The 55,876-nt window shown below is 59.5% G+C and carries 58 protein-coding genes and 1 pseudogene (2 of these 59 cut by a window edge); 29 read left to right on the forward strand and 30 right to left on the reverse strand.

The genetic code is table 11. The annotated features are described in order from the left end of the window. From HX898_RS15580 to HX898_RS15590, 3 genes are all read right to left on the reverse strand, one after another. Positions 1–437 carry the start of an HlyD family type I secretion periplasmic adaptor subunit gene (locus tag HX898_RS15580; protein WP_171598505.1) on the reverse strand. 871 nt of this gene lie to the left of the window's left edge, so 437 of the gene's 1,308 nt are visible here — the first part of the coding sequence; it begins with the start codon at positions 435–437; its stop codon lies off the left edge, out of view. Between the two features lie 15 nt (positions 438–452). Next, positions 453–2,219 carry a type I secretion system permease/ATPase gene (locus HX898_RS15585; RefSeq protein ID WP_138330266.1) on the reverse strand — a complete coding sequence of 589 codons (1,767 nt, stop codon included), beginning with the start codon at positions 2,217–2,219 and terminating at the stop codon, positions 453–455. A gap of 476 nt (positions 2,220–2,695) precedes the next feature. Next, positions 2,696–4,306 carry a right-handed parallel beta-helix repeat-containing protein gene (locus HX898_RS15590; RefSeq protein WP_348649453.1) on the reverse strand — a complete coding sequence of 537 codons (1,611 nt, stop codon included), beginning with the start codon at positions 4,304–4,306 and terminating at the stop codon, positions 2,696–2,698. A gap of 685 nt (positions 4,307–4,991) precedes the next feature. Between HX898_RS15590 and HX898_RS15595 the strand changes: the two genes are divergently transcribed. Beyond that, positions 4,992–5,687: an Ig-like domain-containing protein gene (locus HX898_RS15595; RefSeq protein WP_025395616.1), complete on the forward strand. Its 696-nt coding sequence runs from the start codon at positions 4,992–4,994 to the stop codon at positions 5,685–5,687. Positions 5,688–5,832: 145 nt separating this feature from the next. On the opposite strand, the gene HX898_RS15600 is transcribed toward HX898_RS15595, so the two are convergent. The 5 genes from HX898_RS15600 to HX898_RS15620 form a co-directional block, all read right to left on the reverse strand. Next, entirely contained in the window at positions 5,833–6,537 is a 705-nt protein-coding gene (locus tag HX898_RS15600; protein ID WP_138330264.1) for a hypothetical protein, read from the reverse strand. After that, positions 6,537–8,813, reverse strand: coding sequence for a polysaccharide biosynthesis tyrosine autokinase (locus tag HX898_RS15605; protein WP_062943561.1), 2,277 nt, complete (start codon positions 8,811–8,813; stop codon positions 6,537–6,539). The genes HX898_RS15600 and HX898_RS15605 overlap by 1 nt, the downstream gene beginning before the upstream one ends. Before the next feature lie 51 nt (positions 8,814–8,864). After that, positions 8,865–9,569, reverse strand: coding sequence for a sugar transporter (locus HX898_RS15610; RefSeq protein WP_138386831.1), 705 nt, complete (start codon positions 9,567–9,569; stop codon positions 8,865–8,867). Between the two features lie 78 nt (positions 9,570–9,647). Further along, entirely contained in the window at positions 9,648–10,859 is a 1,212-nt protein-coding gene (locus HX898_RS15615) for a polysaccharide biosynthesis/export family protein (RefSeq protein WP_062943559.1), read from the reverse strand. 289 nt (positions 10,860–11,148) lie between these two features. Beyond that, complete coding sequence (locus tag HX898_RS15620; RefSeq protein WP_138330676.1) at positions 11,149–12,573, reverse strand: O-antigen ligase family protein; 1,425 nt, start codon at positions 12,571–12,573, stop codon at positions 11,149–11,151. A gap of 309 nt (positions 12,574–12,882) precedes the next feature. Here HX898_RS15620 and HX898_RS15625 point away from each other — a divergent pair, with 309 nt between their 5' ends. Beyond that, positions 12,883–13,482, forward strand: a complete 600-nt coding sequence (locus HX898_RS15625) for a transglutaminase-like cysteine peptidase (protein ID WP_138330262.1) — start codon at positions 12,883–12,885, stop codon at positions 13,480–13,482. Positions 13,483–13,750: 268 nt separating this feature from the next. After that, positions 13,751–15,079, forward strand: coding sequence for a UDP-glucose/GDP-mannose dehydrogenase family protein (locus HX898_RS15630; protein WP_138330261.1), 1,329 nt, complete (start codon positions 13,751–13,753; stop codon positions 15,077–15,079). A gap of 114 nt (positions 15,080–15,193) precedes the next feature. Here HX898_RS15630 and HX898_RS15635 read toward each other — a convergent pair whose 3' ends face one another. Continuing rightward, positions 15,194–15,985 carry a metallophosphoesterase family protein gene (locus HX898_RS15635; RefSeq protein ID WP_138330260.1) on the reverse strand — a complete coding sequence of 264 codons (792 nt, stop codon included), beginning with the start codon at positions 15,983–15,985 and terminating at the stop codon, positions 15,194–15,196. Continuing rightward, positions 15,986–16,300 (reverse strand): annotated as a pseudogene (locus tag HX898_RS15640) (TolC family protein); the annotation flags it as partial. A 358-nt stretch (positions 16,301–16,658) separates the two neighbouring features. Between HX898_RS15640 and HX898_RS15645 the strand changes: the two are divergent. Then, positions 16,659–16,901, forward strand: coding sequence for a KTSC domain-containing protein (locus HX898_RS15645; protein ID WP_003542164.1), 243 nt, complete (start codon positions 16,659–16,661; stop codon positions 16,899–16,901). A 104-nt stretch (positions 16,902–17,005) separates the two neighbouring features. Here HX898_RS15645 and HX898_RS15650 read toward each other — a convergent pair whose 3' ends face one another. From HX898_RS15650 to ung, 3 genes are all read right to left on the reverse strand, one after another. After that, the gene (locus HX898_RS15650; protein ID WP_180195049.1) at positions 17,006–17,611 is read right to left on the reverse strand and encodes an alpha/beta hydrolase; all 606 of its coding nucleotides are present in this window, start codon (positions 17,609–17,611) and stop codon (positions 17,006–17,008) included. An 11-nt stretch (positions 17,612–17,622) separates the two neighbouring features. Then, on the reverse strand, positions 17,623–18,555 hold the full coding sequence (locus HX898_RS15655; protein WP_180195050.1) for a VOC family protein: 933 nt from the start codon (positions 18,553–18,555) through the stop codon (positions 17,623–17,625). Positions 18,556–18,690: 135 nt separating this feature from the next. Continuing rightward, entirely contained in the window at positions 18,691–19,392 is a 702-nt protein-coding gene (gene ung, locus HX898_RS15660) for a uracil-DNA glycosylase (protein ID WP_180195051.1), read from the reverse strand. Between the two features lie 236 nt (positions 19,393–19,628). Here ung and HX898_RS15665 point away from each other — a divergent pair, with 236 nt between their 5' ends. The 3 genes from HX898_RS15665 (at position 19,629) to HX898_RS15675 (ending at position 22,944) form a co-directional block, all read left to right on the forward strand. Then, positions 19,629–21,053, forward strand: a complete 1,425-nt coding sequence (locus HX898_RS15665; protein WP_171598514.1) for a phosphomannomutase — start codon at positions 19,629–19,631, stop codon at positions 21,051–21,053. A gap of 39 nt (positions 21,054–21,092) precedes the next feature. Continuing rightward, positions 21,093–22,520 carry a mannose-1-phosphate guanylyltransferase/mannose-6-phosphate isomerase gene (locus HX898_RS15670; protein WP_171598515.1) on the forward strand — a complete coding sequence of 476 codons (1,428 nt, stop codon included), beginning with the start codon at positions 21,093–21,095 and terminating at the stop codon, positions 22,518–22,520. Positions 22,521–22,617: 97 nt separating this feature from the next. Beyond that, entirely contained in the window at positions 22,618–22,944 is a 327-nt protein-coding gene (locus tag HX898_RS15675) for a hypothetical protein (protein ID WP_246412994.1), read from the forward strand. A 35-nt stretch (positions 22,945–22,979) separates the two neighbouring features. On the opposite strand, the gene HX898_RS15680 is transcribed toward HX898_RS15675, so the two are convergent. Continuing rightward, positions 22,980–23,936 carry an endonuclease/exonuclease/phosphatase family protein gene (locus tag HX898_RS15680; RefSeq protein WP_171598516.1) on the reverse strand — a complete coding sequence of 319 codons (957 nt, stop codon included), beginning with the start codon at positions 23,934–23,936 and terminating at the stop codon, positions 22,980–22,982. 282 nt (positions 23,937–24,218) lie between these two features. Between HX898_RS15680 and HX898_RS15685 the strand changes: the two genes are divergently transcribed. Continuing rightward, positions 24,219–25,235 (forward strand): NAD-dependent epimerase/dehydratase family protein, encoded by a 1,017-nt coding sequence (locus HX898_RS15685; protein WP_180195052.1) that lies wholly within the window; start codon positions 24,219–24,221, stop codon positions 25,233–25,235. 104 nt (positions 25,236–25,339) lie between these two features. Here HX898_RS15685 and HX898_RS15690 read toward each other — a convergent pair whose 3' ends face one another. Both HX898_RS15690 and HX898_RS15695 read right to left on the reverse strand, forming a co-directional pair. After that, complete coding sequence (locus HX898_RS15690) at positions 25,340–25,726, reverse strand: hypothetical protein (RefSeq protein WP_180195053.1); 387 nt, start codon at positions 25,724–25,726, stop codon at positions 25,340–25,342. A gap of 182 nt (positions 25,727–25,908) precedes the next feature. Continuing rightward, positions 25,909–26,061, reverse strand: a complete 153-nt coding sequence (locus HX898_RS15695) for a hypothetical protein (RefSeq protein ID WP_003542181.1) — start codon at positions 26,059–26,061, stop codon at positions 25,909–25,911. Between the two features lie 445 nt (positions 26,062–26,506). Here HX898_RS15695 and HX898_RS15700 point away from each other — a divergent pair, with 445 nt between their 5' ends. The 6 genes from HX898_RS15700 (at position 26,507) to HX898_RS15725 (ending at position 32,711) form a co-directional block, all read left to right on the forward strand. Further along, complete coding sequence (locus HX898_RS15700; RefSeq protein WP_138330252.1) at positions 26,507–27,208, forward strand: CerR family C-terminal domain-containing protein; 702 nt, start codon at positions 26,507–26,509, stop codon at positions 27,206–27,208. Further along, positions 27,205–28,218, forward strand: a complete 1,014-nt coding sequence (gene hlyD, locus HX898_RS15705) for a secretion protein HlyD (RefSeq protein WP_138330251.1) — start codon at positions 27,205–27,207, stop codon at positions 28,216–28,218. Before HX898_RS15700 ends, hlyD begins: the two co-directional genes overlap by 4 nt. Continuing rightward, complete coding sequence (locus HX898_RS15710) at positions 28,215–29,960, forward strand: ATP-binding cassette domain-containing protein (protein ID WP_138330250.1); 1,746 nt, start codon at positions 28,215–28,217, stop codon at positions 29,958–29,960. The genes hlyD and HX898_RS15710 overlap by 4 nt, the downstream gene beginning before the upstream one ends. Then, entirely contained in the window at positions 29,957–31,084 is a 1,128-nt protein-coding gene (locus HX898_RS15715; RefSeq protein ID WP_180195054.1) for an ABC transporter permease, read from the forward strand. The genes HX898_RS15710 and HX898_RS15715 overlap by 4 nt, the downstream gene beginning before the upstream one ends. Before the next feature lies 1 nt (position 31,085). After that, positions 31,086–32,195: an ABC transporter permease gene (locus HX898_RS15720; RefSeq protein WP_180195055.1), complete on the forward strand. Its 1,110-nt coding sequence runs from the start codon at positions 31,086–31,088 to the stop codon at positions 32,193–32,195. Between the two features lie 120 nt (positions 32,196–32,315). Continuing rightward, complete coding sequence (locus HX898_RS15725) at positions 32,316–32,711, forward strand: DUF1236 domain-containing protein (RefSeq protein WP_003542187.1); 396 nt, start codon at positions 32,316–32,318, stop codon at positions 32,709–32,711. Positions 32,712–32,813: 102 nt separating this feature from the next. Here the strand turns inward: HX898_RS15725 and HX898_RS15730 are convergent, their stop codons facing one another. From HX898_RS15730 to HX898_RS15750, 5 genes are all read right to left on the reverse strand, one after another. After that, the gene (locus HX898_RS15730; protein ID WP_138330247.1) at positions 32,814–33,251 is read right to left on the reverse strand and encodes an EamA family transporter; all 438 of its coding nucleotides are present in this window, start codon (positions 33,249–33,251) and stop codon (positions 32,814–32,816) included. A 126-nt stretch (positions 33,252–33,377) separates the two neighbouring features. Continuing rightward, on the reverse strand, positions 33,378–34,421 hold the full coding sequence (locus HX898_RS15735) for a Gfo/Idh/MocA family oxidoreductase (protein ID WP_138330246.1): 1,044 nt from the start codon (positions 34,419–34,421) through the stop codon (positions 33,378–33,380). A gap of 9 nt (positions 34,422–34,430) precedes the next feature. Continuing rightward, positions 34,431–35,216 carry a ThuA domain-containing protein gene (locus tag HX898_RS15740; protein ID WP_180195056.1) on the reverse strand — a complete coding sequence of 262 codons (786 nt, stop codon included), beginning with the start codon at positions 35,214–35,216 and terminating at the stop codon, positions 34,431–34,433. A gap of 194 nt (positions 35,217–35,410) precedes the next feature. Beyond that, positions 35,411–35,752, reverse strand: coding sequence for an SMR family transporter (locus HX898_RS15745; protein WP_168253327.1), 342 nt, complete (start codon positions 35,750–35,752; stop codon positions 35,411–35,413). Positions 35,753–35,770: 18 nt separating this feature from the next. Continuing rightward, a complete protein-coding gene (locus HX898_RS15750) occupies positions 35,771–36,334 on the reverse strand; it encodes a TetR/AcrR family transcriptional regulator (RefSeq protein ID WP_138330243.1) in 564 nt (187 codons plus the stop codon). Between the two features lie 177 nt (positions 36,335–36,511). On the opposite strand from HX898_RS15750, the gene HX898_RS15755 reads away from it, so the two are divergent. Beyond that, on the forward strand, positions 36,512–36,937 hold the full coding sequence (locus HX898_RS15755) for a group II truncated hemoglobin (protein WP_171598588.1): 426 nt from the start codon (positions 36,512–36,514) through the stop codon (positions 36,935–36,937). Next, complete coding sequence (locus HX898_RS15760; RefSeq protein WP_171598523.1) at positions 36,934–37,302, forward strand: DUF423 domain-containing protein; 369 nt, start codon at positions 36,934–36,936, stop codon at positions 37,300–37,302. Before HX898_RS15755 ends, HX898_RS15760 begins: the two co-directional genes overlap by 4 nt. Positions 37,303–37,683: 381 nt before the next feature. Here HX898_RS15760 and HX898_RS15765 read toward each other — a convergent pair whose 3' ends face one another. The 5 genes from HX898_RS15765 to HX898_RS15785 form a co-directional block, all read right to left on the reverse strand. Continuing rightward, positions 37,684–37,998, reverse strand: a complete 315-nt coding sequence (locus HX898_RS15765; protein ID WP_027663899.1) for an antibiotic biosynthesis monooxygenase — start codon at positions 37,996–37,998, stop codon at positions 37,684–37,686. 9 nt (positions 37,999–38,007) lie between these two features. Further along, positions 38,008–38,280 (reverse strand): hypothetical protein, encoded by a 273-nt coding sequence (locus tag HX898_RS15770; protein WP_138330241.1) that lies wholly within the window; start codon positions 38,278–38,280, stop codon positions 38,008–38,010. Next, complete coding sequence (locus HX898_RS15775) at positions 38,277–38,684, reverse strand: DUF2325 domain-containing protein (RefSeq protein WP_138330240.1); 408 nt, start codon at positions 38,682–38,684, stop codon at positions 38,277–38,279. The genes HX898_RS15770 and HX898_RS15775 overlap by 4 nt, the downstream gene beginning before the upstream one ends. A gap of 108 nt (positions 38,685–38,792) precedes the next feature. Further along, a complete protein-coding gene (locus HX898_RS15780) occupies positions 38,793–40,124 on the reverse strand; it encodes a TonB family protein (RefSeq protein WP_180195057.1) in 1,332 nt (443 codons plus the stop codon). A 56-nt stretch (positions 40,125–40,180) separates the two neighbouring features. Next, positions 40,181–40,603 (reverse strand): hypothetical protein, encoded by a 423-nt coding sequence (locus tag HX898_RS15785; RefSeq protein WP_138330238.1) that lies wholly within the window; start codon positions 40,601–40,603, stop codon positions 40,181–40,183. Positions 40,604–40,779: 176 nt separating this feature from the next. On the opposite strand from HX898_RS15785, the gene HX898_RS15790 reads away from it, so the two are divergent. The 7 genes from HX898_RS15790 to HX898_RS15820 all read left to right on the forward strand — a co-directional run bounded on the left by HX898_RS15790 (position 40,780) and on the right by HX898_RS15820 (position 45,811). Further along, positions 40,780–40,962 carry a hemin uptake protein HemP gene (locus HX898_RS15790; RefSeq protein WP_012758649.1) on the forward strand — a complete coding sequence of 61 codons (183 nt, stop codon included), beginning with the start codon at positions 40,780–40,782 and terminating at the stop codon, positions 40,960–40,962. 8 nt (positions 40,963–40,970) lie between these two features. Further along, positions 40,971–42,020 (forward strand): ChuX/HutX family heme-like substrate-binding protein, encoded by a 1,050-nt coding sequence (locus tag HX898_RS15795; protein ID WP_180195058.1) that lies wholly within the window; start codon positions 40,971–40,973, stop codon positions 42,018–42,020. Between the two features lie 11 nt (positions 42,021–42,031). Further along, entirely contained in the window at positions 42,032–42,961 is a 930-nt protein-coding gene (locus HX898_RS15800) for an ABC transporter substrate-binding protein (protein ID WP_180195059.1), read from the forward strand. Positions 42,962–42,963: 2 nt separating this feature from the next. Then, positions 42,964–44,076 carry an iron ABC transporter permease gene (locus HX898_RS15805; protein WP_138330235.1) on the forward strand — a complete coding sequence of 371 codons (1,113 nt, stop codon included), beginning with the start codon at positions 42,964–42,966 and terminating at the stop codon, positions 44,074–44,076. Positions 44,077–44,112: 36 nt separating this feature from the next. Beyond that, complete coding sequence (locus HX898_RS15810; protein WP_138330673.1) at positions 44,113–44,907, forward strand: heme ABC transporter ATP-binding protein; 795 nt, start codon at positions 44,113–44,115, stop codon at positions 44,905–44,907. Positions 44,908–45,055: 148 nt separating this feature from the next. Next, a complete protein-coding gene (locus HX898_RS15815; protein ID WP_138330234.1) occupies positions 45,056–45,400 on the forward strand; it encodes a DUF883 family protein in 345 nt (114 codons plus the stop codon). Between the two features lie 9 nt (positions 45,401–45,409). Continuing rightward, the gene (locus tag HX898_RS15820; RefSeq protein ID WP_138386817.1) at positions 45,410–45,811 is read left to right on the forward strand and encodes a hypothetical protein; all 402 of its coding nucleotides are present in this window, start codon (positions 45,410–45,412) and stop codon (positions 45,809–45,811) included. A 340-nt stretch (positions 45,812–46,151) separates the two neighbouring features. Here HX898_RS15820 and HX898_RS15825 read toward each other — a convergent pair whose 3' ends face one another. Then, on the reverse strand, positions 46,152–46,709 hold the full coding sequence (locus HX898_RS15825; RefSeq protein ID WP_003542247.1) for an RNA polymerase sigma factor: 558 nt from the start codon (positions 46,707–46,709) through the stop codon (positions 46,152–46,154). A 9-nt stretch (positions 46,710–46,718) separates the two neighbouring features. Further along, the gene (locus HX898_RS15830; protein ID WP_003542250.1) at positions 46,719–46,925 is read right to left on the reverse strand and encodes a NepR family anti-sigma factor; all 207 of its coding nucleotides are present in this window, start codon (positions 46,923–46,925) and stop codon (positions 46,719–46,721) included. A gap of 257 nt (positions 46,926–47,182) precedes the next feature. Between HX898_RS15830 and HX898_RS15835 the strand changes: the two genes are divergently transcribed. From HX898_RS15835 to preA, 4 genes are all read left to right on the forward strand, one after another. Further along, positions 47,183–47,977, forward strand: coding sequence for a response regulator (locus HX898_RS15835; protein ID WP_003542253.1), 795 nt, complete (start codon positions 47,183–47,185; stop codon positions 47,975–47,977). Positions 47,978–48,170: 193 nt separating this feature from the next. Next, positions 48,171–49,166: a sensor histidine kinase gene (locus HX898_RS15840; protein WP_171598589.1), complete on the forward strand. Its 996-nt coding sequence runs from the start codon at positions 48,171–48,173 to the stop codon at positions 49,164–49,166. 408 nt (positions 49,167–49,574) lie between these two features. Beyond that, positions 49,575–50,936, forward strand: a complete 1,362-nt coding sequence (locus HX898_RS15845) for an NAD(P)-dependent oxidoreductase (protein WP_180195060.1) — start codon at positions 49,575–49,577, stop codon at positions 50,934–50,936. A 15-nt stretch (positions 50,937–50,951) separates the two neighbouring features. Next, the gene (gene preA, locus HX898_RS15850; RefSeq protein ID WP_138330231.1) at positions 50,952–52,265 is read left to right on the forward strand and encodes an NAD-dependent dihydropyrimidine dehydrogenase subunit PreA; all 1,314 of its coding nucleotides are present in this window, start codon (positions 50,952–50,954) and stop codon (positions 52,263–52,265) included. Positions 52,266–52,340: 75 nt separating this feature from the next. On the opposite strand, the gene ftrA is transcribed toward preA, so the two are convergent. After that, positions 52,341–53,342 carry a transcriptional regulator FtrA gene (ftrA, locus tag HX898_RS15855; protein ID WP_180195061.1) on the reverse strand — a complete coding sequence of 334 codons (1,002 nt, stop codon included), beginning with the start codon at positions 53,340–53,342 and terminating at the stop codon, positions 52,341–52,343. Between the two features lie 71 nt (positions 53,343–53,413). Between ftrA and HX898_RS15860 the strand changes: the two genes are divergently transcribed. Beyond that, positions 53,414–53,824 (forward strand): rhodanese-like domain-containing protein, encoded by a 411-nt coding sequence (locus HX898_RS15860; protein WP_180195062.1) that lies wholly within the window; start codon positions 53,414–53,416, stop codon positions 53,822–53,824. A 58-nt stretch (positions 53,825–53,882) separates the two neighbouring features. Here the strand turns inward: HX898_RS15860 and HX898_RS15865 are convergent, their stop codons facing one another. Beyond that, on the reverse strand, positions 53,883–54,905 hold the full coding sequence (locus HX898_RS15865) for an NAD(P)-dependent alcohol dehydrogenase (protein WP_180195063.1): 1,023 nt from the start codon (positions 54,903–54,905) through the stop codon (positions 53,883–53,885). Between the two features lie 102 nt (positions 54,906–55,007). Between HX898_RS15865 and HX898_RS15870 the strand changes: the two genes are divergently transcribed. Next, positions 55,008–55,876: the 5' portion of a LysR family transcriptional regulator gene (locus HX898_RS15870; RefSeq protein WP_180195064.1), read on the forward strand. Its footprint extends 31 nt past the window's final position; 869 of the gene's 900 nt are visible here — the first part of the coding sequence; it begins with the start codon at positions 55,008–55,010; its stop codon lies beyond the right edge, outside the window.

The raw sequence follows: 55,876 nt of genomic DNA on the forward strand, positions 1-55,876 counted from the left end.
TTCTGCTCGCCATCGAGAAGCTTCTCTGCGGAGGTGCTGGATGTCAGATCGCTGATGTTTTCCTCGACCTCGAACGAATCGGCGCCGATTCGCTCCGCCTTCAGACGGGCGCGGCGCGCATAAAGCTGAGCGAGCGTGCTTTCGACAATCGAGAGGTTCGCTCTTGTCGTCGTCCCATCGAGCCGTATCAGCACCTGCCCTGCCGTCACATGGTCGTTTTCGGCGACCAGCAGTTCCGACACGATACCACCTGTCAGGTGCTGGACCTTCTTGACATCGCCGTCGACGACGATCACGCCCTCGCCGATGACGGCGCTCGAAAGCTCTGTCGTCGCCGCCCAACCGCCAATGCCGCAAACGAGGGCTATCGACAATACACCGACAACGGCAACATGCCGATTGAGGGAGCGTTTCGATTCACTGATAACCTTGCTCACAATCTTCCCTCTGGCCTATTCGGCCGCATTCATGCCGTCGACCACGACTTTAAGCTGAGCCACGCGCTCGGCGATCGGCGTGCGCGCCGCTTCCGGCCTGCTGACTCTCGCCAGAACTTCCTCTTTGGGACCGAACGCGATCATGCGGCCGTCCTGCATCATCAGCACGAAGTCGCAGACCGCCAGAACGCCGGACCGATGCGCGATGACAACGACAATGCCGCCCCGCGCCCGCACGCTCATGATCGCAGCACTCAGCGCCCGCTCGCCTTCTTCATCGAGATTGGAGTTCGGTTCATCGAGCACGACGAGGAATGGTTCGCCGTAAAGCGCTCTTGCAAGCGCGATACGCTGTCTCTGGCCAGCCGAAAGCGCAGCACCGCCTTCGCCGATTTCGGTTTCGTAACCGTTCGGCAGACGAAGAATCAGATCGTGGACACGCGCCGCCCTCGCCGCGGCAACCACCGCCTCAGGCGACATCTCCTTCGCGAAACGGCAGATATTCTGGGCAACAGTCCCCGAGAAAAGCTCCACATCCTGCGGCAGATAACCGATATGCCGGCCAAGTGCGTCACCGTCCCACTGGTCGAGTGCTGCGCCATCGAGGCGAATGGATCCTCTGACGGTCGGCCAGATGCCCATCATCGCCCGTGCCAAGGACGACTTACCCGAGGCACTGTAACCAATGACCCCAAGCGCGCTCCCCGCCCTCAGGCCGAAGCTGACATCGGAAATGACCAAGCGCTGACCCGCCGGCGGCCCGCTCGCCAGTCCTTCGACAGTGACTTGCTTGGTAGGAGCCGCGAGGGCAAGGGGTGCTGGAATCTCAGGAATGGTTTTCAGCAGGCTCGAAAGCCGCGCCCAGCTCTGCTGAGCAGAAACGAAACCACGCCAATTTCCGATCGCCGCTTCGACAGGCGCCAGGGCGCGAGAGGTCAATATCGAGCCGGCGATGATAATCCCCGAAGAGGCCTGCCCTTGAATGACCAGGATTGCGCCGGTCGCGAGCGTTCCCGATTGCAACGCAATACGGAAAATCTTCGACAAGGTCGCATATCCATTGCCGACATCCGATGCCTGCCGGGTGATGGTCCGGTATTCACTGTTCTTGCGGTCCCAGATTTCGGCCATCGTGCCCGCCATGCCCATGGCGTGAATAACCTCGGAGTTGCGGATCGAGGTCTGCGCGAAGGCATTTCGCATATTGGCGGAGTCAGACTGCTTTTTTGAGAGCGTACGCGTTCCCTGATTTGTCAGGAACGTCAGGATGGCGAGAACCAGCGATCCACCGATCGCGATATATCCGATCGCCGGATGAAAGAGAAAGCAGATCACGATATAGAACGGCAGCCAGGGCAGATCGAACATCGCTGTAGGGCCCATGCCGGACAGGAAGGTTCGGATCTGGTCGAAGTCGCGCAACGGCTGAAGCCCGTCGCCGCCGATTTTGACCTTCAACGGAGCCTTGATCAGCGCCCGGAACACGCGCCCGTTCACCATCTCGTCAAGCGCTCCGGCAACACGCACCAGCATCCTGCTTCGCAGAACCTCGAATGCTCCTTGAAAGGCGTAAAGCATTAACGCAAGTATTGCCAGGACAGCCAGCGAAGGTATGCTTTTGCTGGGAATGACCCGGTCATACACCTCAAGCATAAAAAATGAGCTTGTAAGGTATAGGATATTGATAAGCGCGCTTGCTATTCCAATGAAAACAAGCCCCCCCTTGCATTTCCTCAATGCTTTGGACGGCTCGCTGACATCAGCTGCTGAACTCTGAAACACGAAGTAATCCCTCTCTTACCGCATCGCACGAAAGCAAATATGCCGCCGCGCACTCTAGCTCCGGGTCCATCACACCCGATCGATGACACGACTGCCTTGGACCCCGACACCGGCGCCGGACCCGCTTGCAAGCCCACGACCTATTACATGAATCCAACCAAAAAGTGACCAAAATTCCAATTTATATCGAGCGGCTTCAGGGATTCTGACTTGACGCTACGCTAAATATACCAACCTAAGCAAGTGAAAATCGCAAATTGCCCAACAACGGCGCAGAGGGATGAACGTGTTGCGCGCATATTCGCGACGTTTACTGGGGCGTTAACTATAAATTCAATCTATAGTTCATTTTTCCTTTGAACGGCGGAAATATTTTTTTATCCGCATCTCCCCGGCCTTCGACCGCCGACACCCCTTCACATAAAGCTTTCAAGTCTTGAACAGCGGGGCCGGCGCTCTCTAAATTTGACGTGATTTCAAACCAGCAGGTGCGACGCTTGGCTGCTATGGAACGCGTCCACATTGATATACACGCCGAGCGAGTCGGTATCGATGTGAGAAGCGCCGTCAGAAATCTTATATTGGAAGGATTCACTGACCTTTCCGCTGAGACCGGCGATTTTCACCGCATCGACCGTATAGGTGTAATCACCATCGCTCTCCACGTGGATGACGCCGTATTTCCCGGTCAGCGTCAGGCCATGCTTATCCACTGCACTGTCACCGAAGCGACGGAGCAGCACGGTTCCATTGATTGCGCTATCGTTTTCGAGGAGGTTGCCATGATAGGCGCCGCCCGTATCCGTGGAGATTTTCAGGCTGTCATGGGCTGCGACAATCCTGGGAACGGCGACGGTGGGTGCGGTCGGAACCTGCGCTTCGGCCGCGGGCGGAGGAGCGCTTGTCTGCGTCGGTGTTGACGGTTCGACCTGCGGCTCCACAACCGGCGTGGTAGGCGTCTCACTGTTGGACGGGGTGTTGCCACTCGTGGCGTCGAGTTCGGCCTGCGCTTGCTCCAGGGTCTTATTGTCGTTGATCAAGAAGGTGCTCTGGAGAGCAATTGCGACCGGCATTGTCAGGGTCGACACCACGCTGTCGATGATATTATCATAGAAAGAGCCGGATGCAGGCCTGTCGACCTTCAGCGCCGAGGACGACAGGTCGTCAAAGACATTACCATGAATATCGATATCCGTGCGTGTATAACTTGGGTAACCTGCAGCGCTGATCGACACGCCCCAGACGCCGTCATGAATATAGTTTCCACTGATATCGTAATTTGTCGCATTGCCCTGATCGCCAAGGCCGATACCGTAGGACCAACTATAGCCGCCGTATCCCGAGATGTCGTTGTCGTGGATGGCGATATTCGTGCCCGCGTTGGCACCTATCCCGAAACCGCCGCCGATCACGGTGTTGTCCTCGACTGCTGCATTTACAGCCCGAACAAGCACCAGGACGCCCTTTGCGCTATTGGTCTCAGTCTGCTCTAGGTGGTTACCCTTGATCAGGATATTGCTGCTGTCGTTCAACTGAATGGCGTCTGCCGCAGCGCCCTGGCTGTTGATGACCAGATTATTGACGATGGTAACGCCAATCACTTTATCCATCCAGATGCCGTCTCCATTTACCCCGGAAATCTTGCTGTTCTCGATGGTAATGTTCTGGCTGCTCTGAAAATTGACGGAACCGGGTTTGCCGGCAAGTCCGGTATTTTCGACCTCGACGTTGCGGACGGTCCAGTTGGAGACATTTCCCGCATATATCGCCGCACCGCCGGTATCAGCAATCTTGATGTTCTCCACGATGATGTTTGAAGCCTTCGAGCCGTGGATGCCGTCATTGCTACTGTGAATAACTGGCACATCGCCAACGCCGTAACTGCCAATTGTAATCGGAGAGCTGACAGTGCCGGAGTATTTCAGGTCGAATTGCTCGTTAAACACGCTTCCGGCGGCAAGCAGCACGCTGTCACCCGGCTTTAACCTCAAGGATTCGACAGCGGAAAGTGTCGCGAAAGCCGACTGCTCGCTCACCCCACTGTTCTGATTGGATCCTGTTGCCGAATTTACATAGTAGACGGTCACGCCGTGATCTCCCAAAGATACTGGAAAATCTTTTACCCGCGGACCTCTCTCTGCCTGCTAAAATGGAACACTAAAATGCGTTCTATCTCGCGATAATTCTTACGCTCTTCACAAAACATCTTCGTTTATCGAATATTTTGCATTGCAACAAAAATTGCGTCGCACAGTTATGTGCGATGCTACCCAATATCTCTGGTGTAAATAATATTATTCTCCACGCATCGCATATTAGTTTACGAAAATTGCGTTTCGAGAGAAACATTACTTGATAAGCAAATGTTACAAATCATGACATCAGTTTCGTCGAAAAGCAGACGCCGGTGCGGGAACCGAAGCAAGACTGAGATTTCAGGCTGTAGCCCGTAGTGATTATATCAACATCTCATCTGCGAATAAGCACCTCCGGGTATTCTTATAAATTGCCCCTGAATAAACATTCTTCTCCTCTGAAGAAACAGGTGTCCGAATCTACCATTTGGTATTCTCACTTATTATTAACGTAATAATTACCATGCGTTTCATCGCCTTATGCGTGTTACAGGTGTGTCATTATTGTACAATACACCCGAAAATGTTCACTTGCTGGTAATTGCACCTTGACTCTCTGTATTAAGATATCCTTAATCGACCAGCTCGCTAAAGGTCAGAATTGACCTAGCAAAGAACAATTCGAGGAGAGACAGTAATGGCTATTCATGCAACAGATGATAGTGCAACATTCCTGGAAACCGACGCTATTTCCGGAAATCTTCTGGCCAACGATACATCCGATGGGAACTTGTTCCTTCGTTTCTTCGATCAGCAGGGCGTTGGCTCCAAGCAAGGCAACAGCCAGGTCACCGAGATCCAGGGCGATTACGGCACCTTCTTCGTCAAGCCGGACGGCAGTTACACCTATGTTCTGAGCGACGCTGCCAAGGTCGGCTTCACCAATGGTGAATTGCTCCAGGAGAAGGTCTCGTACAAGATCTCTGATGGTGCCGGTCACACCGATGTCGGCCTGTTCACCCTGAATATCCAGGGCGTAAGCCAAGTAAAGCCGATCGCTGTCGACGACAACTACAGCTTCACCGAAGGCGACGCCATCAGCGGCAACGCGTTGGACAACGACATTGCTGGCGACAATGGCCACCTCTTCCTCCGCCTATTCGGCACCACGACCGTAAACGGCGACCCGAGCGCAACAACCGACGTCGCCGGTACGTATGGTACGTTCCATGTAAAAGCGGATGGATCATTCACCTATGATCTGACAGCAGATATCGCTCCGGGGGATCAGGTCACGGAAACCATCCAGTTCTACAAGATCTCCGACGGCGAAGGCCACACCGACGCCGGCGTTCTGACACTCAACATCACTGGCGCGGACGCAGAAGTCTGATCATCAGTAGCCAATCAAAAAGCAACGCCCGCCGCGCAGACTGCGGGCGTTGTTTTATGCAAGTTGAATTCGGCCAAGAGAAAGAGCCGTAGCCGCTCAGCCTGTCGGCCAAAAGCTTGGAACTTCTATAAACCAGCCTCGATGATTACTTGCTGCAGCGCTGACGGAACCGCGCCGTCGCGGCCTCTCCGACGCTCGTCCAGCTTCGATCGAAGATCGGGCGAAGCTGTGGGCTGATCTCTCTTATCGTGGCATTGACCCTGCAACGATCGCCCCGTTTCAGCATGGTCATGAGATCGCTATCGAGCGCGCGCTCTGCCGCGGCGAGTGTTGCATCGGTGAAATCGTTCCAGAAATAAAATCGCGTCAGGATCATTACCTGGTCGTACGGCGCAAGCGCAACCGAACGCTTCATCATTCCCGCGATCGAGACCGGCTCTTCCGCAATTGTCGACTGCACGGCCGCAAGACGAAGCCAAAAATTGCTGTTCGTCGGCATACACGAAAGCGCATGCCGCAGATACTGGCGCGCACTCGAGGCCGCAGCGGCCCAGCCGTCGTAATTGAGATTGACACTCTGCCGATCGAGTTGCGCCAGAACGAGGGTTACGCCAGCAGCCACGATGTCGGATCGACAATAGTGTCCGTCAACGACATCGACACTGCGCGACGCATATTTGGTCACGACATCATCCGCAACGGTCTCGCCACGCTCGATCCTTTCGGCGACGATCGAGATGCTGGCCGTTCTTATCGAGGCGTAGAGCTCTCGACCGGCCAGCACCACCAAGACGACGGTGACGATAATGAAGGCGATCCTGGTAATCGAAACGGACTGACTGCGGAACATCAGCTTTCGGTATAGTATCGCGAATAACGCTTATAATAATATTCGCTCGAACCGAATGTCCGGTAGAGTTTCATCTGCGACGGGTCGACCTTGGTCAAGATAGTACCGACGCATTTCGCATAGAGTTCCGGCTCGGACAGCAGGGTCGATTGCACGACCTTGCGCGATGTCTTTCCCCACTCGATAACGAAAACCACCGCATCGAGCTTCGAATTGATGGCGCGCGCGTCCACAACCGGCGCCAAGGGTGGCAGGTCGACGATAATATAATCGAAGCTTTGACGTGCCGTTTCAAGAAGCTGATCCATGCCGCGTGACGCAAGCAGCTCCGACGAATGCGGAACACGATACCGTGCCACCGTTGGCAAAAATGCGAGCTTGGTTTTGGGATCGAGAAGAATCAGATCCTTGAGCGGACGGCTGTCGACGATCGCCTCGAGCAAGCCGGCCTCGGCATGGCGGCCGATCGCCCGGGTGGCGCCGGGATTGCGCATATCGCCGTCGATAAGCAGGCAACGCGCACCCTGCATTGCCAGGAGTTTTGCGAAATTGATGGATGTCGTCGACTTCCCCTCGCCGGGCAAGCTCGACACGACGCCAATGACCTTGCAGCGCTGATCGGCAGCACTGAGGTCGATGGCAATCTTGGCGCTTCGAAGCGTCTCGGCAAAGGCCGAGAGCGGATGCTCCTCGACATAGGTCGTGGTCTTCCCGCCCCTGGCGATGCTTCGCGGATTGCTGGGATCAACAAGCGTCGGATCGTCGACGTTATTTTCAATCAGCGGCATGACACCGAGAGACTCGACATCGAGCACGTCCCGGACATCATCGCCGGTGCGGAAGAACCGATCCCGGAATTCGCGGAAAGCAGCTATACCACTTCCAAATGCACATCCCACGAACATCGCGAAAGCAACGACGAGAGCTCTCCTCGGAGCGCTCGGCTTCGTCGGCGTCTCCGCCGTCGTGATGATGCGCGCAGCGGTAATCGGAAAGCTCTGCTGTTGAATTGCTTCCTGGTAGCGCGTCAAGAAGCTCTGATAGAGATTCTTGTAGGTATCGCGCGTGCGCTCGAGCTCGCGAAGCTGCACCTGCGTCTCGCCAGCCGTTGCGGCCACGCCCGTCGCCTGTGTAACACTGTCGCGCAAAGAGTTTTCCCGCGATTTCGCGACCTGCAGCTCGCTTTGGTAGCTCTCGGCGATGCGGTTCAACTCATCGAACATGAGCCTTTTATATTCTTCCATTTCCGCACGAAGCCGAACCGCCTGGACGTGATCGGGACCGAGCCGCGCCTCGATTTCGGTCTCGAGCTTGGAAGCCTCCAGATATTTCTTGCGCAGGTCGTTCGAAATGGAGCTGTCGAGCACGTCCGTGACGATCGCATCGGTCTGCTTGGCGTCGATGATCGACTTGACGCGCGCATATCTTGCCTCGGCCTTTGCCGTCTCGGCCTGCGCATTGATCAATTGGGTATTGATCTCGGAAAGCTGCTGCTCGCTGATCAGCGTACCGGATCCGGCCTCGACAAGCCCATGCTCGCCGCGGAATTTCTGAACCGCAAGGTCGGTGTCCAGCGCCTGCTGCCGGAGCTCTTCGATGCGCTCCTGCAGCCATTGGCCGGCCCGGCGCGTCGCCTCGTATTTCGAATTGAGCTTGTCGACCAGATAGACGTCGGCGATCCCAGCCGCGATATCACGCGCTAGGTCGGGCGACTGCGCGGTATAACTGACATCGAGGACGTAGGAGCGGCCGACGCGTTCGACATCGATATTGCCTGCGACAGTCTCGGCAGCGCCTCGCCGCCTCATTTCCGGATTAGGTGCTACGGCTGCGTCATCGGCAAACCACGACCGAAAATTCATAAAGGATTTCAACGTTGAGACAGAAAAAAGCGAGCTTTTCGGTCCCATGAACTCCGGATTGTCGACGAGTTTCAGCTTGTCGACAACAGCATAGGCGATGGTGTCGGACTTCAACAGCTCGACCTGACTGAGGACAGTGCCTTCGTCATCGTCCATCTGGCCGAAAGCCGCCAGCTGGTTGATCACCTGACTATCGCTGCGGTCGATCAGCACGCTAGTGTCGGCGGTGTAGACAGGCACCGAAGTCAACACATACACAATGCCGAGAATGGCAAAGGCGAAACCGCAAGCCGCAACCATCCGCCACTGTCGGCGGGCGATTGCGATGAGCTTGTCGAAATCGATGAAATCAGCATCATTTCCGGTATCGCGGGAGGGGTCGATACGCGGCGTAAGTTTATCTGGCGATAGCAATTTCGATCTCCAACAAAGGCGTCAAGCGCTAAGATCTAAGGGCAATTCCAGCTATTGTATGACCGGGACACTCTGACTCGTCGACTCCGTCGGATCGGTAGACGACTGCCCTCCCGCTCCGGCGCTGACGATCGTCGTCGTTGAAGTCGACGATGAATCATCCGAGCCGGCATTCGAAACCTTCAGCGTACCCGCAGTCGTCGCAGCGCCGTCGAACGGCGTACCATCGTCCGCTCCAGGCCCCGTTTGTCCAACTTGCCCGTCATTGCCGATGCCGGAAGCGGCGGCGGCACTTGCACCCGGGCCGAGCGCCGCGGTCCCGCCTTCGGCAAGGACCTTTGCAAAGGCTGCAAGCAGCGGCGCCAGGTTCGGATCGGCGCTCGCCGCCTCGGCAACAGCCTTTTCGATCGCTAGCTTGTATTGCGGATCCGTCACCTGGCAGCTGTTTGCAGCCCGCCCGAGACCGGAGCCGATCGCCGCCATCTGTGAGGCACTGGCCTTCTTGGCCTGGTCGATCACCGGCGACAGCGCGTCATTGCTGCTTCCGACCAGCGCGCGAACACGCGAGGACAGAACCAACGGATCGGACATGTCGAGCAGGACGGCGGGGCTAGCCGTAAATCCGCTGACATCGACGGAAGTCAGATTTGCCGGTCCTAGGCAGGCTGCCGCAAAGGCGCTTGAATTCATGCCGACATACATCGCGACGGCAATTCCGCTATATGCAAGCTTACGATAAACAGCCGATCTTGCCATAACCACAATTTCCTTCATCAAATCCGCTATAAGCCTCCGGCATCGATCATTCAGACCGATGCCGGCGACCTATTTCAATCAATTTCCAAGATCCTGTACCGCGTTACGGGTATCATTCGCATCGTCGGTCACTCCGGAAACAGTGGATGATACCGAGTTCACGATGTCAAGGAACTTGACCAGTTCAACAGAGTCCGAATTGGAAATATAGATAATATCCTTGTCTTCCATCTTGAACTGCTGAACAGCAAACAAGGTTGCCGGGTCGCGCATATTCGCACGGATGATCACCGGAACCATTTCACCCGCAAATCTCGTCGTGTCCACGTGCATCGCTTGAACCGTTTTCTTCGGGACAAGACGATAGAGCAAGACCTGAGCGGGATCGGCGCGGTCGTCGCGCAGGCCGCCCGCCTTGGCGATTGCCTCTCCAAGGGTCAGGTTGGACTCTTCGAAATCGAAGCGGCCACTGGTGCCTGCGGCGCCGAGCATAAGAAAGGTACGGCGCTCATGATCGATCGAGATCGTATCATCCGGTGCGACATAGATATTTTCGGCCGGGTTCTTCAACAGCGTAGTGTAGGCGACGGTTGCCGTCTTGCCGCGGCGCTGCAGCGTCACATTCGTTTCGATATTGTTGGTCGTCAAACCGCCCGCGGCGGAAATGACATCGAGAACACGCTCACCCGCTGGGCTGATCTCAACGCGCTGGGGATTGTTGACATCGCCGAGGATGGCAACCTGGCTAGAGCGGCTTGTCGTTGTCGTAATAACCACCTGCGGTTCGATCGCGCGGCTCGCCAGGCGATCCTCAACGTCCTGCTCTACGGTCTCCTTCAGGCGACCGGCAGCCGGAACCCGACCCGCATAGGGAATTGTGATCGTTCCGTTTCTATCGATGGTCTGCTCTGGCAGCGAGATGTAATTGCCGGGTCGGCTACCTGCATCGGACGGAATGAAGAGGCCACCGGACTGAGCCTCGAAGATGGCAACCGAAACGACATCGCCGTAACCGAGCGGAATTTCGGGCGCTCCGCCTCGACCACCACCAAACCCTTTGAACGAGGTCGGCTGGGGAGCGGTAAAATACGACAGGACGTTCTTGCTGAGATCAACCAGGGCGTAGTCGATACCGACACGACGTTCCTTCGTTGTCACTTTCACCGCCGCATCTCGATCAACGTCTTTGTGATCGGGACCGGATCTTGGCAACGAGGTGCAGCTTGCCAATATAGTCGTTAGCGCTACAACAATGGCGACGCGTGTACTACCGATACGAGAACAACCCATAGAATACCCTGCGTTTACGCCCCTGAAGCTACTGCCCCGCGATCTGACAAAATACAAGACAATCCCCGATCAATAACACTGAAAGCCGATTAACATTCCCCTAACTGTGGCAGGCTGGCAACGCCGAGCCCCTTAGGAAGCGAAAAACGACTTCGGTCCGACTTTTCTTGCGTCGCAACAATCCGAAGGCTGCACCCGCTATAAAATTTCTTGGGTTTCAGAGTCAACCGTTCGCACCTGCACAATCGATCTTTTCCGAAAATCTTATTAAAATCCATCCATTTAAACTTTACGTGGTTAACGGCCGCTCATATGCCATGTCCGCCTCTCCGTTGCTACGGCCGAGGCATATCGCGACAACCGCACTCAGGAAGGCGGAGTAAAACACCGCAAAACCCGGTATCTGCAGCGAAAAATCGACCGCCGCATGAAGGGCGACCAAAACGGTCGCCGCTAGGCCAAGAAGAACATAGTGCCGGAGACGCCGTCTTTGGGCCAGCCCGTGCCAGAACACTCTGGCAAGCACCGAGAATGCAAGGACTGTCGCAATCGGGAACAATATTCCGAGGCCCAGAAATCCTTCGAGATAGAAATTATGCGCACGGTCGAAGACTCCGAAAATACCGCAAGCCGGATCGCGGTAGGCGGAAAACACGGTCCGGAAGGTTCCGAGCCCCGTTCCCGTCAACCAATGATCCGAGATGGCACGCCATATGCCCGGCAGAATGCAAAACCGATCATCATCCTCGAGTCGCCGCTCTTGCGCACGCAAAATCGCCTGGCCCGCAAACACGGTCAGCAACAATACGACGAAACCAATCGCCGAGAGGAGCTTTAGCATCGAACGCCATCTTGGCGCCGGTCTCAGATGACGCCTCGAGCCGTTCCAATTGATGACAAGCCATGGAAAATAGACGAGAGCGGCAACAAAGGTCGCAAATATCCCGGCGCGGGAGCGGCTCAGCATCAGCGCGGTGAAGCATGCGCATAAGAACAGGATATAGATCCACGATCTCAAGAGAAGAGCGTTTCGGCCCGGCTCGCCGGGCGGATACTTCGAATAGGCTCGGGTAATGTCCCTGACCAGGGTCAGCATCAACAGCGTTCCAAGCCCGAGGAAGGTCGCAGCAGTATTGCGGTTGACGAAGACCGCAGTCAGGCTGTCGAGGTAGGCGTGTTTTTCGACGACGATCAAAATTTTGGGAAACAGCAAAAACTGGATCAGGCCGAAAACCGCGATGATACCCGCCGCAAGCCCGAGCCCGGTGAGCACTTTCCTCGCGCGCTGATCGGTATCGCATAAGAGAAGCCCGGTCAGGAACGTGACGAAAGGCAGCGCGACCCAGAGGATCGACGCCAGCGTGTCGGCCGGTTCGACCGAGATCGCCGCGGACCGGGCACCTGCAAGGTCACGCGCAGCATTCCAGGCGGGATTTGCCAACCGATTGGCGGGCAGTTCGATGGTTTGGATGAACGCCCAGCCCGCCAGGACGACGAGTAGAAACAAAGCGATACTGAAAACCCATCTGCTTTGTCTCGGCTCTCTAAACAGCAATCCCGAAATGATGGCGAGGGCAAACATCCCGATCGCGGCGAAGGCGAAGGGAAAGGGTGTAACGCTCCCGAACGGTATGAGCGTCAATATAACGAGGCCGATGAAGGCAAAAAGCAAAACCTCTCGCAAGACCTGCTTATTGATGAGGTTGGAGAACATGTGAATTCGTTTACCAGAGTAGGCGGCGACCAAAGCCATTACAACCGAAGAGATTAATTTACTCGTACTAACATAAGTTGAACATCAAGCGCTTGCGTGCTAAAGTGTAACAGAATTCCACATCGTTTAAAATTGTCGCGAAAGGTTTAAGCCAATCGAGACAAGGCCCGGCTATGCTCCTTCCAAGCAGCAGAAACGGGACAGATATTCTGCGCCCAATACTTGGCAGATCATCAGATCGCCATGCCATTGACCGAGAAAAAAGGCAAGCCTGATCTCAATCGGTTGCCCTGAACGGGGATTTAAGAGATGAAGAAAACAGTCGTTACACTTCTGGCACTGGCCTTTACAGCAGGCAATGCATGCTCGGCATTTGCCGCCGGTCCCGCTGGTTTTGCCCGCGGTCTGACCGGTAATTCGGCGGTCAGTTATATCTCTGAAAAAGGCAAGATCATTCCGCCTTTCGCCCAGGTGCTGTTCTGCGCCCAGAACCCGACCGAATGCCGCGACAACAATGGTTTGGCGGTCGTTGCGATGACCGACAAGCAAATGCTGCAACTGAAGGACGTCAACACCGCCGTCAATCGTACGATGATCGGCCGGAACGACTCCCGCAACGAACTGAATGGCGACGTCTGGAAGGTGAATGTGCGCAGCGGCGACTGCGAAGATTTCGCTTTGACCAAGCGCAGCCGGCTGATCGCGATGGGCTGGTCGTCGCGCGCTTTGCGGATCGCGACGGCATATACGCCCTCCGGTGAAGGACATGCGGTCCTCGTCGTCAGAACCGACAAGGGCGATCTCGTCCTCGACAACAGGAAAAGCAGCATCAAGAACTGGCGCGATACCGATCTGCGCTGGGACAAGATTCAATCGGGAACAGACCCTTACGTCTGGTACCGGCTATAACAGCCGAGGCAGCGACATAGACTGATTGATCCTGATTCCGGATTGAAGTCGAGCCTGCTCTGACGAGCCGCTCGACTTGTCATATCGCCCACACAAACCTATGTTTTGGCTATCGACGGGGCAGCGCGCAACAAGTTGCGGTGCCCGGAGTTCGATTTCCGATGTGGGTTTCAGGCGATCTTCGGTATTGTCTTTTCGTCCAGATTAACTATGACGAACTCATGCTGCGACGCAGCATGACGTTCTACTCTAATGATTTGAGGGAAATATGCGCATCACGATGATTGGATCAGGCTATGTCGGCCTCGTTTCAGGCGTTTGCTTTGCGGATTTCGGCCACGACGTCATCTGCGTCGACAAGGATCTGAGTAAGATCGAAGCCCTTCGCGAAGGCCGCATTCCGATCTACGAGCCGGGTCTGGAACAGTTGGTCGCCGAAAATACCAGCACCGGCCGGCTGTCGTTTTCGACGGATGTCGGCGAAAGTGTCCGCAGCGCCGATGTCGTGTTCATCGCAGTCGGCACGCCGTCCCGGCGCGGCGACGGCCACGCAGACCTTTCCTATGTCTACGCCGCTGCACGCGAGATTGCCACCTATGTGGAAGGCTTCACCGTTATCGTCACCAAGTCGACGGTGCCGGTTGGCACCGGAGACGAGGTCGAGCGCATCATGCGCGAAACCAATCCTGCGGCGGATGTCGCCGTCGTTTCCAATCCGGAATTCCTGCGTGAAGGTGCGGCGATCGAAGACTTCAAGCGTCCCGACCGTATCGTCGTCGGCCTGAACGACGACCGGGCGCGCGAAACCATGACCGAGGTCTACCGCCCGCTCTATCTCAACCAGGCCCCCTTGGTCTTCACCACCCGCCGCACCTCCGAACTGATCAAATATGCGGCCAATGCCTTCCTCGCGATGAAGATCACCTTCATCAACGAGATCGCCGATCTCTGCGAACGGGTCGACGCAAACGTCCAGGACGTTTCGCGCGGAATCGGTCTCGACGGCCGTATCGGCTCCAAGTTCCTGCATGCCGGCCCAGGCTACGGCGGTTCGTGCTTCCCCAAGGATACGCTTGCCCTTGCCAAGACGGCGCAGGATTACGACGCGCCGATGCGTCTCATCGAGACGACGATCTCGATCAACGACAACCGCAAGCGGGCGATGGGACGCAAAGTCATTTCGGCCGTCGGCGGAGACATTCGCGGCAAGAAGATCGCGATCCTCGGCCTGACCTTCAAGCCGAACACCGACGATATGCGCGACAGCCCGGCGATCGCAGTCATCCAGACCCTGCAGGACGCCGGCGCGCAAGTGGTCGGCTACGATCCCGAGGGCATGGAGAACGCCCGCAAAGTAATCGACAACATCGAATATGCGAGCGGTCCCTATGAAGCGGCCGCTGGTGCGGATGCGCTTGTCATCGTCACCGAATGGAACCAGTTCCGCGCGCTCGATTTCAGTCGCCTGAAGCAGTCGATGCGCGCTCCGATCCTGGTCGATCTGCGCAATATCTACCGCAGCGACGAAGTCCGCAAACACGGCTTTACCTATACCGGCATCGGCACCAACCTTTATCAGGAAACGACCGGCGCCTGAGATAGCCTCCTGAACATCTGATCGTCCTGACGCCGCGGAGCATAATCCGCGGCGTTTGGTTTTGAGCATGATGCCGAAAGTGCAAGCGTTTCGGACGACACCATGCTCGCCGAATTAAAGAATTCCGACCCGCGTTCCCTTTATCGTCAGCACAGTCAGCCGGCCGGTCGCCGAAACCGCAGTGTCGATGCCGATGCGTTGCGGACCGAATGTCGGGATTCGCGCCGGGGTATGGCCGTGGATCACCAGGACAGGAAGCTGCGGCCCTTCATCCAGGAAGGGCTGACGGATCCACATGAGGTCGCTGTCTTTCTGCCTCTTGAGGTCGATGCCCGGCCTGATGCCCGCATGAACGAAGAGGATCCTTCCCATCCGCAGCATGACCGGCAGCGATTCGAGAAATTGGATATGCCGCTCGGGTATCATATTGCGAATGACGCGGGCGATTGTTTCGCTTCCGGCCGCCGACTGCAGCAGATGCTCGATATCGATACCGTATGAGTGCAGCGTCTCCGTTCCGGCAAAGCCGAGCCATTCAAGAATGCGCGCCGGTTTGCGATAGAGATTCACCAGCTCCGCGTCATGATTGCCGCACAGGACGAAACGTTGAAACCCCGGCGGCGGGGTCCTGCTCAGGAATTCCAGCACCGCGCTCGAATCCGGCCCGCGATCGACATAATCGCCGAGCGTGACGATGAGCTTCGGCCCCGGAATGCGCGCGGCATCCTCCTCGATGCGGCGATGTGCCTCGACGAGTTCTTTGTAACATCCGTGAACATCGCTCATCGCGTAGACCGCAGCGAATTCGCCTTCGGCAAACGTCAGCCGAGCGCGTCTTTTACGGTTGCCAGCCAGTATCGGTATCTGTTGTCGCCACGGCGCTAGATAGTCAAACATGGAACCCATTTATGAGACCCGACCGAATGGCGGGTTGTCGGAAACAATCCATCTCTTATCCATCGCTGCAACGGCATGAGGCTCAGTGTCCATAAGAATTTGGCCTGATCGCGGCCCCACCGAAGTTATGCCCGAACCAATTGCCACATTCAGAGTGACATAGTCCCTCGCCATTTGCTGCACCGCCTGCGCCAGCTTCGCCTGACTGGTCGCGACCGAACGCTGCGCATCCAGCACATCAAGCAAGGAGGATTGCCCATCCTTGTAGCTCCCGATTGAAAGCGCAAGAGTCTCCTGCGTGGTCTTCACCTGAGCCTGCAGCGCCCGCGACTCGGCAACGCCGATATTGGCCCTTGCAGCGGCGAGGTCACGCCCCGCCTTGCGGATGTAATCATTCATACTTGGGAGGGTGCCGCGGTTAATATTACGCTATAATTTGCTATATGATGGTTAATCCGGCGTTAAACCGGCGATTATTGCGTTTCTCGCGACGTTATCGGCTAATATTCCCCAAATGGAGGAGCCACAGGTATCGGATTTCCACAGGCCACACCTTCGAAAAAGCTGTAAAAATCAACCATAACGATAGCCATCAGGAAAAAATGAACGTTAAAGAAGATGATGCTTGACGCCCCCGCGGCGCAGCATAATGATGGCGCGTTGCGAGTGTGAATGACATTTCTTGATCAGGAATCTCAGATCCAAAATTGCGGGGTGCAAAGTGGAAACTGCGGTTGATTCGAAACTTATCGAGGCGATCACCTACGACGAAGACAGCCGGCATCTACGGGTCTATCTGACCAACGGTCAGAGGCGAGAATATGAAGGCGTTCCCAAGGGCGTCGTCGTCGGGTTGACGATGGCGGAATCACCGGGAAATTTCTACATGAAGGCAATCAGGGGCAAATATCCTCCTCGCCCCTAATGTCCTATCGATCACGACGATAGAATCCTTGTTTCAGCAAAGATGCGGGACCGGCATTCGCCGGTCCCGCAAACCAGTTTCCAGCCGACCGACGGTGCACGCCGTCAATAACCGCCGAGAAAATCGCGGACCGCATTGATCTCGAGCGGCGCGATCTCGTGACCGCCGGGATGCCAGACCACCGTGATCTCCGCCCCTCGGTTTTTCAGATGTTCGGACAGCGCCTCTGTCATGGAGACGGGCGCGATCGGGTCTCGCTGCCCGGCCGTCATCAGCACCTTTCTTCCCGCGAGCGTCGACTGGGCTTCGGGTTGAAACGGAATGAGCGGGTGCATCAGAACCGCGGCATCGAAGATACCCTTCTCGATCAGGACATTGGCAAGAATATTTGCGCCGTTCGAAAAACCCAGGCCGAGAATATGGGAAGCCTGGTACTCGTCAGCGAATGCCTTGACGTAGGCGGCCATCTTCTCCGTCGCTCGTGAGAGATCGGGCATGTCGTAGACCCCCTCCCCGGTGCGGCGAAAGAAGCGCGCCGCTCCGTGTTCGGAAACATCGCCGCGCGGCGAGAGAATCGTCGCTTCAGGCAGCAGGCGCCGGCCGAAGTCGAAGAACTGGTTCTCGTCGCCGCCGGTGCCGTGCAGCACCAGCAAGATGGGTTTATCAGGTGCACCGGCATGCAGCCGGTGCACATATCCGGTTTCGGTCATATCGCCTATCCTCACACTTCGAGCGGCTGCAGATGCTGCTCGAGCAGCGCGCGAAGATGGGCGTGCTGTTGCGGCAGTTTCAGGGCTTCGCCAAGATGGGCCGTATCCTCGTCGCGGTCGAAGCCGGGCTCATTGGTCGCGACCTCGAACAGCACGCCGCCCGGCGTGCGGAAATAGATCGCCCAGAAATAATCGCGGTCGATCACCGGCGTGACCTGATAACCGGTGTCCATCAGCGCTTTGCGCACTTCGAGTTGCTTCTCACGGTTTTCGACAGCGAAGGCGACATGGTGGACGGAGCCGGCGCCCGGAAGGGCCCGGGCAATGTTCGGCATGGTCTCGAGATCGATGAGATGTGCGCCATTGCCGGAGGGCTTGATCAGCCGCTTGACGCCGTCCCTTTCCTCGGCGACCTCGTAACCCATGAACTTCAAGAGTTCGGCCGTGGCGCCCTCGTCCCTCAGCCGCATGGCGACGGAGTGGAAGCCGTAAATGGCATGGTCTTCGTTGATGCCGCCATGTGTCCAGGCCTGGCGGGCGTCATCCTTGACCTCGACGAGCGCGAAGCCATCGCCATCCGGGCCGGAGAAGTTCAGCCGTTTTTCGCCGAAACTTTCCTCGGCCTTCAGGCCGCCGACACCAAGCGCGACAAAGCGATCGCTCCAGAAGCCGAGCGAACCTTGCGGAACGGAAAACACAGTCGTGCCGACTTCGCCGGTACCGGAACGGCCCTGCGCCATCTTCGGGAACGGGAAATAGGTCATGACCGTGCCGGGCGCACCGGTCTCGTCACCATAATAGAGGTGATAGACATCGGGCGCGTCGAAATTCACCGTCTTCTTGACGCGTCGCAGGCCGAGCGCATTGGTGAAAAACTGGTTGTTGGTGCGGGCATCCTGCGCCATCGACGTGACGTGGTGCAGACCCTTGATCTGATCGAGCATGTCAAACCCCTTTCATGCCCGCCGTTGCGGGCTTTCGATGAGGCTAAGATGCGCGCTGAAACTCCCGTAGAACAGACCCGTAGACCAAAACGCATTGTCTTCTTTTAGTGAACGAACGACAAATTCCGTTCACACCTACGCCCCATGGGGATCGGCCGGCAATTGCCAGTCGATCGGCGCACGTCCGCGCGACTGCAAGAAGGCATTCGCCTTCGAAAAATGCCCGCAGCCAAAAAAACCGTTATGGGCCGAAAGCGGCGAGGGATGCGGCGCTCTGAGCACAAGATGCCGCGTCGTATCGACAAAGGCGGCCTTGCGTTGGGCATAGGAACCCCACAGCATGAAGACTACGGATTCGCATTCATCGTTGACCTTGCGGATGACGGCGTCGGTGAAGCGTTCCCACCCCTTTCCCTGATGAGCAGCCGCCTGCCCTTCCTCGACGGTCAGCACGCTGTTCAGCAGGAGTACGCCCTGCTTTGCCCAATGTTCTAGAAAACCGTGACGTGCCGGCGTTATACCAAGATCCGTCTCCATCTCCTTGTAGATATTGACCAGGGAGGGCGGTATGCGCACGCCCGGCCGGACACTGAAACACAGCCCATGGGCTTGCCCGACTCCATGATACGGGTCCTGGCCGAGGATGACGGCCTTGACGTTGGAGATCGGCGTCAGATCAAGAGCGCGGAAATATTCGCTGCCCTTGGGGAAAATCCGCTTGCCGACCTCTTTCTGCGCGACGAGGAAGGATTTGAGCTGTTGCATGTAGGGGCTTGAAAACTCCCCCTCCAGCGCGGCTTTCCAGCTCTCCTCGAGACTGACGGATGTATCGCTCATCTAGGAAAATCCTTCGCATAGGACGAAACAACGGACACACGGTTCTAACAAAATCAATCTACGCTGCAATGCCTGTCGGCTCGGCAATGGTCTACACCTTCAGAATTCGGTGAGAGAAGATTGCGAGGCTGTCCGAGGCATCGTCGTCCGTATTTAACTATATGATGGCTTTGGTATTTACGCCGGCAGGCGGCCTGAGTAGAACTTTGATGGTGAAATCGGAGCCATGTCTTCCCATGAAATTCGGCACGAGCGGCCTTCGCGGACTTTCAGTCGACCTCAAGGGACGCGCCTCCGCCCTCTACGCCACCGCGTTCGGCAAATATCTGCTGCAGACAGGCAAGGCGCGGACCGGCGACGTCATTCTGATCGGCCGCGATTTTCGCGATTCGAGCCCTGAAATCTCGGGAAATTGTGCCGGTGCGCTTGCCGCGCTCGGCTTCCGGATCTTCGACTGCGGCAATGTCCCCACGCCCGCCCTTGCCCTCTATTGCCTCGACAGCAAGGCCGCCTGCCTGATGGTTACGGGCTCGCATATTCCGGCGGACCGCAACGGCATCAAATTCTATCGCCCGGATGGTGAGATCGACAAATCGGACGAGGCTGCTATCACCGCATTGGCGGCCGAGATCGAGCGAACCGGTGAAACGGTGGCGCAGGCGCCAGCCGAGACGGAGGAGCATGAAGCGATCTGCCGGCAGCTCTTTTTCGAACGCAATGCAGCCCTGCTTCCGCAGGGCGCGCTGTCCGACATGAAGATCGGTGTCTACCAGCACAGCAGCGTCGCCCGCGACCTGCTGGTTGATGTTCTCGCCCATTACGGCGCCGAGATCACCGCTCTTGGACGTTCGGAGAGTTTCATTCCCGTCGACACCGAAGCCGTTTCAGACGAGACGATCACGCTGATGAAGCGCTGGGTGTCCGAGCACAAGTTCGATGCGATCGTCTCGACCGATGGCGACGGCGACCGTCCGCTGGTCGCAGACGAAACCGGCACGCCGTTGCGCGGTGACCTTCTCGGCCTTGTGGCAGCCAATTTCCTCGGCGCCGGCACGGTGGTGACACCGGTTACCTCCAATTCCGGCATCGAGGCCGCGGGCTCTTTCGCCGTCCGGCGCACCCGCGTCGGCTCACCCTTCGTCATTTCAGGCATGGAAGAGGCCGTGGCGGCTGGCAAGGATCATGTCATGGGCTTTGAAGCCAATGGCGGGCTGCTGACCGCAACCGCCTTTGATATCAACGGCCGGAACGTACGTGCCTTGCCGACACGCGATTGTTTTATCCCGATGCTCGCGATCCTGTCGCTCGCAGCCATCCGCAAGCAGCCGCTTTCGGCCGTTGCCGCCTCCTATCAGCTGCCCTTTGCCGCCGCCGACCGCCTGGAGAATTTTCCGCTGGAGACGAGTGCCGCGCTGATGGAGCATCTGCGTGCTTCGGACGAAAATCTCTCGGCTTTCCTGCAGCCGATCGGCGAGGTAGCGACGAAATCCGACATCGACGGACTTCGGGTGACGCTGAGAGATGGCGGCATCATTCATTTCCGCCCGTCCGGCAATGCCCCGGAAATGCGCTGCTACACGGAGGCCGGCAGCGAAGCTGCAGCCCTGGAGCTGCTGAATACAGGGCTCAATCGAATAACAGACTGGGCAGGCGCCCGGTAACATGCGACCAACAAGCCGTCTACTTCAAGGAACCCGCCTATGACGCAGAAAATCGTTCCCGTGATCATGGCCGGCGGCAAAGGCACGCGGCTCTGGCCGCTTTCCCGTGCCACCGCACCGAAACAATTCATCCAGTTCGTCGGCGACAAGACGTTGTTTCAGGAAACTCTTGAACGCGTTTCCGATCCCGAGCTCTATGAAGCCCCGATCGTCGTCACCAATGAGGAATTCCGCTTCCTGGTCGCCGAGCAGGCACGCGAGCTTGCCATCCCGCTCGCTGCCGTCCTGCTCGAACCGGTCGCCCGCAACACAGCCGCAGCAGTGGCCGCCGCTGCAACGCTCGCTGGCGAGCTGTTCGGCAAGGGCACCATCATCCAGATGCTCGCCTCGGATCACGAAATTCTCGCCGACAAGAGCTATTTCGATTGCATCCGCATCGCCCGCGATGCTGCTGCCGATGGCAGCCTCGTCACTTTCGGCATCAACCCGACTGAGCCGGCGATAGGCTACGGCTATATCGAGATCGGCGATGCCCTCAAAAACGGTGCGCACAAGGTCAAGCGCTTTGTCGAAAAGCCGGCACTTGAGAAGGCCGAGCAGATGCTCGCCGACGGCGGCTTCTACTGGAACTCGGGCATCTTCATGTTCCCGGTGACAGAACTTATCGCCGAACTGCAGGAATATGCACCCGATGTGCTGAAGGCGGCCAGCAAGGCCGTTTCGAAGGCGAGCCGCGACCTTGATTTCACCCGTCTCGACGCCGACCATTTCGCCAAGAGCCCCGATATCTCCATCGATTATGCGATCATGGAAAAGACCTCCAAGGCAGCCGTCGTCCCCTCGCCGTTCAAATGGTCGGACATGGGCAGCTGGGATTCAGTCTGGAAATCAGGCGCGCGCGACGACAACGGCAATGTTGCCGCCGCAAACACCACCGTCGTCAATACTCGCAATTCGCTCGTCATGACCCGTGGTGTGCATCTTGCCGTCCAGGGCATGGAGGATGTCGCCGTCATCGCCAGCGAGGACGCCGTCTATGTCGGACCGCTCAAAGACAGCCAGAATGTCGGACAATTGGTCAAGATGCTGGCGTCTTCTTCCACTACCGCGAAATTCACCGAAACCCATCCGACATCTTATCGCCCCTGGGGCGGCTATACCTCCATCTTCAACGGCGACCGCTTCCAAGTGAAGCGTATCTTCGTCACGCCGGGCAAGAAGCTCTCGCTGCAAAAACACCACCATCGTTCCGAACACTGGATCGTCGTCAAGGGAACGGCTGAGGTGACGGTCGGCGAGAACGTGCGGATGCTGCGCGAGAACGAAAGCGTCTACATCCCGCTCGGCGAAGTCCACCGCCTCGCCAACCCCGGCAAGATTCTTCTCGAGCTCATCGAGGTTCAGACGGGCTCCTATCTCGGCGAGGACGACATCATCCGTATCGTCGATGAGTTTGGAAGAACGTAAATCGCAGCCGGAGCGATGGTCGGGCCTTTTCCGGCGCGACCATCCTCACTGTTGAATTTCCTCTTGGGGTTCTCGTAGAATGGATGTACCGACAGACATGACCGGAGATATCCCCCTGATGCGTACCTTGCCCGTCCTCGCCGGATTCCTTGCAATCTTGGTGCCGGGAATGGCGTTTGCCGAAACGGCAAGCATGCGAACCGCAAACGAGTCGGAAATTCGCCAGCACCTGCCCGGTACGTCCGAACTCAAGGAAGCCAAGAACGGCTACGAATATCGCGACGGCAATAAGAATGGCTACAAGATAACCAATGGCCAGGTGTGCGTCCTATTCCCCAGCAAGAAGACTGATTGCGTCAACGTGAAGACCGACGGCAAGAGGTTTCAGATGATCGACAAAAAAGGCGGCCGAACCAGATTCTGATTTGTGGCCCGGCAGATTTCCTTGCCCGGGCAAAATCATTTTGCCGGTGACGCTTCGCCATCCTTGTCGAGAACGAAGTCGGCGATCAGACCCGAGTGGTTCGAGCCGAGGTTGTCATCAAGACGTTTGAGCGATGTCAGATGAAGCGGCGCGCGCGCAAATATGTGGTCGATGGCGATCCCGAGCGCGCCGGCGCCGATCGGCCATGTTGCCGGTTCTGGCGTGATCGTTTTCAGCTTCTGCTCGCGCAGGAAAGCTTGGATGCTCGGGGCGATCACCGAGGAGTTGAAATCACCTGACAGCACCAGAGGCCCGTCGATCGAGCCAAGCGCTTTGCCGAGATCGTCCAATTCAGCCATCTGGAAATCATCGAAGTAGGGTTTGGTCAGGTGCGCCGAAACCAGATTGATGGTCTCGCCTCCGAAGTCGACGCTTGCTATAATGAGCCTGTTTTTTCGCAGGCTGCCCATACTTGCGACCTGCCGGCTGACGAACGGGCGTTTGGAGAGCACCAGCGTATCGCATGTATCCTTCCCGGCATCGCAACCGATATGGTAGGGATAGGCCTTGAACAATTGCTGCAGGTGAAACGTCAGCGGCTTGGCTTCGAGCAGATTGACGACGTCGGCATTCGACGCGATCACCATGTCGGTGATTTCAGTCGAGTTTTTCCAGTTGTCGATCGCGATGTTGAACGACATCAGACGAAAAAGCGGCGGCCTGTCGGTGCCTCTGTCGCCCTGCGAGAACTCGCGCAGCATGATGACGCCGTGAGCGATGAGAAGAATCGAGGCAAGCAGAAGGATAAAGCCGTAAATCTGCCTTTTGATAGCCAGAACGACGAGACTGGCGGCGACGAACACGACGCCGAGGTGAACCTGAAAACTATAAACGAAAGACAGAAGCCAGAAGTTCGTGACATAGCGTAACGACACGATCGCCATGGCAACGGTCAGAAACGCGCAGAGAATCCAATAAATTATATCTCTCATCGATCCTGACCTGCTTGCAGACGACCGGCCGGCCATAACATGCAAGCCAACATGTTGCAATGCAGCATAGCGGCCGGGAGTTGCGGCCGACCGACGGACGATATCGATGGGTCCCGCCCTCATCCGGCAAGGCAGCGGCCGACAAGCCGCCGATGGTCGAGAGGATGCTGTGGCCTTCTCGTTCAAAGACCTATCGACTCGGCCTCTTTTTATCTTGTAAGTGGGGTCACGTGATACGGAATCGGCTCTTTGCCGTCAGCAGGGAGCCGAGAAAAGGTGGGAATGCGCTACTTCATTACAGGGACTGCCGGCTTTATCGGTTTTCATCTGGCCAGGCGCCTGCTGCAGGAAGGGCATGACGTCACAGGCTTTGATGGACTCACTCCCTATTACAACGTCAAGCTCAAGGAGATGCGCCATGCCGCACTCTCCCAGTTTCCGGCCTTCAGACCCGTCATCGCAATGCTTGAGGACCGGCCAGCGCTGGAAGCGGCTGTTCTGGCGGCCAAGCCCGACATCCTGATTCACCTCGCCGCACAGGCCGGCGTGCGCTACAGCCTGGAAAATCCCGAGGCCTATCTTCGTTCGAACGTCGAAGGCTCTTGGAATATCATGGAAATCGCGCGGCGCGTCGAAATCCGCCATCTGATGCTGGCCTCGACATCATCGATCTATGGCGCCAATGCAACCGTCCCCTTTCGCGAGACCGATCGCGCCGACGAGCCGCTGACCATCTATGCGGCGACGAAGAAATCGATGGAACTGATGGCGCACAGTTATGCCCATCTTCACAAGATTCCGACCACGGCCTTTCGCTTTTTCACCGTTTATGGCCCGTGGGGCCGGCCCGACATGGCGCTGTTCAAATTCACCAAGAACATGCTCGAAGGCCAGCCGATCGAGATCTACGGCGAAGGCAATATGAGCCGTGACTTCACCTATATAGACGATCTCATCGAGGCGATCGTCAGGCTATCGGCGGTCGTCCCGTCCGAGGGAAATCGGCTCGAAAACACGGCTGTCGAAACGCTCTCGCGTCAGGCGCCCTTTCGCGTCGTCAATATTGGCGGCGGCCAGCCGGTCAGCCTGATGGATTTCGTCGAAACCGTGGAAAAGGCGCTCGGCCGCCCTGCCATTCGCAAGATGCTGGCGATGCAGAAGGGTGATGTGCCGCGTACCTTCGCGGCCCCCGATCTGCTCGTTGCGCTGACGGGCTACAAGCCGGATACGACCCTGGAGGTCGGCGTCAAGGCCTTCGTCGACTGGTATCTCGATGTGCGCGGCGAACTCGACGCCTAGCGGATGTCGCGCAAAAGTGTGTAGCGGTTTTGCGACAACGACATGCGACGCGCTTTGGGTGCGGATGATCTTAGGCCCTGATCGGCCTAAGATCTGGCTAGGTATCAGCGAAGAAACGTAACTGCCTGCACGGCTTCGACCGCCGTCGAAAACACGTAACCGACGATAACGGTTAGGCTCTGCGAATAGGTCTTGAGCCGGTAGCCCTCGCCCTCGACCGTAGCCGGGCTGCGCAGGACGAACGGAACGCCAGGGCGCACGAAACCGGCGCGGGTCGTCAACGGAACCTCGGGCGAATGGCCGATGGCGGAGGTGTACATCAGGTCGCGGGCAAGGCTGGCTGGGCCGATGGCGAATGCCGGCCCGGCAACGGCAGTGATGGTCAGGCTCAAGGCGATGGCGGCAAGAGTTCTGTGCATGTTGAAGTCCCCGTTTGCGGATCGGCGGGCTTTCGGTTTGCCCGGCTCCAAACGATCGATGCGTCTGTCCACGCTTCTTTCGCTTTCATGAGACCACTCTACACATCAGTATTTTCAGGGCTTTTAAGCGGATCGGTCAAATTTTACGAAATTTGATTTTCTGTCCGGAAGGGCTTGAGACGCACAAAAAATGAGGTCCCGGCCCGCGGTCCGAGTGCGCAACATCGGCAATGGCCTAGATGCTGTATCGCAGTCTACAAAATGCGATCCAGCTTCTTGTTGATATGCAGGTTCGGCATCACGCCCGCGCTTTGCGCGGCATGATAGGATTCGCGCGCCGCATCGAACGAGATCGACCACATGATGGCACTGAGCAGCAGCGCGATAATATAAATCTGAATACGCATCGTACCGGCGATACGGAAAGAGCAAGGCAGTTTTGTGTCAAAACATAGCCACAGAGATCACGAAAAGTGGCGGGCTTTTTGTTTTGCAGCCGGTCGGCACCAGACATATTAGTGTCGTGAAAATTAGCGATACTGTAGCGCTACCTGTTAGCAGCCGACCCCGAGGCTTGGTTCCTCTTCCCACCCCGAGAACCCTGAGAGACCCGTTCCCACGGGTCTCTTTGCCTTGTTTCCGAACGTTTTCCAGAACAGCTGAGATCGCCCTGATCCGAATTGACGCTGAACCGCTGAACGGCACATCTCGACCCCCAATAAGACCACGCGTCCAGCCATGAGCGATGTCACGTTCTTGCCTTTGCCTCAGCAAAGGCATCGGTCAATAGCATCTGCTTTCAAAATATATCAATCGATTGACTTATTTCTCCATCGGCGTTATAAAACTGTCATGACCCAAGAACACGACAACCAGTCACCGGCCTCCGCCCGTGCCGAGATCGCGCGTCAGAAGATGCTATCCGCCGCCCTCGACGTCTTCGGCCGCTATGGCTTCGACGGCGCCTCGACGCGCCAGCTCACGGAAGCGGCCGGCGTCAACCTGCAGGCAATCCCCTATTATTTCGGCAGCAAGGAAGGTCTCTACATCGCCACCGCCGAATATCTGATGATGCGGATCAATACGCATGTCGGTGACATGAGGGCGCGCGTCGGCGCGCATCTGCTGGCGCTCGACGCTGCCGGCAAACCGCTTGGTGAAGCGGAGGCTCGCCATTTCCTGACCGAGATTTTGCAGACCATGGTGACGCTGTTCGTCGGCAAGGAATCCGAATCCTGGGCGCGCTTCCTGATCCGCGAGCAGATGGAGCCGACAGAAGCCTTCACACGGATCTATCAGGGCCTCATGCGGCCGATGATCGAGATGGGCCGGCGGCTGATCGGCGCCATCCTTCATGAGGATCCCGCCTCGGAACATGTGCGCCTGCGCACCTTCACACTTCTCGGCAGCATCCTCGTCTTTCGCGTCGCCCATGCAGCCGTGCTCGCCCAGATGCAGTGGGACGGCGTCGGCCCGGAACAGGTGGAAACCGTGCGCGGCCTGGCTGCAGAACTGGTCGATGCCATCGGCGCATCGAAAGGAAGTGCAGCATGAAACGCATCCTTCCCCTCGCCATCCTTCTTCTCGTTGCGGCAGGTGCCGCCGCCTGGTGGTACGCCCTGCCCCAAAAGCTCGGCTGGTTGCCCGAGGCCAGCCGTGAATTCGTCCTTTACGGCAATGTCGATATCCGTCAGGTCTCGCTCGGTTTCCGTGTCAGCGGCCGTCTCGCTGAACTCCACGCCGACGAAGGCGACGTCATCAAGAGCGGAGACGTTCTCGCAAAGCTCGATGCAGCACCCTATGAATTTGCGGTCCGCTCGGGCGAAGCCAATGTCGCAGCCCTCCAGGCAACGCTCGACAAGCTGAAGGCCGGTCCGCGACCGACAGAGATTGCCCAGGCGCGCGCCGCCTATGACGAAAGTATCGCCGATCTCCGCAATGCCAACCTCGCCTATGATCGCGCCCGCCAGCTGCGCCCGCAGGGCACGATCTCCGAGGCAAGCCTTGATCAGGCGACCGCTGCGCGGGCCATGGCCGCCGCACGCTCCGACTCCGCCAACGAGGCGTTGAAACTGCTCCTGGAAGGCTCCCGTGTCGAGGATATCGCCGCTGCCGACGCCCAATTGAAGGCGGCGCAGGCTACACTCGCCTCGGCCCGCACCTCGCTGGAGGATACCCAATTGCGCGCGCCAAACGACGGCGTCATGCTCTCCCGTGTGCGGGAGAACGGCGCCATTGTTTCCCCCGCCGACACCGTCTTCGTGTTGTCGCTGACAGAACCCGTCTGGGTGCGCACCTATGTCGCCGAGCCCGATCTCGGCCGCATCCATCCCGGCATGAAGGTTGCGGCCACCTCCGATACGGCGCCCGACAAACCCTATGAAGGCACGATCGGCTTCATCTCGCCGGTTGCCGAATTCACTCCGAAATCGGTGGAAACGCCGGAGCTGAGGACAGACCTCGTCTATCGCCTCAGGATCGTCATCGACAAGCCCGGCCCGGATCTGCGCCAGGGCATGCCGGTCACCGTGCGTTTTCCCACGCCGACGGCGGGTGGACAATGACCGCCGCCGAGACCGGCCGGGGCGACAAGCCGCTCGTCCGGATCGACGGCGTCACCAAGCGCTTCGGCGATGCGCCAGCCGCCCTTGACGCCGTCTCCGGCATGATCGGCGGCGGCGCAATCACCGGTCTCGTCGGGCCTGACGGCGCCGGCAAGACGACGCTGATCCGCCTGATGACCGGCCTGATGCTGCCCGACACGGGAACGATGGAGGTTCTCGGCTTCGACACGCGCAAGAACCCCGCCGGCATCCAGGCGGCGATCGGCTACATGCCGCAGCGCTTCGGTCTCTATGAGGACCTTTCGGTGCAGGAAAACCTCGATCTCTATGCCGATCTCCGCGGCCTGCCGAAGAGCGAACGCGCAAGCGCCTTCGACGAGCTGCTGACCTTCACCGATCTCAAGCGTTTCACCGGCAGGCTGGCGGGCAAGCTCTCCGGCGGCATGAAGCAAAAGCTTGGCCTTGCCTGCGCGCTTCTGAAGAAGCCGCGGCTGCTGCTACTCGACGAGCCGGGCGTCGGCGTCGATCCGATCTCGCGCCGCGATCTCTGGAAGATGGTCGAGAACCTGACGAAGGAAGGCATCGGCGTCCTTTGGTCGACCGCCTATCTCGACGAGGCTGAAGCCTGCGACCATGTGCTGCTCTTGAACCAGGGAAAGCTGCTGTTTTCGGGAAAACCTGATGACATGACCGGCCGCGTCAGCGACCGGGTTTTTCGCGTCTCGGGCATGACAGGGCGCCGCCGGCAGGTGCTTGCCGGGCTTCTGCAGGCCGATGGCGTCATCGACGGCGTGATCCAGGGCGAAGCGATCCGCCTCGTCGCCGCCAAGGACAAGAAACCGGATATCGGCTCGGCCGGCGATGGTGCAACGCTCGCCCCTGCCCCGCCGCGCTTCGAAGATGCTTTTATCGACATGCTGGGTGGTGGTCCTGGCGGCCGCTCGAGGCTGGCCGAGGCGCAAGAACCGACGAAGGGCGATGACGACCGGCCGGTGATTGAGGCCAAGGGGCTGACCAAGCGCTTCGGCGATTTCACCGCTGCCGACAATATCAGCTTCGATATCCGCCGCGGCGAAATCTTCGGCCTACTCGGCCCGAACGGCGCCGGCAAATCCACCACCTTCAAGATGCTCTGCGGCCTGCTGAAGCCGACCGGCGGCGAAGGCCGCGTTGCCGGTTTCGACCTTCGCCGCGATGCCGCCGAGGCCCGCAACCAGCTCGGCTATATGGCGCAGAAATTCTCGCTCTACGGCGATCTGACCGTCATGCAGAACCTTGAATTCTTCTCCGGCGTCTATGGCCTTCGCGGAAAACACCGGCGCGAGCGCATCGATCTCATGGCCAGTATCTTCGATTTCGGTCGCCATGTCAGCCAGCCGGCCAAGGACCTGCCACTCGGCCTGAAACAGCGGTTGGCGCTCGCCTGCGCCGTCATGCACGAGCCGCGCGCCCTCTTCCTCGACGAGCCGACCTCCGGCGTCGATCCGATCACCCGACGCGAATTCTGGACGCATATCAACGCGCTGGTCGAAAAGGGCGTCACGGTGCTCGTCACCACCCACTTCATGGACGAGGCGGAATATTGCGACCGCATCTCGCTGATCTATCGCGGCCGCTCGATCGCGCTCGGCTCGCCCGATGAATTGAAGGCCCGCGTCGCGACCAAGGAGCTGCCGGACCCGACGATGGAGGACGCCTTCATCGCCCTCGTACAGCAATCGGAAGCGGAGGATGCCGCATGAGCGCCTCCTCCGGTCGACTTCGGCGTCTTTCAGCTCTGGTGCGCAAGGAAAGCTTCCAGGCGATCCGCGATCCGAGCAGTATCCTCATCGCCTTCGTGCTGCCGCTGATCCTGCTATTTCTCTTCGGCTACGGCGTCTCGCTCGATACCACCCGCACCCGCATCGGCCTCGTGACCGAGGAGATGACGCCGCTGACGCAGGATCTGTCGGCCAGTTTCCAGGCCTCGCGCTATTTCGATGTGGCCATCGGCCGCGACCGGCGTCTGTTCGAGGAAGACCTCGTGCTCGGCAAGCTGCGCGGCATCGTCGTCATCCCCGCCGATTTCACCACGCGGTACACCGCCGGCAACCGGCCCGGTATCCAGGTGATCGTCGATGGCTCCGAACCGAACACGGCGAATTTTGTGCAGAATTATGCCCAAGGCACTGTTGCCAACTGGGAGCGGCAGAGGCAGGCGGACGTCGCCTCCCACAGTCCCGCCATTTCGGTCGAGCAGCGCTTCTGGTTCAACCCTGAACTTACCAGCCGCAATTTCCTCGTGCCCGGCTCGATCGCCATCGTCATGACGCTGGTCGGCACGCTTCTGACCTCGCTCGTCGTCGCCCGCGAATGGGAGCGGGGCACAATGGAGGCGATGATGGCGACACCGGTGACGGCGGTCGAACTGCTCGCCGGCAAGATCCTGCCCTATTTCCTGCTCGGCCTCACCTCGATGACGCTCTGCGTGCTGCTTGCGGTCTTTCTCTTCGGCGTGCCGTTTCGCGGCTCCGTCGCCGCTCTTTACGCACTGTCGGCCGCTTTCCTGATCCCGGCCCTCGGCCAGGGCCTGTTGATCTCGACGGCCACGAAGAACCAGTTCCTGGCCTCGCAGCTGGCGCTGATCTCGGCCTTTCTCCCTGCTTTCCTGCTGTCTGGCTTCCTCTTCGAGATCAATTCCATGCCGACCGTGATCCAGTGGATCACCTTCATCGTGCCGGCACGCTACCTGATCCCCAGCCTGCAGACGGTGTTCCTCGCCGGCGACATCTGGCCGATGTTTCTGCAGGCAATCGGCGTGATGCTGACGATCGGCGCCATCATGTTCGTGCTGGCGGCCCGCAGCACCAGAAAGAGGATCGGCTGAGATGTGGACAAGGCTTTACGCCCTGATCGTCAAGGAGCTGCTCGCCGTCCTGCGTGATCCCAAGGGCCGCGCCATCCTGATCGGCCCACCGATCGTCCAGCTTCTCGTCTTCTCCTATGCGGCGACGCTCGAAGTCCGCAATGTCGACGTGATGATCCTCAACCGCGACAGCGGTCACTGGGGCCAGGAACTGATCGAGCGCATCGATGGCTCGCCGACCTTCCGAAAAATCGAGATTGCAGGAAGCCAGGTGGAGGTCCGGGTGGCGATCGACAACCAGACGGCCATTGCCGCCGTTGAGATCGGCCCGGACTTTTCGCGCAATATTGAGGCGGGAGCGCCGGCCGACCTGCAGGTGGTGCTCGACGGCCGCCGCTCCAACGCCTCGCAGATCGTCGCGGGATACCTCTCGCAGATCGGCGCCGCCCTCGCCGCCGAGACGCCGGCCGGCAAACGCGCCGGTGCCGACATCGTCTCGACAGTGCCGCGCAACTGGTTCAACCCGAACCTCACCTATCAATGGTTCATGGTGCCGAACCTGATCGCCAGCATCGCGCTGCTGATCGGCCTCATCGTCACGGCGCTGTCGATCGCTCGCGAGCGCGAGCTCGGCACCTTCGACCAGTTGATGGTCTCGCCGCTGCGCATCCACGAGATCCTGATCGGCAAACTGATCCCGCCGATGATGATCGGCCTCTTCCACATCACCGTCTATATCCTGGCCGCCGTCTTCCTCTTCGACGTGCCGCTGCGTGGCTCGCTCTTCCTGCTATACGGCAGCGCAATCTTCTATTTGGGCTCGGTCGCCGGCCTCGGCCTGTTCATCTCGGCGCTGTCGATGACACAGCAGCAGGCGATCCTCGGCGCCTTTCTGTTCATGGTCCCAGCCATGCTGCTCTCCGGCTTCGCGACACCGATCGAGAACATGCCGGGCTGGCTGCAGCCGGTAACGCTCGTTAATCCGCTGCGCTATTTCCTGGTGATCGTCAAAGGCGTTTTCCTCAAGGATATCCCGTTGAGCGAGGTGGTGAACCAGACGATCCCGCTGGCGCTGATTGCCGCCGTCACCCTCAGCGCCGCCGCCTGGCTCTTCCGCCGGCGGCTGGAATAATCAATGCTTCGGCCGCCTCACAGAATGTGAACCGGCCTTCCAAAGCGTGACTCTCTCCTGCCGGAACCTCGGATTGGCGCGGTCGTTACCCAAGCGCAACCCCAGCAAAGGAGAAGCAAAATGTACAAGATCCTACTTGTCTCCAGCGCCCTTGCGCTGTCGTCGCTCGCCACCAATGCGCTGGCTGACGGAGCCGTGACCGGTGCAGCCGGTGGCGCCATCACCGGCGCAATCGTCGGCGGCCCCGTGGGTGCTGCCATTGGCGGCGTGGCCGGCGGTGTCGCCGGAGCCGTTGTTGATCCGCCGCCGCGCGAGGTCGTCACCTATGTCCAGCAGCAGCCGGCCCCGACCGCCTCCGTGGTCGTCCAGGAACCAATTGTCGTCGGCAAGCCGCTTCCGGCAGACGTCGTCGTGACGCCGGTGCCTGACAATCCGAAATATGCCTATACGGTCATTAACAATCAACACGTGATTGTCGAACCCCGCACCCACCGCGTGGTGCAGGTGATAGAATAATCAGGCAACCGAAGCCGCCTGTTGCGGCTCGGCAACTTCCGGTCCCGCTTCGGCGGGGCCGTTTTTCGTGCCTTTGCGAAAACCCATTGTGCTTGTCGCCGGTTAAGCCCTGTAGGCGACGAGTACGGCGCCTCCCGCAATCAGAATGACGCCAAGCCAGTTCGGAAGCGTTAGGCGTTCGCCGAGGAACAGCACCGCAAAGACGGACACGAAGACGACGGACAGCTTGTCTATCGGCGCGACGCGGGCGGCATCGCCGAGCTTCAGGGCTCGAAAATAGCAAATCCAGGATGCGCCGGTGGCAAGGCCGGAGAGCACCAGGAAGAGCCAGCTCCTGCTCGACACCGAGGACGGCTCCTGCCAGCTGCCTGAGATATGGACCATCATTCCCGCCGCCAGCAGGATGACGATGGTGCGAATGAAGGTCGCGAAATCGGAATTCACGTTCTCGACGCCGACTTTGGCAAAAATCGCCGTGAGCGCAGCAAAGCCGGCGGAAAGAAGCGCCCAAAGCGGCCAGCTTGTCAGAAGGCTTTTCATGCGGCTTGCCCTGTTATGCCTCAAACCTACCAGAGGCAGGAAAAACAAGAATATAGACTGCCTTACGAAGATATGCGGCGAGGAAACCGCTCACGACGTTCCTATCGTGAGCGGTTCGATATCTCGTCAGACCTTCAGTTCGCGCCGCTCGCGCTCGGTCACCATCGCAAGGTCGAGCACCTTCTGCAGGTTGGCGGCGTGGCGGAAGTTCGGGTCCGGCTGGATGCCGCTTGCCACGGCCTCGGCAAAACGCTCGTAATTGGTCGCCACCGGTTCAACTTCGATCTGCGTCCAGGTGGCAGTTTCGACACCCTCGCCGAGGCAGCCATGCAGCTCGGAACCGCTGGGACGATGGATGACCTCGAGGCTGCCCCTCTCGCCATAGATGCGCAGCTTCAGCTCGTTCAGATGCCCTGTCGCCCAGCGGCTGGCGTGGATGACGCCGAGCGCGCCATTGGCGAAATCGACGGACATGGTGAAGCTATCATTGGCATCGAGCAGATATTCGCCGATCTGGCCGCCCGGCGCCTTGTTGAAGGTCTTCAGCCGCGCAAAGACGTGGTCGATGTCGGTCGCCGCGCCATAGGCGGCAAAATCGAGGATATGGATGCCGACGTCGCCGAGCACGCCGTTCGAGCCGTGGCCGGTGGAAAGCCGCCACAGCCAGGTCGATTCCGTGCGCCAATCGCCCCAGGCACGCGACACCAGCCAGCTCTGGAGATAGGAAGCTTCCACGTGCCTGATCGTGCCGAGTTCGCCGGCGAGCACCATCTCACGTGCGCGCTGCAGCGGCGCGACGTTGCGATAGGTCAGGTTCACCATGTTGATGACGCCGGCCTTTTCGGCCGCCTCCGTCATCTCAAGCGCCTTCGCATAGTTCTCCGCCAGCGGCTTTTCGCAGAACACATGCTTGCCCGCGGCAATCAACGCCATCGTCGTCGGGTGATGGATCCGGTCGGGCGTGACGTTCGTCGCCGCATCGAATTCACCCCAGGCGATCGCCTCTTCCAGCGAAAGAAACCGCTTTTCGATGTTGAACTTATCGGCGAAGGCCGAAAGCCGCTCGGGATCGGTGTCGACGGCGCCGACCACCGTCACGCCGTCGATGAGGGGGAAGCGGGCGAGCTGGTTTTTCGCCATCACCCCCGTGCCAAGAACGAGTAGTCGCATGGATGCTCCTCAGCGGTAACCGGCTTCGCCGGCCTGGTGCAGTCTCGGGCCGCGTTCGACGATCGGCTCCAGTGCTTTTTCTACCGGCACATTTGGGGCATCGGTAATGCTCTTCAATGCACCCTCGGGATTATAGGCCCACTTCACACCGTTGATCAGCACCTTCTGGACATTGACGTCGTGATAGGTCGGATAGGTTTCGTGGCCGGGACGGAAATAGAAGATGTTACCGGCGCCGCGCCGCCAGGTCAGGCCCGAGCGGAACACTTCGCCGCCCTGGAACCAGGAGATGAACACCGTTTCGAGCGGTTCAGGCACCGAAAACTGCTCGCCGTACATTTCCTCGTTCTCAAGCTCGAAATGCTCGCCGATGCCGGCGGCGATCGGATGGCGCTGGTTGATCGTCCACAGACGCTCGCGCTCGCCCGCCTCGCGCCATTTCAGCGCGCAGGGCGTGCCCATCAGCCGCTTGAAGATCTTGGAGAAATGGCCGGAATGCAGCACCAGCAGGCCCATGCCTTCCCAGACGCGTTTGGCGACACGCTCGACAACGACGTCGGAGACCGCGCCGTGATCCTTGTGGCCCCACCAGGTCAGGACGTCGGTTTCGGCAAGGCGGACTTCGCTGAGGCCGTGCTCCGGCTCCTGCAGCGTCGCTGTCGTCGCCGAGATAGCGGGATCTGTGTTCAGCGCATTGGCGATCGTCGTGTGCATGCCCTCGGGATAGATCCCCCGGACGATTTCGTTGGTATTCTCGTGGATATTCTCTCCCCAGACGACGGTGCGAATGGCCATGATGTGCTCCTGTAGAACCTGGAAGTATCGATAGGCGGGAAAGCAGAAAAATTCAAAGCGCTTTGGAAAACGGCGCTGGCTGCGCCTCGTCTCCTCCACGTCCAAGGAACACATAGACCTTTGTCAGTATTTTGACAAAGGGGAAAATTTACCGGCCGAAGACAGAAAAACCGCCTGGCAATATCGCAGCAATATCAATGCGAAACCGATTTAGAAAATAGATTGACGACCAAAACGCCGGATATGATCAGCCCGAGCCCGACGATTGCCGGCAGGTCGAGGCGCTGCTTGAAGAACACCAGGCCGACCGAGGAAATCAGTACGATTCCCAAAGCGCTCCAAATTGCATAAGCGATACCGACGGGGATGCTTTTCAGCGTCAACGACAGGCAATAGAAGGCGGCCGCATAACAGGCGACGACGAGTGCCGTCGGTCCGATGCGGGTGAACTGCTGCGACAGTTGCAGCGCGGTCGTGCCGATGACCTCGAGCACGATGGCTGCAAACAGCAGCCCGTAGACGGCGGCCTGGCTCATGGCGAATTCCCTTTCGAATTACTTGCCGGTCAGTTCGACAAGGCGATCGATGAGATCCCGCCTCAGAACGCCGTTGATATCATGGCTTTCCAACGTATCTGCGAACCAAAGTCCGTCGGCGGCGAAACGCACGACCTGTGCATCGAGGGAGGAATCGGTGCCGATATATTCCTCGGCCCGCGCCTGCACCCATTGGCGCCAGCGAAGACGCAGTCGAGGTTCGGCAAGAAGCGCGATCGTCACCTGCGTCCAACTCCTGGAATCGTCGGGACGCTCGTTGAGACCGGATACCGCTCTCAGATAGGCGCGGGTGAAGCGGCCCTGCGGCAACGGATCGCCGCGCATCAGTTCCTCTATATCGGCGTCGAACTTTTCGAGCAAGCTCTCGAACAGGGCATCGAGCAACGCATTCTTCGTTGGGAAGTGATGCAGCAGCCCGCCCTTGCTGACGCTGGACGCGGCAGAAACCGCATCGAGCGTGACGGCCGCCATGCCGTCGCTGGCAGCAAGGCGCGCGGCGACCTCCAGCAACTGCTGGCGCACGAGCACGGGCTGTTTCTTGCGATGATGAGCGTTCGACATTCAGCTAAAAGATACCGTCCGGACGGTTTTGTCAAGGAGAATCGGCCGCAACCCCTGCTGTCCGGCATTATGCGCGAAATGCCGCGGCACCTTGATGACAGTTGCGATCATTTTCCGCCCGGTGCATGAAGAGGCCGGGGAATGTCGAGTAATGGCGATGGGATCGGGGATGGTTTCGTGACGGAGAAGGTCACCACACTCTATGAGGCGATCGGGGGCGATCCTGTCGTGCGAGCTCTGACCCACCGTTTCTACGAGCTGATGGACACGCTGCCGGAGGCGAGAAACGTGCGCGCTGTGCATCCGCCGAGCCTTACGGGCAGCGAAGAGAAATTCTACGAATATATGAGCGGTTATCTCGGCGGCCCGCCGCTCTATACCGACAAGCGCGGCCATCCGCGCCTGCGCAGCCGCCATTTCGTCGCCGAGATCGGCCCTGTCGAGCGTGACGAGTGGCTGCTCTGCTTCCGCCGCGCCCTGGACGAGACGATATCGAGCCAAGCGCTGCGTGATCTCATCTGGGCGCCGGTGGAACGGCTCGCCTATCACATGCAGAACAAGGCCCCCGACAACAAGGCCCCTGACGACAAGGAACAACCATGAGCTTGAACGCGCGTCTGGAGCCGGTGCTCTATCTCTTCGCCGGCCTGTTTGGCGTAGCCGGCGTGGCGCTTGCCGCCCTTGCTGCCCATGGCGGCGAAGCCAATCTGGCGGCATCCGCATCTGCCATGTGCCTTGCCCACGCCCCTGCCCTGCTGGCATTGGCTCTCGGCAACGTCAGGCTCAGAACCGCCTGGCTGGCCGGTTTGCTGATGATTGTCGGAACGCTGCTTTTTGCGGGCGATCTCGTCACCCTACGCTTTTCCGGCTCCGGCCTCTTCCCCTATGCCGCGCCGAGCGGCGGCTGGGCGATGATGCTTGGCTGGCTGGCCATTGCGGCAGGCGCGATCTTCCGGGTTAAGGCGTGAGAAGCGTCGGGGGCAGCTCCCTTCCTGAGGACGCGCTCGTAAAATTGCTCGCGGCATATAGAGGCGGCTGACGGGAAGCTTCGCCTCACCTCCCTCATCTCTGTGCTCGTCACAGGGATCCAGCGCACCCAAGTCCCTGGGTGCGAAAGACTCTTCTCGGCGGGATTGATTCATTCACGGCGCAGACGCGCCGTGGCTGGATTCTTGTGACAAACACAGGAATGACGGAGGGGGAGGTGCAGAGCGAATGCAAAAACCAAGCATTAGCGAGGCAAACTACTTAACCTCGATCAGTTCCAGCCGGCTTGCTCCTGCAAGTCGAAGCCTCAACACCCGTGCGTCGCTTTCCCGCCTTTACACATGAAACCGCAACAACCAAAATCAAATGCCGTCGACCACGTTGAAACCCTCGAAGACCGGCGGCCCCTTGTAGATCGCCTTGTGATCGCCGGCATTGCGGTGCGCCGCGCGAAAGCTCTCGGACTTCGTCCAGTTCTGAAAATCAGCTTCGCTTTTCCAGACCGTATGCGAGGAATAAAGCGTATAGCCCTCCTCTTCGTTGGCCTTGCCGCGCAGCAGGCGGAATTCGACGAAACCGGGCACCTCGGGCAGGCTGGAATCGCGATTGCGCCAGACCGTCTCGAAATCGCCTTCGCTGCCGGTTGCAACCTTGAAGCGGTTCATTGCGATATACATGGAATCTCCCTACGCCTTCCTCTTGCCCGCCCTTGCAGAACGCAAGGGAAAGGCGAGAACATTATCGCCGTTTGCCGCTGCTGGGCCAAGCGGTCTTGTTGTCGCTTCCCCGGGCATGCGCGCTTCCCAGGTCGGGAACAGCGTCACATTCTTGTAAATCTGCTGGCGTTCGGCATGCTGCTGGAAAAGTTCGTAGAGTTCGGGCACGAGGCCCTCGCCTGTCTGCGCGGCGAGCTTATGCAGGCCGATCATGGTGAAGCCGTCGGGGCGCTGGTCGTTCATCGGGAATTGTCTCGTTCGTTCATCGTCTGCAGCGCACGCTCCAGGCTGGACTTGCTGCCGTTGCGAAGCGGGATGAAGGTCTTGCCGAATTTCTTGCAGCCAGTCTTCACACGCAGGCAGGCATCGTGGCTGATACAGTCGATCGGGCAGAACACGCAGTCGACCGAGGGAAGGACGGTATCGATGCGGGAAACCGCTTCGCGCAACCCGCCGTCATGATGAATGAGCTCGGCGCCGAAATTGCTGGCGATCTGGCGAAGATGCGCCACCTGGCAGTCACGGCCACCGACATAGAGGAAACTGCGGCCATCCAGTTTGGACCGTCCGAGGGATGCCTGACCAGCTTCCTCGCCCGCGCTATCGCGGACCTCCCGGTTCGAACCCTTCTTGCCCTTGCGAGCCATATGCCACCCGTTCGCTCGTTGATCGTCACACGATTCCTGCGTGTGCGGGTGGACCTTATTAAACTTGATTTTTAGAGTAAAGTATAAAGTTGATTGTTTTTATCATATTTATCGAGCGGTGACTTGGACAGGAAAACTGTACGAGCGCGAGGATCCGGCCCAGTCATCCGGCATAGCAGGAAGATTACAGGAAGCGATCCGGGACAAAACGGCGCTGTCCACCTCGGCCAAGCCCGAACCTCGGACAAGGCCTGATGCGGTGACATCTCCGTTGCGATTGATCGTAATGCGGACATTCAAGGATGCAGAATTGCGACGATATCGCGATTCAATCCGGTCAACGCAACGGAACAGTCGCGAGACGATCTTGCCCTTGTAATTGGCTTCGGATGCACCGCCCGATCCACTCCGTCCGCCCGACGTGCGTGAATTATTATCTGAATTGGCGTCTGCCTGCCCGTCCGCGGCGCCCCTGCGTGACTCCTGTTTGGCCTCTCCCTCTGAACCCTGTGCCTTCTTCGGGGGCTGCTTTCTTTCGATCGGCTTCTTTTCTACAGGCTTTTCCAACTTCGGTTTCGGCTGCGGCGTGACGATCTCTGTAGGCGGCTCCGGCTCGGGAGAAATCGCGGCCGTCTCGACAGGCTTGATCTCTTCCGGTTCGGATTGCATCGCGGTTGCGACGGGTGGCTCGGTGGATGTTATCGGCATCTCCGGGGATTGCTCCGGCACCACTGTCGACATTGGCTGCGCAACTGAAGTTTCCGCAGGAGTTTCCGATACCAGCACCTCTGGTTCCGCGGTGGTCACCGTCTCCGCTGACTGACGCGTGACTTCTTGCGTGGGCTGAACGGCTTCGACCGGCTCTGCATCGGTCGGCTGGACAGTTTCCCGTTGGACGGCCTCCGGCTGCATTTCCGTTGTTTCTACTGGCTTGACCGTGTCGGGTTCGACAGCTTCCGGAACAATTTCTTGCCGGATGGTCACCTCGGTCTCGCCAGCGGCGCTCTGATCGGCGTCAGAACTGCCGAGCATGACGACGCTGATCGCTTCGCCCGCCTCCATCAGCGTCTCCTCCGGCGCCTTAGGGAAAGCAATGATCAATACAGCGGCCAGCGTCGCGTGGAAAATCAGCGAACTAACGCAGGCGAGCGCCACCCGTCGCCGCGCTGGCTTCTTCTCGTCTTCCTGCTTTTCCACCGCCGCATCCATCGGCGGCGCAGGAACGGAGGTTATCGGCTCGGCTTCCGGATGATCGGGAAAGGAGGGTATCTGCGCGAAACGCGTGTAGTGGACCACAGCCTCGCCCGCCGGCTGCCGCTGCACATTGCGCAGGTCGGAAAGCTCGTGGCCGGGATGCATGTTATTGTCGTTCAGACCGCCGTCAGCGTCCGGCTCCCCGATGAGCACCTGTCTCGATCTGGTCTTCGCTGAAATTGCCATTTGTATGCCTCGGACAGCCTGAAACATGTCCGCCGGGAATCGTTCCCGGCGTATCCTTAGCCCTCGAAGGGAACGGAAATCTGTGAACGGGTGACGAGACCCTTCATGCATTCGCCCGCCGCCGGGCCGTCGCAGACCGGCGTGTCGTTGATGATGATGCGGGTGACCGTCTCGCACTTCACATTCGGCATATCGAACTGGCGCACGCGCTTCTTGCCCTGCGGCAGATCGCGGAAGTCGAGCACGGTGATGCGGTCGACGGAATTCTTGTCGTTGAAGAAAGCGAGCTCGAAGGAGATCTTGTTGATCGGGGTCTGGAGATTGTTCTCGGCGACAAAAGTCATCATGCAGCCCTTTTGCGATGGCGCCAGAGCGTTGAGTTCGACATTCAGCTTGGCGGTTGCCGCATCCTGCGCCTGGCATATGCCTGAAACCGCCATCACCATGCCGGCTGCAACAGCCGCAAACCTAACCGTCATCATCTTCTCCGCCATTGTCGCGAACCGCCGCCAGGCGGCCTCATATCAGCAATCTCAAAAACTTGACTGCAATAGTCTCCTATTGCGTCTTTAAAAAACTATGAGTAATAAAGTCAAGATAATTGTCATCACAACCGGGGACCCCGATCGCCGGCCTCACGGAATTGCCAACCGAAATGATGGTTGAAAAGCCAGATAACTTTAAGCATGTGCCGCTGCAGAGCGAGCCTGCGGCGCAGCACCGGATCGTCGAAAGCGCGGATCTTTTCCGCGGCACGAACGAGATCATGATAAGACATGACGGCTTGGTCTATCGCCTGAAGATCACCCGTCAGGGCAAGCTCATTCTCAATAAGTAGGGTAGGACATGACCGAACAGACAAGACCGGCGCCAGCCGAAATCCGTGCGTTTCGCGCCGAGAATCCGAAAATGCGCGAGCGTGACATCGCCGCCCAATTGAAGATTTCCGAGGCAGCGCTCGTCGCCGCCGAAACCGGCATCAGCGTGACCCGCATCGATGGCAGTGCGCTGAAGCTTCTCGAACGCGTTGAACGCCTGGGCGAAGTGATGGCGCTGTCGCGCAACGAAAGTGCCGTTCACGAGAAGATCGGTGTCTTCGAAAACATCAAGAGCGGGGCGCAGGCCGCGATCGTTCTCGGCGAGAATATCGACCTACGCATCTTCCCGAGCCGCTGGGAGCATGGTTTCGCCGTATCCAAGAAGGATGGCGATCAGGAGCGCCTCAGCCTGCAATATTTCGACAAGGCGGGCAACGCCGTGCACAAGGTGCACCTGCGCACAAGCTCGAATGTCGACGCCTATCACGCAATCGTCGCCGAGTTGAAGCTGGAAGACCAGTCGCAGGAATTTGTCGAGGCTGAAACCTCGAACGCCGCCGATGAGATCGCCGACGTCAGCCGCGACGAACTGCGCGACAACTGGAGCAAGCTCACCGATACACATCAGTTCTTCGGCATGCTGAAGCGCCTGAAGATCGGCCGCCAGGCGGCCGTGCGCACCGTCGGCGACGACTATGCCTGGAAGCTCGACAACAGCGCGCCGGCAGAGATGATGCATGCCTCGGTGAAATCCGGCCTGCCGATCATGTGCTTCGTCGCCAATGACGGCATCGTCCAGATCCATTCCGGCCCGATCTTCAACGTGCAGCCGATGGGGCCGTGGATCAACATCATGGATCCGACCTTCCACCTGCATCTGCGCCAGGATCACATCGCCGAGACCTGGGCCGTGCGCAAGCCGACCACGGACGGCCACGTCACCTCGCTGGAAGCTTACAATACCGAAGGCGAGATGATCATCCAGTTCTTCGGCAAGCGGCAGGAAGGTTCCGACGAACGCGCCGAGTGGCGCGAGATCATCGAAAACCTGCCGCGGGCAGCAAGCGTGGCCGCATAAGGATCGCAACGATGACGATGCGTAACAATCTGCGCCGGATCCGCCCTTTGGAACTGGCCCTGACGGCGGCGGTCATGGCGCTGCCGCTGATCCCGACGGCGCGGACGGTCGATGGCTTCGCCTTCATCCGCGCCGCCCACGCCGAAGAAAAGAAGCTCGACACGTCGCGCCTGGTTTCTGTCGGTGGCGACATCACCGAGATCGTCTATGCGCTCGGCGAGGAAAACCGGCTGATCGCGCGCGACACGACGAGCATCTATCCGGAGGCGGCGCTGAAGCTGCCGAACGTCGGTTACATGCGCGCGCTCTCGCCGGAAGGCATCCTCGCTATGAACCCGACCGCGATCATCGCCGTCGAAGGTTCGGGCCCGCAGGAGGCGCTGGCCGTGCTGAAAAATGCCCGCGTGCCCTTCGAGGCCGTGCCGAGCGCCTTTACCCGCGACGGCATCATCGCCAAGATCGACCGTGTCGGCACGCTGCTGGGCGTGCCCGACAAGGCGAAGGCGCTTGAAGAAAAGGTCGCCGCCGATCTCGACGCGGCGATCGCCGATGCCGAAAAACGCCCGGAGGCCGAGCGCAAGCGCGTTCTCTTCATCCTCAGCGCCCAGAACGGCCGGATCATGGCATCGGGCACTGGCACGGCCGCCGATGGCATCGTCAAGCTCGCCGGCGCCATCAACGCCGTCGGCGCATTTCCGGGCTACAAGCCGCTGACGGACGAGGCGATCATCGAAGCCAAGCCCGACATCATCCTGATGATGAATCGCGGCGATGGCGCCGGCACCAAAAACGAGGACCTGCTGGCTCAGCCGGCGATCGCGCTGACGCCGGCAGGCGAGAAAAAAGCGATCATCCGAATGGATGGCGTCTACCTGCTCGGCTTCGGCCCGCGCACCGCCGCCGCCGCGCGTGAGCTCAACACGGCGATCTACGGGGGCTGAACATGGCCCTGCCGCAAGCCATGATGGAACAAAGGCGACAATTCCCGATGGCGGACATCCGCGAAATCAGGCAGGCGGGCGACAGGACGCGGCTCGCCTTGCTGGCGATCGCGCTGCTCGTCGCCGGCTCGGTCTTTTCGATGCTGTTTTCGGTGACGACAGGCGCCTCGGATGCCTCGATCCTCGACGTCATCAGCAACATGGCCGGCTCCGAGACGGCGCTCAGCACGCGTGACCGGATCATCATCTTCGATATCCGCCTGCCGAGGGCGATCCTGGGCTTCCTGATCGGCGCCTCGCTTGCCGTCTCCGGTACGGTGATGCAGGGCCTGTTCCGCAATCCCCTGGCCGATCCCGGCCTCGTCGGCGTCTCCTCCGGCGCAAGTTTTGGCGCGGTTGCGATGATCGTCCTCGGTGGCGGTCTCGCAGCGCCAATCGAGGCGCTTCTCGGCATCTACGCTCTGCCGACAGCCGCTTTCGGCGGCGGCCTCGTCACGACGCTGCTGCTCTACAGGATCGCCACCCGTCACGGACAGACCTCGGTGGCGACGATGCTGCTTGCCGGCATTGCACTCGGCGCACTCGCCCTCGCCATCACGGGACTGCTGATCTACATGGCCAACGACCAGCAGCTACGCGACCTGACCTTCTGGAGCATGGGTTCGCTTGCCGGCGCCACGTGGACGAAGATCGCCGCCGCCAGCCCGATCATCCTGTTGTCCTTCACCGCCCTGCCCTTCATGGCCCGCGGCCTCAATGCCATCACGCTCGGCGAGGCGGCCGCCTTTCATATGGGCGTGCCGGTGCAGCGGCTGAAGAATGTCGCGATCGTCGGCGTCGCCGCGGCGACCGGCGCGTCCGTCGCCGTCAGCGGCGGCATCGGTTTCGTCGGGATCGTCGTACCGCATATCCTGCGCATGGCGATCGGCCCCGACCATCGTTTCCTGCTGCCGGCCGCAGCGCTGCTCGGCGGCTCCCTGCTGATCTTCGCGGATGTCCTGGCCCGCACCCTGGTCGCCCCGGCCGAGCTGCCGATCGGTATCATCACCGCGGCGGTCGGCGGCCCGTTCTTCCTGTGGATCCTGCTGAGGCAGCGTTCGCGCCTTGCCCTGTGAGTGATGTCGTGAGTGACCCCCGTGAGTGACATTGCGATGATCGAAGTTTCCGGCGTCTCCGTGCGCCTTTCCGGCAAGACCATCATCAGCGACGTCGCCTTCACGGCAAAGGCCGGCGAGCTGACGGCGATTGCCGGGCCGAACGGCTCCGGCAAGACGACGACGATGAAAGCCATCTCCGGCGAACTTGCCTATGGCGGCTCGGTACGCATCGGCGACGACGAGGTGAAGGCGCTGAAACCCTGGCAGCTTGCCGCCATTCGTGGGGTGCTGCCGCAGGCAAGCACCATCTCCTTTCCCTTTACCGTGCGCGAGATCGTCCGCATGGGCCTGACATCAGGCCTCAACCTGCATCCCGACAAGGCCGAGCAGACGGCGGCGGCAGCGCTTGCGTCCGTCGACTTGACCGGCTTCGAAGGTCGTTTCTATCAGGAGCTCTCCGGCGGCGAGCAGCAGCGTGTGCAGCTTGCCCGCGTGCTCTGCCAGATCGCCGAGCCCGTCGTCGACGGCAGACCCTGTTGGCTGCTGCTCGACGAGCCGGTCTCGAGCCTCGATATCAGCCACCAGCTGACCATCATGACGCTCGCCCGCAATTTCTGCGAACGCGGCGGCGGCGTCATCGCCGTTATGCACGATCTCAATCTGACCGCACTCTTTGCCGACCGCATCGTGCTGATGAAATCCGGCCGCCTCGCCGCCGCCGGCAGCATCGGTGAAGTGCTGACGAACGAAACGATGCTCTCGGTGTTCGGCTGCGCGCTGCGGATAAACCAGGTACCATCAGACGGCACGCCCTTCGTGCTCGCCCACAGCGCCGTTTCCCGCCCCTGAGCACTGCGCGGGCGGAACTTTTGATCGTCCGGCACGTTGTCGGCAGTGATCTGGGTCAATGCCGGGCGATATCATTCATGCAACGGACGGTGGTGACCCTCGTGCGAAATAGGCGGGCTTGCGCGCGCCCCAGCCAATGGAGACAGCCATGAGCTATTCTATCTTCCAGTCCGGCCGCAGTCGCCGCAACGGTACCTTCCACAATTTGGAATCCGGCATCGAGGAGCAGGTCGAGGCGCTTCGCGACGAACTCGCGGAACTGACACGCCTTGTCGGCAAGAGTTCGCGCCATCAGGGCGAAAAATTCCGCAGCCAGGCCGGTGCCGGCTATGAAGAACTGCTCGGCCGCAGCGAGGATCTGCTGCGCGAATTGCAGCAAGGCTATGAGCGCGGCGCGACGGAAATGCGCGATACCGTGCGCAAGCATCCGCTGGCAACCATCGGCGCCGCGGCCGTTTTCGGCCTTGCCATCGCCTTCCTCGCCCGGCGCTGAGGAAGCGCGATGCTGTTTTCGATCCTCAGCCTGCTGACGGGCGCAAGCGTGCACCGGACCGTTGCGCGCGCCAAGCGCAATAGCATCTTCATTGCGCTTGCCGTGCTTTTCCTCCTCACCGCCTACGCGCTGACCGTCACCGCCGGCGCCATCTGGCTCGCCGGCATCTACGGCCCGGTCGGCGCTGCCCTTTTCCTGGCCGCCTGCGCGCTGCTGATCGCCATCATCGCCCTGGTGGCGATGTCGATCATCAACGCCAGGGAAGCACGCCGCGCCCGTGAACGCCGTGCGGCGGTGGAATCGCTGGCAACGGTCGGGCTCGGTCTTATCCGCGCCCAGCCGCTCCTGACTGCCGGTGTTCTGGCAGCAATCGTCGCGGCCAATCTGGTGGGCTCGAAGCGCGAGGATTGATGGGGGACTGGCTCCCCTGATCGTTCTAAGAGAAAGGACGAGGAGAAGCACCCCAGCAGAGGATTGGGCTACGACGCCGACCCCTCCCTCATTCCTGTGCTTGTCACAGGAATCCAGCCACGGCGCGTCCGCGCCGTGAATAAACCAATACCAAGTGGAAAGAGTCTTTCGCGCCCAAGGACTTGGGCGCACTGGATTCCTGTGACAAGCACAGGAATGAGGGTGGAGAGGTAGTGCTTCGAATGGCCGTCCATCCCGTGGACGCGTCCTTCACACACCGCCAAACACAAAAAAGCCGGCGCCCGAAGGCGGCCGGCTTTCCTCCCAAATACAACTCCTGTCAGAACGCGAAAGCCTTCGATGTCAGCGGCGCCGAGGTGGCGTCGGGGCCGAAATCAGCCTCGCCTGATATCTGCAGCAACTCCTGCAGCCGCTGACGGGCCCGGTTGACGCGGCTTTTGATGGTACCCACGGCGCAGCCGCAGATTTCGGCCGCCTCCTCGTAGGAAAAACCCGAGGCGCCGACGAGGATGATCGCCTCGCGTTGATCCGGCGGCAGCTGGTCGAGCGCCTTCTTGAAGTCCTGCAGATCGAGCGCACCATATTGCGAGGGGTGCATCGCCATCGATTCGGTAAACAGCCCGTCGCTGTCCTGCACTTCGCGGCCGCTCTTGCGCATCTGGCTGTAGAGTTCGTTGCGCAGGATCGTAAAGAGCCAGGCCTTCATATTGGTGCCCATCTCGAAATGATCCTGCTTGGCCCAGGCTTTCATGATGGTGTCCTGGACGAGATCGTCGGCACGGTCGTGCCGCCCGATGAGCGAGATCGCGAAGGCGCGAAGGCTTGGGAGTGCCGCCAGCAGTTCCCGCTTGAAGCTGGGTTGCGATTTGTCTTCCATGCGGCGATCCTATTCGGCCATCTTGGCAGAAGCCATCATTTCAGCATGGTCGAGCTTTTCGAGAAGGTCGAGAAAACGATCGGGAATCGCCTCATCCTGAGCGGCCGAATAGAGCGACCGCAGCCTGACGCCGATCTGGTTGTTCGGGTCCAGGATGTCGCTTGCCCGCAGCTCCAGCTTTCGCTGATCGGCTGCTTCTTTCTTGCGTGTAGTCATCAATTCGTCTTCTCGCCGGTTGTCTGTTCGAGGAGCGTGGATGGGATCAAAAACGATTTCAACCATCGACATCGAACGTTCCATTGTCGATGTCGCTGGCATTTGCCGTTGCATGGGTCAAAACGCTACGCCCTTTCTTCGTCGGCTGGAATAATGCGGCGCAACGAAAAAAGTTCCTGCCGTTCCGGAACTTTTTTATCAAGGCGGCGTTAACCGCTCATTGAAGCCAATGCCGGCCTGTATGCAGGAGCCCATTAATGACACTTTCTACTCGGATTGCGCCGCACCTTCCTTATCTGCGCCGCTATTCCCGCGCCCTTACCGGCACACAGACTTCGGGCGACGCTTACGTCGCCGCCGTTCTCGAAGCCATCATCGCCGATCTGTCGATTTTTCCGGATACGGCGAATGACCGGGTCGCACTCTACAAACTGTTCACGCAACTGTTTGGTTCCACCGCCGTCCAGATTCCAGAGCCGACCTCGCCCTATGCCTGGGAGCAGCGCGCCACGCTGAACCTTTCCAAGGTTTCGCCGCGCGCCCGTCAGGCCTTCCTGCTCGCCTCCGTGGAGAATTTCCGCGTCGCCGAAATCGCCGAAATTCTGGAAACCGAAGAACAGGATGTCATGCATCTGCTCGACGTCGCGTCGCAGGAGATTTCCCGTCAGGTCGCAACCGATATCATGATCATCGAGGACGAACCGCTGATCGCCATGGATATCGAGCAGATGGTCGAGAGCCTCGGCCATCGCGTCACCGGCATTGCCCGTACGCATGCCGAGGCCGTGGCGCTTTACAATAAGACCAAGCCGAGCATGGTGCTGGCCGACATCCAGCTTGCCGACGGCAGCTCCGGTATCGACGCAGTCAACGACATCCTCAAGACGTCGAGCGTACCGGTGATCTTCATCACCGCTTTCCCGGAACGGCTTCTGACCGGCGAGCGCCCGGAACCGACTTTCCTTGTCACCAAGCCCTTCAATCCCGACATGGTCAAGGCACTGATCAGTCAGGCTCTTTTCTTCAATGAATCGACCAGAGTAGCCGCCTGAGACGCAATTTTCCGGCCTTCGGAACCAAATCGCCAAAGCAGGCGTTCCGGTGCTACCGGGACGCTCCGGTGGCTTTAACGGTTTTTTGCAGCGCTTTGTTCTAAAGTTGGCAGGCGGTGTCTGGAAGGGCGCTCCCTTCAGCGACGTTCAAGATGTCACAAGGAAAGGCGGCCGAGTGAATACGACTGAACCATTGTCCGGCATGCCTTTCACCTTTGAAGGCAAAGCCGCAATGATGGAACGCGCGCTCGGCAGCGCCGGGATTTCGATCCTCTGCCAGGACGCCCGACTGTCGATCTTCTACGCCGAAAATCTGCCGCCGCATTTCGCGTCGCTCTTTATGCCCGGCGGCAGCGACGCCGCCCTTTTTGGCGACGCCCATGGGCAATATCTGACTGCGCTGAAACACAAGGTGCTGGAAACCGGCATCCCTAACAATGCCGAGGTCGAGATCGACGTTGACGGCGAAACGCGCACTTATGAACTGAAGATCCAGCGCACCGGCGAACGCGGCGCATATGGACTTCTTTCCGTCATGGCTGAAGTCACCGAAAGCCGGCATCGCGAAAAAGTTCTGAAGTCGTTGCTGCGCGAACTCTCACACCGCTCGAAGAACCTTCTCGCCATCATCCAGGGCATTGCCACGCAGACGGCGCGCAACACGCTCTCTCTCGACAGCTTCCTCCTTAAGTTCCGCGGACGGCTGCAATCGCTGTCCAATTCGCAGGACCTGATCACGGATTCGAGCTGGCGCGGCGCCTACCTCTTCGAACTCGCCGAAAAGCAGTTTGCCCCCTATTGGCCGGAAACGGCCGGCTCCATGCCGATCTACGGGATCAACGCTCACCTGACACCGAATGCCGCCGTACATCTCGGGCTCGCCCTCCACGAACTCATCGTCAACTCCGCCTCCTTTGGCGCGATATCAGGCGGCGCCGCCTCCATCACGCTGAATTGCCGCGAAGCCATGATCAATGACAGGAAGGCGATCGAAATCGCCTGGGCGGAAGTGCTGCATGATCAGTCGGAAATCCACGAATTCAGCGACAACAGCTTCGGACGTACCGTGCTGGAGCGTGTCGTGCCCTCGTCGGTCAATGGCAAAGCGGAGTTGAACCTCATTCCCGGTCGCATCGAATATCGTTTGACCATTCCGGAAAGCGAATTCGAGATCTTCAAGCGCGTGTGAAAAGCCGGGAGGCAGCCGAAAACAGAAAAACAGCCGGTGCGAGGGCGGCGCACCAGCTGTCTTCACTCACCGGGAGGGGACCGTGAGTACGTCCGGATAGTGGGTTGGGGGCGCGCATGTTGGGTCGATGCGATCACCATCCGGATATCGCAATAACGACGACATCAAACTTTGGTTCCCTGCCGCCAACAAAAAATTCGACTTTTTTGAATCTTTTTTCGGATGCCTTTCTCGTGTCGAACACCCAGTCATTTCACTCATCACCGTCGGGTAAATTCTCCTAACGAAAACAGTGCATTACTTGGGAGGCCACAAGAGAAAATCGTAAAAATTTTACCGTTTGATAAATTTTTAAACCTGAGTTACGCTTTCCCTCACAGGCCGTTTACCAATAATGAGGGAACTTCAATGGAACGACTGGAAACCGGGATTCATGCCGGCCGGCTTTCGCCCGCCGAGTATGAGGCTAATTTTTCCGATCTTCATCCGCGCCTCGACAATCACGAGGCGCTGGTCGCCGCTGACCGCTGTTATTTCTGTTATGACGCGCCATGCATGACGGCCTGTCCCACCTCGATCGACATTCCGCTGTTCATCCGCCAGATTTCGACCGGCAATCCGATCGGCTCGGCAAAGACGATCTTCGACCAGAACATCCTTGGCGGCATGTGCGCCCGCGTCTGTCCCACCGAAGAACTCTGCGAACAGGCCTGTGTGCGCAACACGGCTGAAGAGCGGCCCGTCGAGATCGGCCGCCTGCAGCGTTATGCGACCGATGCCGCCATGCATGCCGGGCGGCAGTTCTATGCCAGGGCTGAACCGAGCGGAAAGACCATCGCCGTTGTCGGCGCAGGCCCGGCCGGCCTTGCTGCCGCCCATCGTTTGGCCGTGAACGGCCATTCCGTCTTCATCTATGATGCCAGGGAAAAATCCGGCGGCCTCAACGAATACGGTATCGCCACCTACAAGACGGTCGACGACTTCGCCCAGAAGGAAGTCGATTACGTCCTCTCGATCGGCGGCATCGAGGTTCGGCATGGGCAGCGTCTCGGCCTCGATTTTTCGCTTTCCGATCTGCAGGCGCAATATGACGGCGTCTTCCTCGGTATCGGTCTTGCCGGCGTCAACGCGCTGCGCATCGAGGGCGAAAACCTTGCGGGCGTCGACGATGCCGTCGATTTCATCGCGGCCCTTCGCCAGGCCGAAGACAAAAGCGAAATCGCCATTGGCCGCCGCGTCGTCGTCCTTGGCGGCGGCATGACGGCGATCGACGCTGCCGTGCAGGCAAAGCTGCTCGGCGCCGAGGAGGTGACGATCTGTTACCGTCGTGGCAAGGAACAGATGAACGCCTCCGAATTCGAGCAGGATCTGGCAAGCTCCAACGGCGTCATCATCCGGCACTGGCTGGCGCCGAAATCGATCCTGTCGCAGGACGGCAAAGTCGCCGCTATCGAGGTGGAATATACGACGCTTCTCGAAGGCCGCCTCGTCGGCACCGGCGAAACCGGTGTCATTGCCGCCGACCAGATCTTCAAGGCGATCGGTCAGAGCTTTGACGCCTCTGGTCTCGGTTCGCTGCGCATGGAATCCGGCCGCATCGCCGTCGATGGCGAAGGCCATACCTCGCTCGACGGCGTCTGGGCCGGCGGCGACTGCGTCTTCGGCGGAGACGATCTCACGGTTTCGGCCGTCGCCCACGGGCGCGACGCGGCTGAATCCATCCATCGTGGCCTCACCGCAGCAGCCGCTCCGGCTGTCGCGGTTGCTTGAAGGGGAGAATGAACAATGGCTGATCTCCGCAATAATTTCGTCGGCATCAAATCCCCGAACCCGTTCTGGCTGGCGTCTGCGCCGCCGACCGACAAGGCCTACAACGTCGAGCGCGCCTTCAAGGCCGGCTGGGGCGGCGTGGTCTGGAAGACGCTGGGCGAGGAAGGCCCGCCCGTCGTCAACGTCAACGGCCCGCGCTACGGCGCGATCTGGGGCGCCGACCGCCGCCTGCTCGGTTTGAACAACATCGAGCTCATCACCGACCGCGACCTCTATACCAACCTGCGGGAAATGAAGCAGGTGAAGATGAACTGGCCGGATCGGGCGCTGATCGCCTCGATCATGGTGCCCTGCGAGGAAGAGGCCTGGAAGGCGATCCTGCCGTTGGTTGAAGAGACCGGCGCCGACGGCATCGAGCTTAATTTCGGCTGTCCGCACGGCATGTCGGAGCGCGGCATGGGTTCCGCGGTCGGCCAGGTGCCTGAGTATATCGAGATGGTCGTGCGCTGGTGCAAGCAGTACACCCGCATGCCCGTCATCACCAAGCTGACGCCCAACATTAGCGATATCCGCCGCCCCGCCCGCGCCGCCAAGGCCGGCGGCACCGATGCCGTCTCGCTGATCAACACGATCAATTCGATCGTCTCCGTCGATCTCGACAACTTCGCCCCCAACCCGACGGTCGGCGGCAAGGGCAGCCATGGCGGTTATTGCGGCCCGGCGGTAAAGCCGATCGCGCTCAACATGGTGGCCGAGATCGCCCGCGATCCTGAAACCTATGGCCTGCCGATCTCGGGCATCGGCGGCATCACCACCTGGCGCGACGCGGCCGAATTCCTCGTGCTCGGCGCCGGCAACGTCCAGGTCTGCACGGCGGCGATGACCTACGGTTTCAAGATCGTCCAGGAGATGATCACTGGCCTCTCCGACTGGATGGACGAAAAGGGCCATCGCAGCCTCGAAGATATCACCGGCCGCGCCGTGCCCAACGTCACCGACTGGCAATATCTGAACCTCAACTATATCGCCAAGGCGAAGATCGACCAGGACGCCTGCATCAAATGCGGCCGCTGCTACATCGCCTGCGAGGACACCTCGCACCAGGCGATCACCAACTTCGTCGATGGCGTTCGCCATTTCGAGGTGATGGACGAGGAATGCGTCGGCTGCAATCTCTGCGTCAGCGTCTGCCCGGTCGAGAACTGCATCACCATGGAGCAGCTTCCCGCCGGCACCCTCGACAAGCGCACCGGTCGCGTCGTTGACCCCAACTACGCCAACTGGACGACGCACCCGAACAACCCGATGGCCCGCCAAGCGGCGGAGTAAGAATTCGCAACGCCGCGGAGAAGATCAATTCGCGGCGTCGCATCCTGCCGGCAACGTTCGAAGTGCCAAGTCAGTCTAATCACCGAATGACTTCCGATAGGCACTCGGGCTCGTTCCGAGGCGCCTGCGGAAATGATGCCGCATCGTCGCCAATGTTCCAAAGCCGCTGGCGGCGGCGATATCGTCGAGCGAAGCCGCAAGTTCCTTTTCCAGCAGATCGCGGGCATGCCGCAGCCGCTCCTTCAGCAGCCATTCGCCGACGCTGAGGCCCGTCGTCGCTTCGAAGCGCCGCTGGAAGGTGCGCATGCTCATGCCCGCTCTTTTCGCAAGCAGGCTGATCGGCTGCTCCTCGGAAAGGCTTTCGCGCATCCATTCGATCAGCGGCCCCAAGCGGATGCCCTCGCGTTCCACGGGAACCGGCGCGTGAATGAACTGCGCCTGTCCGCCTTCGCGGTGCGGCGGCACGACGAGGCGTCTTGCCACGCTGTTTGCAGCTTCCGAACCGAAATCGCCGCGCACCACATGCAGGCAGAGATCGATGCCGGCAGCACTGCCCGCCGCCGTCAGCAGGCTGCCTTCGTCCATGTAGAGAACGTCGGCATCGAGCGTGATGTCGGGATAACGTGCGGCGATCGAGGCGACATAGCGCCAATGTGTCGTCGCCCTGCGGTTGGCAAGCAGCCCCGATCCGGCAAGAACCGCAACGCCGGAGCAGAGCGACATGATGCGCGCGCCGCGCTGATGCGCTGCCCTGAGCGCTACGGCGAGCGGTGCCGGCACCGGCGCATCGATCGCCCGCCAGCCGGGCACGACGATCAGGTCCGCTTCGTCAAGCACTTCCAGTCCCTTGTCGACTGCGACCGTCAGCCCTCCCGCAGCGCGAAGCGGACCCGGTTCGACGCCGCAGACCGAGAAGCGATACCAGCCTTCGCCCATTTCCGGCCGCGGCAGGCCGAAGACCTCGTAGGCGATACCGAATTCGAAGGTGCAGAGCCCATCATAGGCAAGCGCTGCGACCAGCGGTCCTTTCGTCTGCTGTGGCGATAAGTTTGGCATGATCTTTACGCTGTCAGTCATGATGGCCAATTTCGCAAAGCTTTAGCATCGGCGATACCAGGCGGCAATTCGAACCCAAAAGGAAATCGCAAATGCCAAGCCCCGTCGCAGAAATCCCCGCCGCAGCCGCTGATATGGCCGCTGCCCATTATGCAGCCAAGCTTACCTTCGAGACCGATTGCTCCGATGTTCACGCCGCCTTTGCGTCGGGCAAGGTCGATTTCGTTCTTCTCGATGCGCGCTCGCCAACGCTCTTCGCACAGGCCCATGTTCCCGGCGCCATCAACCTGCCACATGGCAAGATGACGGCGCACCGCATGTCGGCCTGGCCCGCCGATACGCTGTTCGTCGTCTATTGCGCCGGCCCGCATTGCAACGGGGCGGACAAGGCCGCACTTCGCCTCTCCCGTCTCGGCCTGTCCGTGAAGCTGATGATCGGCGGCATGACCGGTTGGGCCGATGAAGGCTTCTCCTTCGAACAGGGCGTTTCCACTGCCGCCTGACGACAGCACCGCGCGTCTTTTTAGACGCGCGGTGCTTCAACAGTTTGAATCGCGATCATCAGAACTCGACGACCACCTTGCCGAAAGGCCCGCGATAGAGATGATCGAGCGCCTCAGGGAACTCGCCGAAGGCATAACGCTTGTCGATCACAGGCTTCAGTCCGGTCTGGTCGATTGCCCGCACCAGATCTTCAAGCGCACGGCGGTGGCCAACGGAAATGCCCTGCACGACAGGCGCCTTGAGCAGCAGCGGGCCGGCCGGGCCGGAAACCTCAAACCCCTCGAGCACGCCGATGACGGAAATGCGGCCATTGATCGCCACCGCCTTCAACGCCTGGCCGAGATGCGGGCCGCCGACGATCTCAAGCACGTGATCGGCGCCATAGTCGCCGGTCAACTGATGGAGTTGCTCAACCCAGTCGCCCTCATGGCGGTTGATCGCGTGATCGGCGCCGAGGGCAACGGCGCGCTCGAGCTTCTCGGCGCTGCCTGATGTGATGAAGACCTCCGCACCATGCGCCTTGGCGATCTGCAGACCGAAGAGCGCCACACCGCCGGTGCCTTGCACCAGCACCTTATCGCCGGCTTTCAGGCCGCCGCGTTCGATCAGTGCGAACCAGGCAGTCAGCCCGGCGCAGGGCAAGGTGCTCGCCTGCGCCGCATCGAGCGTATCAGGCGCGCGTGAATACCACTCCTCGGACAGCACAGTGTATTGGGAGAGGACGCCGGGATAAAAGCCGCCACGCGTCTTGTAAGGTGGGGTGCGCGCATCGCCCAAGCCGCGTCCGTCGATCCAGTCAGGCGAAAAGGTCGAGATGACTCGATCTCCCGGCTTGAAACGGCTGACATCGGGTCCGACTGCCTCCACGACCCCTGCCATATCGGAAGCCGGCACGAAGGGAAATTGCAGCGGCAACCCCATGCCGCTCTCCATCACCAACCGATCGCGGAAATTGAGCGAGACGGCTTCCGTCCGCACCAGAACCCTGTTTCCCGAAACCGGTTCGAGCCTCCGCTCGCCGATCGTCAGCTGGCGTTCCGGACCTACCGCGTCGATCTGCCATTGCCGTGTTGTCTGCATTGCATTGCTCCTTGTCCATTGCAGGGAGCGCAAAACATATCGTTGAATATTTCGCACCAGTTGCGATATTAATTCTCCAGAATGGTTCCAACGAGGAAACAAATGGAGCAACTGAAAGGTATCTCGATCTTTGTCGAAGCCGTCGAAGCAGGTGGCTTTTCGGCTGCCGCCGAGCGGCTCCATCTCACGCGTTCGGCGGTCGGCAAGACCATCGCACGTCTGGAACAGCGTCTCGGCGTGCGCCTCTTCAACCGTACGACACGCATGCAGAACCTCACCGAGGAAGGCCGCTTCTTCTACGAGCGCTGCCTGCGGGCGGTCGAGGAAATCCGCCTCGGGGAAGCCATGCTGGAATCCGGCCGGCGTGACGTGCGCGGCCGATTGCGCATCTCGATGCCCGTGCTTTTCGGCCGCCACTGCATCGCGCCGATCCTGGCACGCCTGCTCGATGAACATCCGGACCTCGAACTCGACCTTTCCTTCAACGACCGTGTCGTCGACCTGCTGGAGGACGGGTTCGATCTTGTCATCCGCAACGGACCGCTGAAGGACAATCCGGATCTGATGGCCCGGGCGATCGCCCGCCAGCGCATGACCGTCTGCGCATCGCCCGCCTATCTGGAAAAACATGGCGCGCCGCAGACGGTCTTCGATATCCCGCAACATGAAGGCATCGTCTACAGGCGGGGCGATGATGACAAGGGTTGGATCTTTCCGACTGCAGCAGATCCCGGACGGCGGATGCCGCCAAAGGCGCGACTGCGGCTCGACGACCTCGCTTCGATTTCCGATGCGGCCGTCGCCGGGCGCGGTCTTGCCTGGCTGCCCTGCTGGCTGGTCCGCGAAGAGGTGCTGGCAGGCCGGCTCATTCAGGTGCTGAAGCAGGAACCGGCCAATGTCTTCGACGCCCATGCCGTTTGGCTGCGCTCTCCGGTCATGCTGCCGAAGGTGCGGCTCGCGATCGATACGCT

This window comes from Rhizobium sp. WYCCWR 11128 (genome assembly GCF_013416305.1).
GTDB classification, from domain to species: Bacteria; Pseudomonadota; Alphaproteobacteria; order Rhizobiales; family Rhizobiaceae; genus Rhizobium; species Rhizobium indicum.

Excerpts from the sequence above, each read along its gene's own strand:
- HX898_RS15595 (WP_025395616.1), top strand. The coding sequence starts at position 4,992 with ATGGCTATTCATGCAACAGATGATAGTGCAACATTCCTGGAAACCGAC.
- HX898_RS15600 (WP_138330264.1), bottom strand. The coding sequence starts at position 6,537 with ATGTTCCGCAGTCAGTCCGTTTCGATTACCAGGATCGCCTTCATTATC.
- HX898_RS15610 (WP_138386831.1), bottom strand. The coding sequence starts at position 9,569 with ATGGCAAGATCGGCTGTTTATCGTAAGCTTGCATATAGCGGAATTGCC.
- HX898_RS15615 (WP_062943559.1), bottom strand. The coding sequence starts at position 10,859 with ATGGGTTGTTCTCGTATCGGTAGTACACGCGTCGCCATTGTTGTAGCG.
- HX898_RS15620 (WP_138330676.1), bottom strand. The coding sequence starts at position 12,573 with ATGTTCTCCAACCTCATCAATAAGCAGGTCTTGCGAGAGGTTTTGCTT.
- HX898_RS15625 (WP_138330262.1), top strand. The coding sequence starts at position 12,883 with ATGAAGAAAACAGTCGTTACACTTCTGGCACTGGCCTTTACAGCAGGC.
- HX898_RS15630 (WP_138330261.1), top strand. The coding sequence starts at position 13,751 with ATGCGCATCACGATGATTGGATCAGGCTATGTCGGCCTCGTTTCAGGC.
- HX898_RS15635 (WP_138330260.1), bottom strand. The coding sequence starts at position 15,985 with ATGGGTTCCATGTTTGACTATCTAGCGCCGTGGCGACAACAGATACCG.
- HX898_RS15650 (WP_180195049.1), bottom strand. The coding sequence starts at position 17,611 with ATGACCGAAACCGGATATGTGCACCGGCTGCATGCCGGTGCACCTGAT.
- HX898_RS15655 (WP_180195050.1), bottom strand. The coding sequence starts at position 18,555 with ATGCTCGATCAGATCAAGGGTCTGCACCACGTCACGTCGATGGCGCAG.
- ung (WP_180195051.1), bottom strand. The coding sequence starts at position 19,392 with ATGAGCGATACATCCGTCAGTCTCGAGGAGAGCTGGAAAGCCGCGCTG.
- HX898_RS15665 (WP_171598514.1), top strand. The coding sequence starts at position 19,629 with ATGAAATTCGGCACGAGCGGCCTTCGCGGACTTTCAGTCGACCTCAAG.
- HX898_RS15670 (WP_171598515.1), top strand. The coding sequence starts at position 21,093 with ATGACGCAGAAAATCGTTCCCGTGATCATGGCCGGCGGCAAAGGCACG.
- HX898_RS15675 (WP_246412994.1), top strand. The coding sequence starts at position 22,618 with ATGACCGGAGATATCCCCCTGATGCGTACCTTGCCCGTCCTCGCCGGA.
- HX898_RS15680 (WP_171598516.1), bottom strand. The coding sequence starts at position 23,936 with ATGAGAGATATAATTTATTGGATTCTCTGCGCGTTTCTGACCGTTGCC.
- HX898_RS15685 (WP_180195052.1), top strand. The coding sequence starts at position 24,219 with ATGCGCTACTTCATTACAGGGACTGCCGGCTTTATCGGTTTTCATCTG.
- HX898_RS15695 (WP_003542181.1), bottom strand. The coding sequence starts at position 26,061 with ATGCGTATTCAGATTTATATTATCGCGCTGCTGCTCAGTGCCATCATG.
- HX898_RS15700 (WP_138330252.1), top strand. The coding sequence starts at position 26,507 with ATGACCCAAGAACACGACAACCAGTCACCGGCCTCCGCCCGTGCCGAG.
- hlyD (WP_138330251.1), top strand. The coding sequence starts at position 27,205 with ATGAAACGCATCCTTCCCCTCGCCATCCTTCTTCTCGTTGCGGCAGGT.
- HX898_RS15710 (WP_138330250.1), top strand. The coding sequence starts at position 28,215 with ATGACCGCCGCCGAGACCGGCCGGGGCGACAAGCCGCTCGTCCGGATC.
- HX898_RS15715 (WP_180195054.1), top strand. The coding sequence starts at position 29,957 with ATGAGCGCCTCCTCCGGTCGACTTCGGCGTCTTTCAGCTCTGGTGCGC.
- HX898_RS15720 (WP_180195055.1), top strand. The coding sequence starts at position 31,086 with ATGTGGACAAGGCTTTACGCCCTGATCGTCAAGGAGCTGCTCGCCGTC.
- HX898_RS15725 (WP_003542187.1), top strand. The coding sequence starts at position 32,316 with ATGTACAAGATCCTACTTGTCTCCAGCGCCCTTGCGCTGTCGTCGCTC.
- HX898_RS15730 (WP_138330247.1), bottom strand. The coding sequence starts at position 33,251 with ATGAAAAGCCTTCTGACAAGCTGGCCGCTTTGGGCGCTTCTTTCCGCC.
- HX898_RS15735 (WP_138330246.1), bottom strand. The coding sequence starts at position 34,421 with ATGCGACTACTCGTTCTTGGCACGGGGGTGATGGCGAAAAACCAGCTC.
- HX898_RS15740 (WP_180195056.1), bottom strand. The coding sequence starts at position 35,216 with ATGGCCATTCGCACCGTCGTCTGGGGAGAGAATATCCACGAGAATACC.
- HX898_RS15745 (WP_168253327.1), bottom strand. The coding sequence starts at position 35,752 with ATGAGCCAGGCCGCCGTCTACGGGCTGCTGTTTGCAGCCATCGTGCTC.
- HX898_RS15750 (WP_138330243.1), bottom strand. The coding sequence starts at position 36,334 with ATGTCGAACGCTCATCATCGCAAGAAACAGCCCGTGCTCGTGCGCCAG.
- HX898_RS15760 (WP_171598523.1), top strand. The coding sequence starts at position 36,934 with ATGAGCTTGAACGCGCGTCTGGAGCCGGTGCTCTATCTCTTCGCCGGC.
- HX898_RS15765 (WP_027663899.1), bottom strand. The coding sequence starts at position 37,998 with ATGTATATCGCAATGAACCGCTTCAAGGTTGCAACCGGCAGCGAAGGC.
- HX898_RS15770 (WP_138330241.1), bottom strand. The coding sequence starts at position 38,280 with ATGAACGACCAGCGCCCCGACGGCTTCACCATGATCGGCCTGCATAAG.
- HX898_RS15775 (WP_138330240.1), bottom strand. The coding sequence starts at position 38,684 with ATGGCTCGCAAGGGCAAGAAGGGTTCGAACCGGGAGGTCCGCGATAGC.
- HX898_RS15780 (WP_180195057.1), bottom strand. The coding sequence starts at position 40,124 with ATGGCAATTTCAGCGAAGACCAGATCGAGACAGGTGCTCATCGGGGAG.
- HX898_RS15785 (WP_138330238.1), bottom strand. The coding sequence starts at position 40,603 with ATGACGGTTAGGTTTGCGGCTGTTGCAGCCGGCATGGTGATGGCGGTT.
- HX898_RS15790 (WP_012758649.1), top strand. The coding sequence starts at position 40,780 with ATGATGGTTGAAAAGCCAGATAACTTTAAGCATGTGCCGCTGCAGAGC.
- HX898_RS15795 (WP_180195058.1), top strand. The coding sequence starts at position 40,971 with ATGACCGAACAGACAAGACCGGCGCCAGCCGAAATCCGTGCGTTTCGC.
- HX898_RS15800 (WP_180195059.1), top strand. The coding sequence starts at position 42,032 with ATGACGATGCGTAACAATCTGCGCCGGATCCGCCCTTTGGAACTGGCC.
- HX898_RS15805 (WP_138330235.1), top strand. The coding sequence starts at position 42,964 with ATGGCCCTGCCGCAAGCCATGATGGAACAAAGGCGACAATTCCCGATG.
- HX898_RS15810 (WP_138330673.1), top strand. The coding sequence starts at position 44,113 with ATGATCGAAGTTTCCGGCGTCTCCGTGCGCCTTTCCGGCAAGACCATC.
- HX898_RS15815 (WP_138330234.1), top strand. The coding sequence starts at position 45,056 with ATGAGCTATTCTATCTTCCAGTCCGGCCGCAGTCGCCGCAACGGTACC.
- HX898_RS15820 (WP_138386817.1), top strand. The coding sequence starts at position 45,410 with ATGCTGTTTTCGATCCTCAGCCTGCTGACGGGCGCAAGCGTGCACCGG.
- HX898_RS15825 (WP_003542247.1), bottom strand. The coding sequence starts at position 46,709 with ATGGAAGACAAATCGCAACCCAGCTTCAAGCGGGAACTGCTGGCGGCA.
- HX898_RS15830 (WP_003542250.1), bottom strand. The coding sequence starts at position 46,925 with ATGACTACACGCAAGAAAGAAGCAGCCGATCAGCGAAAGCTGGAGCTG.
- HX898_RS15835 (WP_003542253.1), top strand. The coding sequence starts at position 47,183 with ATGACACTTTCTACTCGGATTGCGCCGCACCTTCCTTATCTGCGCCGC.
- HX898_RS15845 (WP_180195060.1), top strand. The coding sequence starts at position 49,575 with ATGGAACGACTGGAAACCGGGATTCATGCCGGCCGGCTTTCGCCCGCC.
- preA (WP_138330231.1), top strand. The coding sequence starts at position 50,952 with ATGGCTGATCTCCGCAATAATTTCGTCGGCATCAAATCCCCGAACCCG.
- ftrA (WP_180195061.1), bottom strand. The coding sequence starts at position 53,342 with ATGACTGACAGCGTAAAGATCATGCCAAACTTATCGCCACAGCAGACG.
- HX898_RS15860 (WP_180195062.1), top strand. The coding sequence starts at position 53,414 with ATGCCAAGCCCCGTCGCAGAAATCCCCGCCGCAGCCGCTGATATGGCC.
- HX898_RS15865 (WP_180195063.1), bottom strand. The coding sequence starts at position 54,905 with ATGCAGACAACACGGCAATGGCAGATCGACGCGGTAGGTCCGGAACGC.